The organism is Dyella acidisoli, from assembly GCF_030160295.1.
Classification (GTDB): Bacteria; Pseudomonadota; Gammaproteobacteria; order Xanthomonadales; family Rhodanobacteraceae; genus Dyella_B; species Dyella_B acidisoli.
This window is the reverse complement of record NZ_BSOB01000002.1, coordinates 1-49,481: the sequence shown is the minus strand read 5'-3', so window position 1 is coordinate 49,481 and position 49,481 is coordinate 1. Positions and strand designations below refer to the sequence as shown.

Genomic DNA, 49,481 nt, shown 5'->3' with positions numbered 1-49,481 from the left:
GTGACGCTAACCAATTGATTTTATTTGCCGATTAACCGGACAGTACTGGGGCCAGCAAAGAAAAGTGACCCGGTCGCTTCGCGACCGGAAGCGCCGCAGGCAATGTCACAACGCACGACATGCCCAGCTGAAGCTCGACGCTAATCGGGTCCCGAAGGGAGAGGGGAGTTATGCAATAAAGCCCATAAAAAAAGGCCGCCCTGCGGCGGCCTTTCATTCAACTCACCAACGCCAATCAACCAGCGCTGCGCGAAGCCTTCTTGCGATCGTTCTCGGTAAGGTGCTTCTTGCGCAGGCGGATTTCCTTCGGCGTGACTTCGACCAATTCATCGTCGTCGATGAAGTCCAGTGCCTGTTCCAGCGAGAACTTGGTCGCCGGGGTCAGCTGGATCGCATCGTCCTTGCCCGAGGCGCGCATGTTGGTCAGCGGCTTGGGCTTGATCGCGTTGACGGTGAGGTCGTTGTCCTTGGCGTGGATGCCGACGAGCTGGCCTTCATAGATCGAGTCGCCTTCCGCCGCGAACAGCTTGCCGCGTTCCTGCAACGGCCCCAGCGAGTAAGCAGGCGTGGTGCCGGCGGCGTTGGCGATCATCACACCGTTGAGGCGCTTGGCGATCTGGCCTTCTTCCTTCGGACCATAGTGGTCGAACACGTGGAACAGCAGGCCGGAACCCTGGGTGAGGGTCTTGAACTGGTTCTGGAAGCCGATCAGGCCACGCGCCGGGATCATGTATTCGAGACGTACGCGGCCCTTGCCGTCCGGCTCCATGTTCTTCAGCTGGCCCTTGCGGACGCCGAGGCGCTCCATCACCGGACCCTGGTGAGTTTCCTCGACGTCGACCACCAACTGCTCGATCGGCTCCATCTTCTGGCCGTCGATGTCCTTGATGATCACTTCCGGGCGCGACACGGCGAGCTCATAGCCTTCGCGGCGCATATTCTCGATCAGCACCGACAGATGCAGTTCGCCACGGCCGGAGACGAGGAACTTGTCCGCGTCAGAGCCCTGCTCGACCTTCAGTGCCACGTTGTGCACCTGCTCACGGTCAAGGCGGTCCTTGAGCTGGCGGCTGGTGAGGAACTTGCCGCCGGAGAGATCCTTGTTGCCAGCGAACGGCGAGTTGTTCACCTGGAAGGTCATGCTGATCGTCGGTTCGTCGACGGTCAGTGCCGGCAGCGCTTCCGGGGTGTCCAGCGCGCAGACGGTGTCGGAGATGGTCAAATCCTGGATGCCGGAGATGGCGACGATGTCACCCGCCTCGGCGGTGTCCTGTTCGATGCGTTCCAGGCCCATGAAGCCCAGCACCTGCAGCACCTTGCCCTGGCGCTTCTTGCCTTCGCGGTTGATCACCGCGACCGGCATGTTCTTCTTCAGCGTGCCGCGCTGGATGCGGCCGATGCCGATGACGCCGACGAAGTTGTTGTAGTCCAGCTGGCTGATGCGCATCTGGAACGGGCCTTCCGGATCCACTTCCGGCTTCGGCGCGTGGTCCATGATGGCCTGGTACAGCGGAGTCATGTCGCCTTCGCGGGTGTCCTGGTCGAGCGAGGCGTAGCCGTTCAGCGCGGATGCGTAGACGATCGGGAACTCCATCTGCTCCGGCGTGGCGCCCAAGCGATCGAACAGATCCCACACCTGCTCGACGACCCACTCCGGACGGGAGCCGGGGCGGTCGACCTTGTTGACGACGACGATCGGCTTGAAACCCATCGCAAACGCCTTCTGGGTCACGAAGCGGGTCTGCGGCATCGGGCCGTCCATCGCGTCAACCAGGATCAGCACGGTGTCCACCATCGACAGCACGCGCTCCACCTCGCCGCCGAAGTCGGCGTGGCCTGGGGTGTCGACGATATTGATGCGGTTGCCCTTCCAGGTGATCGCCGTGTTCTTGGCCAGGATGGTGATGCCGCGTTCCTTTTCCTGGTCGTTGCTGTCCATCACGCGTTCGGCCAGCACGGTGCGCTCGGACAGGGTGCCCGACTGCTTCAGCAGCTGGTCGACGAGGGTGGTTTTGCCATGGTCGACGTGAGCGACGATGGCGATATTGCGCAGGTTTTCGATGGACATGAGTGCCGGACTTGGGCGAGCTGTAAGGCTGCCGCGATGAGTTAGGTCAGGGTTAACCTGTGGATTATACGGGGTTATGTGACTGGTTGCTTGCTCATTGAACTCCCTCTCCCCTCCGGGGAGAGGGTTGGGGTGAGGGGCCAACCTCGCGAGAACTCACATTGCGGTCGTTCCCGTGAAAGCGGAGGCGCCGTTGGGCGTAGTGCTTACGGCCGCTTTGCTCCCTCCCCTGCTTGCAGGGGAGGGCTGGGGCGGGGTGAGTCAATCTTGCGACAAGCTCGCTAGAGGCCATCAAGCCTCAGCGTCTTCTTCTTCCTCATCCTCTTCGTCTTCCGAGAACTCAGCCAGCTCTTCCACGCGCAGGAAGTTGGCGGCTTCGTCGGCGAAGACGATGTGCTTGCCATCGGCGCACATCGGGCGTACTGCTTGCTGCTTGACGCCGTTGTCGAGCGTTTCCACCAAGGCGAAGCAGACAAGCGTTGCGGCGCTTTCGTCGCCACTTTCGTCGTAGACGGCGACCCAGCCATTGGCGGGAAGGATCTGCAGGATATTCGTTTGCTTGGACATGACAGCTCCGCGTGGTGAAAACGAGCAAGCTTGCCCGGCGTGCATGACGATCGCAAGCGCGATCGATCGATGTTCACACCAGGCCGGTCACATAAAACACGCCGATCACCACGAATACCGCCACTGTCTTGATCAAAGTCACCGCAAACACATCACGATACGACTGCCGATGTGTCAGGCCGGTTACCGCCAGCAACGTAATGACCGCGCCATTGTGTGGCAGCGTATCCATGCCGCCCGAAGCCATCGCAGCGATGCGATGCAGTACGTCCATCGGAATGCCTGCCGCCTTCGCGTTCTGCACGAAGGTGTCAGCCATCGCCGCCAGCGCAATGCTCATGCCGCCTGAGGCCGATCCTGTGATGCCTGCCAACGACGTCACCGATACGGCTTCGTTGATCAGCGGATTGGGCACGGCGCGCAAGGCATCCGCCACCACGCGAAAACCGGGCAGGGCGGCGATCACCGCGCCGAAGCCGTATTCGGAGGCGGTATTCATTGAAGCAAGCAAGGCACCGCTCACGGCAGCTTTGCTGCCTTCGGCGAAGTGTTTCGTGACCGGGCGCCAGGCAAACAGCAGCACGCACAGAATACCGAGCAGCAATGCACCTTCGACGGCCCAAATCGCAGCCACTTTCGACACCTCCTGCACCACCGGCGGCGGGTCGCCGATCACCGCCGGTACGAAGGATTGAGTGTGGCCGTAGAAACGCGGAATGCCATGCGTGAAGGCAAGATTGGCGATGCCGACCAGCACCAACGGCAGCAGTGCAATTAGTGGGTGCGCCAGCTTGCTGCCATCGAAAGGCGCAGGTTCGTTGATCAGATTTTCGCCATAGCCTTCTCCCGCTGCAGCGGCTTTGCGCCGGCGCGATTCCAGATACAGCATGCCGACGACCAGGATAAACAGCGCGCCCAATGTGCCGAGCCAAGGTGCTGCCCATGCGGTGGTACCGAAAAACGAAGCGGGAATAATGTTCTGGATCTGCGGCGTGCCCGGCAGCGAATCCATGGTGAAGGTGAATGCGCCCAGTGCGATCGTGCCGGGGATCAGGCGCTTGGGAATGTTCGATTCGCGAAACAGCTCCACGGCAAACGGATACACCGCGAACACCACCACGAACAGCGACACGCCGCCGTAGGTCAGCAGTGCGCACACCAGCACAATGGAAAGCATGGCGCGGCTGCGTCCGACCAGACCGATGGTGGATGCGACGATCGCCTTTGAGAATCCCGACAGCTCGATCACCTTGCCGAACACCGCGCCAAGCATGAACACCGGAAAGTAGAGCTTGAGAAAGCCCACCATCTTGTCCATGAAAAGCCCAGTGAACATCGGCGCGACCAGCGTGGGATCAGTCAGCAGCACCGCACCGAGTGCAGCGATGGGCGCGAACAGGATCACGCTGTAGCCGCGGTAGGCTGCCAGCATGAGAAAGCACAGTGCTGCTAGCACGATGAGAAAAGCCATTCCGTTAATCCTTGTTCGTCGATCCCGAAACACAATCATGCAGAACTTGCTCTTCCCCATGAGCAGGATATTTCCGCAACTGGCCGTACGGGGCTTATGTTCCTCGCCGTCATTCCCGCGAAAGCGGGAATCCATCTTCGCTTCTTGCATCAGAGCAAATGGATTCCCGCTTTCGCGGGAATGACGGCGAGGGGAGGGCCGCGTCTCGCCAGGCTTAGGTTCATGGGGCGACAGTTGCGATCAGTATCCCGGCACCTCTACACACAACGGCACTGTACGAAGGTACAAGTGCTCCCCTGATATCGCTTGCCTATGCTGCGCAACATCGGCATCCGTGGGCGGGTGCACGCCAATGCGAGGGGAGACATGAAGCGTAGCCATTTGAGTTTGGCCGTTGGTTTGAGTTTGGCCTGTGCCGCGCCGCTGTACGCGCAACAAACCGGCAATAACAACACCACAGCCGACAACACGCAGGCGAGCCCGGTCAATGCCAAGAAGCTCGACCAGATCACCGTCACCGCTCGCAAGCGCGAGGAAACACTGCAGGACGTGCCGATTGCGGTGAGCGCATTCACCGCGCAATCGCTCTATAACCAGAACGTGCAGAATCTGGGCGATCTGCAAGGCAAGGTGCCGGATCTGCAGGTTTATGCCGCGCGCGGTTCAAACACCACGCTCACTGCTTACATCCGTGGCTTGGGTCAGGCTGATCCAACGTGGGGTTTCGATCCTGCGGTGGGCATCTACCTCGATGACGTCTACATGGCCCGCCCGCAGGGCACGCTGCTGGATGTGTTCGACGTCGAGCGCATCGAAGTGCTGCGTGGTCCGCAAGGCACGCTGTACGGCAAGAACACGATCGGGGGCGCGATCAAATACGTGTCCAAACCATTGCCGACCAAGACAGAGGGCTCGGTGGAAGTGACCACCGGTACGCATGGCGAGAAAGATGTGAAAGCCGCAGTGGGCGGCGCGTCGGCGGATGGCGTGTGGCGCGGACGCATCGCCGTGGCGAGCGAGCACGACAACGGTTTCGGCAGCGACATCCTTACCGGCAGCCGCAACGGCAACAAGAACACCAATGCAGCGCGTGGCACGCTGGGTTTCTTTCCTACGCAGAACTTCAACGTGCAGTTGGAGATCGACGGCCTGCACGACAACTCCAACCCGCGCGGTGCGAAGCTGCTGGAGCCCAACTCGTTCTACCCGCTGTATCAGCCGCTGTCCAGCAACTACAACACGCAAAGTGGCATGCCCCAGGTCAACTGGACCAAGATGAAAGGCGCGGCGCTCACGCTGAATTGGATCGTGAGTCAGGATTGGACGTTGAAGTCGATCACCGCGTATCGCACCTCCAAGACCGACAGCAATATCGACTTCGATACCTTGCCGGTGGCGGTGGCGGATGTATCGGCCATCTACAAGGATCATCAATTCAGCCAGGAACTACAGGCCAACTATGATTCGGGCGGTGCAGTGCATGGCGTGATGGGCCTGTATTACTTCAACGGCTCAGCGGCCGGCGAAATCCACAACATCTTCCTCGGCTCGCCGCCGTACAGCACGCTGGGCTTTTCCGAATACGGCAGCACCGGCGGCAGCATGGGTACGCGCAGCTATGCCGCTTATGGCGATTTCACCTGGGACATCAGTCCTTCCTGGAGCCTGGATGTCGGTGCACGCATTACCGACGAAAAGAAGACCGCGACCATCCAGAACTACGTCTATTCGGACGCCACTTTCAGTACGCCGATCGGCGTGCTAGCCAATTTCACCGGCTCGCATACGTCGCACAACACGTCGCCGAAAGTATCGCTGGATTACACCGTCAACGAGCAGATCAAGCTCTATGGAAGCTACAGCGAAGGCTTCCACTCCGGCGGCTACAACATTCGCGCCAATTGTGCGGCGATCCCGGAATCCTGTCGCCCGATCCAGGACGAGAAAGTGCAGTCGTTCGAACTGGGCAGCAAGATGAGCTTCTTCGACAACAGCCTGATGATGAACACGGCGCTGTTCCACAATAACTATTCGAACATCCAGCTTTCGGTATTCACGTCATACACGTTGCCGAACGGCACCAAGGGGTTCTTTGGCGATTTCACCAACGCCGGCAGAGGACATATCGATGGCGTGGAAGAAGAATTCGCCTGGTATCCGTCGCAGGCGTGGACGCTCAGCGGCAACTTCGCCTACCTGCATACCAAATACACCGAATTTTTTAGCAGCGGCGTCAACATCGCCAACACGCAGTTCTTCACCAATGCGCCGAAGTGGTCGGGTGGTTTGACGCTGCAGCGTAATTTTTCGCTGGGTGAGCACGGTGATCTGAGTGCGCGCCTCAATTACCAGTACCAGACTTCGGTATGGCCGGAGACGACCTTGTCGCCGCTCATCAAGCAGGGCTCGTATGGTTTGCTCAATGCTGGATTGATCTGGCAGATCGATCAGCCGTGGTCGATCAGCTTGCAAGGTACGAATCTGGGGAACAAGGCGTATCGCACCACCGGGTATAACATCGCCGCGCTGGGCATCGTGACGGGGTTCTATGGGCCACCGCGGATGGTGACGTTGTCGGCGAAGTATGCGTTTTGACCAAAGGCAATATTCTTGCCTCGACGTTAATCCTTACCTCACCGTCATTCCGGCGAAGGCCGAAATCCAGTTTCAATACGCCGTGCGAAGCACTCGAAATCGATTGTGTGTCCTTTGGACGCATATTTGAACTGGATTCCGGCCTTCGCCGGAATGACGCTGAGGTTTGAACTGCCTGTTGGAAGGATGGTCACCATGCGTTTGATCGCCAAACTGTGTATGGGTTTGTTATTGATCGCCGATGCAGTGCACGCCGACGATGCAATGCAGCCGCTGCCTCATTTAAAGCTGGACCCCACACGCGTCGCCGTCACAGGTCTCTCATCCGGCGCCTATATGGCCACCCAGATGCAGATCGCTTATCCAGAACTGTTTCCCAAGGCCGCACTGATAGCAGGCGGCCCTTATGGCTGCGCGGAAGGCAAGCTCCAGACAGCATTGAGTGCATGCATGAAAGGCGATCCAACGCCGGATGTCGCGGCACTGATAGCCGCAACAAAACAGCGCGCGGTGAATCAACAGATCGGATCGCTGAAGGATCTTTCGCACGGACGTGTGTATCTGTTGCATGGCACACAGGACAACGTGGTCGCGCCGGTGGTGGCGGGAGCTGCCACGCATTTCTACGAGACATTGCGCAGCGAGCCAGGCATGTCGGGTCTGCAAGTGGTTGACGATGGCCAGCGAGCATTTGCGCACAACCTTCCAGTGGCTGCTAAAGGTGATGATTGCGACAAGTCTGTATCGCCTTATCTCGGACATTGCGGGTTCGATGCAGCAGGTGAGGTCTTCGCACATCTGTATGGTTCAGCACCGCACGCGGCGGGCGATGCGCGAGGTCAATTGCAACGCTTCGACCAGGATGCCTTGAAGCCCGATGGCACCGACGCGTTGCTGGCTTCCACCGGTTATCTGTATGTGCCGCCGGATTGTGCAGCAGGCAAGCGTTGCGGCTTGATGGTGGCGTTCCATGGCTGCAAGCAGAATGCCGATGCGGTGGGGCAGGCGTTCGTGAAGGATGCCGGCTTCAACCGCTGGGCCGACGTGTACGACGTGGTCATCCTGTATCCTCAGACACGAGCGAGTTTCGCGCCGTTGAATCCGCAGGCATGCTGGGATTGGTGGGGTTATTCGGGTGGCAATTACGACACGCGGCAGGGGGTGCAACTGCGGTGGGTGGTCAATGCGGTGAAAACGTTGGGGTTGCCTGTACACCATTGATAAGCGATCCCCTTATGGCCTTCATTCCCGCGAAAGCGGGAATCCACTGTCGCTTTTCGCTAAGAGCAAGATGGATTCGCGCTTTCGCGGGAATGACGGCTAAGGGGTTACAGGTGCAGGCCAAGATATGCTGAGCACCGGCCTCATCGCCACTGCCGCGCTGGTATGGCTCGGCCTGCTCTTCGGCGTCGCACTCACCGGTGAACGCCATCCACATCTGTTCGAAAAGCGCTGGGCGATCGTCTATGCATTGTCGCTCGCGATCCATTGCACGTCGTGGACGTTCTACGGCACGGTCACGCAGGCGAGCCGATCGGGTTGGTGGCTGCCTCCAACGTTCGTAGGTGCGATTCTGATGTATTTGTTCGCGGTCTCGGTGCTGCGACGGCTGGTGCAGCTTGCGCGCGAATACAACGCGGGTTCGATTGCCGATTTGATCGTGGTGCGACTAGGGCGGCATGCCGGGCTGGCGGCGTTGGTGACGAGTGTCGTGTTGCTCGGCATTGTTCCTTACATCGCATTGCAGCTCAAAGCGGTGGCGATGAGCTACACACTGCTGCGCCGTGGCGAGCTGACGGAGTCAGCGCCGTGGCATGACAGTGCGTTGTACGTGGCATTGTTGATGGCGCTGTTCGCCATGTTGTTCGGTACGCGTCGTGCATCAGCGATGGCGCATAACCGTGGACTGGTGCTGGCGATGGCGTTCGAGTCGCTGTTCAAGCTCGGTGCGATGCTTGCGTTGGGCACCTTGTTGTTTACACCGTTGCCGGCGGGTGCTGCGATCGGTGCGTCGCCGCCGCACGACAGCAGCGGCTTCCCCGCACTGATCCTGCTCGGCGCGCTGGCGATGTTCACGTTGCCGCACCAGTTCCACGCGGGCGTGGTGGAGTGCCGCGACAGCTCGCACGTGCGTACTGCACGTTGGTTGTTTCCGCTGTATATGTTGCTGATCGCTTTACCGATCCTGCCACTCGCGAGACTGGGCGATGCGTGGTTGGCGCCGAGTGGTGTGCCGTCGGACCTCTACGTGCTCGCTTTGCCGCTCGCACGCAACCAGGATGGCCTTGCGCTGCTGGCTTTTCTCGGCGGACTCAGTGCGGCGACGAGCATGGTGGTGGTGGCGACGCTGGCCTTGAGCTTGATGGTGGTAAACCACTTCATCGCACCGTTGCGTGTGCGTGCTGGCTGGGGGCGTGACGAGCAGGGCGATCTGCGTGGCGAAGTATTGAACCAGCGTCGCGCAGCGATTCTCGCGGTGATTCTGCTGGCGTGGGTGTATAGCCGCTTGTTGGCGCGTAATGATGCACTGGCGGATATCGGTGCGATTTCGTTTTCCGCGCTGGCCGGGTTGGCGCCGGCGCTGTTGGCGGCGGTGTATCGGCCGCAGTTGGGGCCGCGCGCGGTGATGTGGGGACTCGCTGTCGGCACCTTGGTGTGGTTGTACGTGCTGTTGCCGGCAGGCATGGCGCATCAACCGGATTGGCTGGAGCAAGGGCCGTTCGGTTTGCGCTGGCTGACGCCGGACGGTTTCCTGGGGCTGGATGATTGGAGCCGGCTTGCGCGTGCGGTGGTGTTGAGTCTGGTGGCGAATGTGCTGGCGATGCTGGCGATCGCCAATACGCGTTACGGCCGCCGACGGTGGCGAGTGGGTGTGAGCAATGTCTCCGTGGCGGAGCTGCGCGCGCTGTCTGAGCGCTTTCTGCCGATCGAACGCGTGAAACGCTTGTTTGTCGGTACCGCGGTGCAAGGGCAGGGGCCGGCGGGCAATGCGCGCGTCGCAGAGGTGGAACACGAACTGGCCGCGGTGATTGGTGCAGCTTCTGCACGCTTGTTGCTAGAGGTGGTGCATCGCCAAGGTCGCGCTGAGTTCGATACCGTTGCGGCGATCGTCGGCGAGGCCGCGCAGGATCTGCACTTCAGTCAACGCGTGCTGGAAGCGGCGCTGCAGAACATGAGCCAGGGCATCTGCGTGGTGGATTCGGAACTGCGCCTGGTCGCATGGAATAGCCGCTATGTGGCGCTGTTTGGTTACCCGCCCGAATTGTTGCAGGTCGGTCGGCCGGTGGCGGATCTGATTCGTCGCAATATCGTCGCAGGCATCATCGGCCCGGGTGACGTGGAAGGGCGAGTGCGACGACGGCTTGCGCATATGCGAGCCGGTACCGAACTGATTTCGGAACGTCGTTTTCCCGATGGCACAGTGGTGGAGATACGCGGCCATCCGATGCCTGGCGGTGGTTACGTAGCGACGTTTACCGATGTGACGGCATTTCGCGAGGCCGAGCATGAGCTGACGCTCAGCAACGAGACGCTGGAATTGCGGGTAGCGGAACGTACATGGGAATTGGCGCGAGCGAGTGCGCAAGCGCATCGCGCGAATGAAGCGAAGAGCCATTTTCTTGCCGCGGTGAGCCATGACCTGATGCAGCCGCTGCATGCCGCGCAATTGTTCGCGCATGCGTTGGCAGAGCGTGGCTACGATGCTGCCAATGTGCGACATCTCAGTGATTCGCTCGCGGCTACGGAAGGTCTGCTCGCAGGCTTGCTGGATATCGCGCGTTTGGAGGGCGGTCGACTGCATCCGCAGCCGCGCGATTTTCCGCTGGCGGAAGTGTGGGAGCCGCTGGCGGCGGAGTGTCGTGCGTTGGCGCGCGATCGTGGCGTGCGACTTAGCGTAGTCGACAGCCACGTCTGGGTGCATTCCGATCCGCTGCTGTTGCGGCGCGTACTGCAGAATTTTCTCTCCAACGCTTTGCGTTATAGCGAGCGTGGACGCGTGTTGCTGGGTGTGCGTCGGCGCGCGGGCGGTTTGCGGCTGGAAGTGTGGGACACCGGGCCGGGCATTGCGGAAGATGAGCGCGGTCTGATTTTTGAAGAGTTTCGTCGCGGCAGCACCGTGGGCGGCCAAGGGCTTGGGTTGGGTTTGGCGATTGCGCAGCGCGTAGCTGTGCTGCTGGATCATCCGCTAGGGCTGCGTTCGTGGCTCGGACAGGGCAGCATGTTCTACGTCGATGTGCCACGGGCGACGACGGCGTATCACATCACCGCACCCACCGCTGCGGACGTGCGGCCACTGGCAGCGGGACGCGCGCTGATTCTGGACAACGAGCCGTCCGCACTCGCTGCACTCGGTGCGTTGCTGCATAGCTGGGGATGGGAGGTGCATGCCGCCGCGCATGCGGAGCAGGTGCTGGCAGCGCCGTGGCGGCCGGATCTGTGTGTGTTCGATTATCACCTCGATCGAGGCCAGACCGGATGGGACGCGCTGTTGGCATTGCGCCGCGCGTATCCGGATGTGCCTGGCGTCATTCTTACTGCCGATCGCGATGGTCAGTTGCGGCAGCGTTTGCACGAAGCGGGTGTGGTGGTGCTCTACAAACCGCTCAAGCCGTTGGCGATGCGGCAGGTGATGCAGAAGGTGATGGTGGGAAAAGAGACAATGTAGGAGTTACAACCGAATGGCGCTTACTTAAGCGCACACCTCGATCACCGCGAAACACTGTACCTTCTGCTTGCATGAGAGGGTGCAGCAGGGGACGGAGCTGACGGCAAGCGACAAGCTCCAGACGCTTATACCCTGGTCTCTTCGACTATCTTGTGCTGCGCTGGCTCAATAGGCGGGCGGGCAGGTCGGGCTTGCCATTCCCACCGTTCCGGCAACTGCATGTAGCGTCCATGCTGCATCGCGACCTTGGTGACCTTGTGTGTGCGCACGAAACCCAAGTGCTTGATCAAACGGGCCATGGTTCGTGATTGAGGTGCGCAATAGCACTCTAGCAATCCTTCTGGTGGCGTGTGCTTTTGAAAATAGACGACAAGTGCCCGACCGATACCTTGCTGGCGCCATCGCCTGGCCACTACAACCACTTCGATACATGTCCGCGGATGGGCAGCTTGATCAGGAATGAGGTAACTCAAGGCGGCCCCGACGACCTCGTTCTGGTGACGAATCACCACGAACTGCCGCTGTGTCGCGGTATGCCAAAACGGGAAAATACTTTCCAAAATGGCCTTGGCGCACCGTGTTCCGAATTCCTTCTCTGTGATCGGCAGCGATCTGAACTGACTGCCGAAGTGCGCATGCCAGGAACCGGACACCACTTCGGTCATAAAAAAGAAAATGTCTCGAGGCTGTCCCTGCTCCACTTCAAAGCCTAACGGCGCGGCGCGTGTCATCGGAACACCAATCTTTAACGGCTACTCAGTGGCCTAAACGGACTGACTCATCCGTGGTTGACGCTCCGGTCAGCCTATCTACTGAAATGTGATGCAGGTTTGGAACTGTCTTCGCAAGCAGGTACGCGGGAACGGAACCTTGGTATCAGCGCACGTCAGAAAGCTGGGAATTCATCCTAGCCCCCGAGGCTGCGGCGGAGGCACCTGGTTCGCCCAGATCGAGCATGTGTAACAGTACACCTGCCTGCGTGCGATTGCGCACACCCAGCTTTTCAAAAATCGCCGTGGCATGGGCTTTCACCGTGCGCTCTTGGATACCCAGTCGATCTGCGATCTGCTTGTTGAGTAAACCTTCCGCCAGCAAGGCCAGTACGCGATATTGCTGGTCGGTCAGGCGCGCTAAGCGTGCGGCGAGATCCGCGTCGGCGGGGGTACTCGGCAGGGCGGCAACGCCACGCGCTAAATTGGGTGGCAGCCAGTTGTCGCAGTTCAGCACAGCATGCACGGCTTCACTGATTTCGTTGGGGTTAGCGCTTTTGGGGATGAAACCCGCTGCACCGTGGTCGAGTACGCGCCGCACGACGTGCGGTTCATCATGCGCCGACACCACCAGCACCGCCACAGCAGGGTATTGTCCCCGCAAGGTAGCAAGGCCAGAGAGGCCCTGGCTGCCCGGCATGTGCAGATCGAGCAGTACCAGGTCGATATCCGGATCGGTTGCCAGTGCATTGAGCACGCCTTGCAGATCGCAAGCTTCGAGCACGCTGCAATCATCCAGGTGCTCGCTGGCGGCATGGCGCAGCGCAGCACGGAAGAGAGGGTGGTCGTCGGCGATAAGAAGTCGCGGCATGACGCGGACCATAGCTGCGGTAAGCGGTCACGTCGAGATGCGAAGTGGCATGTTGTACTTTCGTACGATGGCTGGCGGGCGTGGACTTGCTAGGGTGGGCGGATGAACATCCGGCACCCTTTGGCAGGTATCGCTCCACTGGCACTATTTGCCTGTGCGATGCAGGCGTTTGCGAAGGAGCCATCGATGCAACAAGGGATCGATTTCGTGCAGGGTGAGGTGAGCGTCGCCACGCACCGCGATCATGACGACCTGCTCAGCGCGGGGCTTGGCCTGGATGGTTTGAAGGGAGCGCCATCTCCCTTTGCGAACCCGGCGAAACCCACCGTGCAGGAATTGCGGCAGCGTGCCATCCAAACAAGCTGGAAGGGCATTGCCGATCTCGGCCCGTTGGGTGGATACGGCACGATCTACGGTGCCGTTCCCGCGGTGCCTGGGCGTGAATACCAAGCGTTCGCAAAAAATCCCGGCGCGCATCAGCCGCATCGCGTGCTGGTGCAAGTGCCCGATCACTTCGATCAGGCGCATCGCTGCCTCGTCGTGACGGCGTCATCCGGTTCGCGTGGCATCTATGGTGCTATTGCATTGGCGGGTGCATGGGGGCTGCCAAAAGGTTGCGCCGTGGCGTACACCGATAAAGGCACGGGTTCCGGCTATTTCGACTACGCCGATAACAGCGGCGTCGCGTTGAACGGCGAACGTGCCGTGCGTGGCACGGCGATGCTGGAATTCGAACCCGCGGCGTCGAAGGGCGAGGGCATCGCTTTCAAGCATGCGCACTCGGGAGACAACCCGGAAGCCGAGTGGGGACAGCATGTGTTGCAGGCGGCGCAATTCGGTCTGGCGATGCTGGATCGTGCGTTTCCGGAGCAAGCGCCGTTTACGCCGCAGAACACCAAGATCATCGCGACCGGCTTGTCGAACGGAGGCGGTGCCGTGCTGCAGGCGGCGGGGTTGGACGAGCATCACCTGCTTGCCGGTGTAGTCGCGCTCGAACCGAATGTACATACCCCCCAGCGCGGGCGCGCGTTATATGACTATGCGACCGAGGCGGCTATGTGGCTGCCGTGCGCATTGATGGATGCACGCTTTGCATCGACACCGTTTGCGCGTGATGCGAAGGGTGCGCCACATGCCGCGTGGGCAGCGCGTTGCGCGAGCCTGCATGCGCAGGGTTTGCTGAAAGCCGCCACGCCCGAGCAACAAGCAGCAGAGGCGTATGAACATCTGCGCAGTACCGGTTGGACTGACCAGGCGATGGCGACAGCGGCATCGTCGACCGCGCTGGATTTGTGGCGCGTCATCGCCGCCGCGTATGCCTCGGCGTATCTGCGTCGTGACGCGGACAACATGCCATGTGGTTATCACTACAACGTCGTCGTCAACGGTAAACCAGGCGTAGCAGACGAAGCTACGCGTGCGAGCTGGTGGGCGGATGGCGCAGGCATTCCACCCGGTAACGGTATCGGTTTGTTCGGCGGCACGGATGAAAGCGCCGATCCGCAACTCGCCGGCATCGCCTGTCTGCGCGCGTTGTGGACAGGCGATGATGCGGATGGGCGTGCTTTGCATGCATCGGTGCACGCGCTGGCGGCAAAATTGCCGCGCAAGGATTTACCGATGTGGGTACTGCACGGCGCGGATGATGGTTTGCTGCCCACCGCCTTCACGTCGGAACCGTACATCGCATGGCTGCATGCCGAAGGGCGCCGACCGCTGTATTGGAAGGTGCCGCATGCGCAGCACTTCGACGCTTTCCTCGCGCTGCCGGGCTTCGGCGACAAGCATTTGCCGTTGCTACCTTACGGCTATACCGCGCTGGATCGGGTGTGGGCGCATCTTTTCCAGGCGCAGCCGTGGCCGGAGGACCTGCCGACGCCGGCCGGGACAGCACGTGGTGCAGGTGTGCTGCAGGCGAGCATGCTCGGCATGTAGGTCGGGGTGCAAACCCCGACCTACGCCTGAGTCCGTTCTAGGGGTATTCTTGTGAGTTCGGCGCCCTACGTTTCCTGGGCGCACGTTCGTTCAATACCACAAGGAATCTCCATGGCCATCAACGTTACGATCACCACCAACCGCGGCCCGATCCACCTGCGTTTGCATGACGACAAAACCCCGGTGACGGTGGCGAGCTTCGTCAATCTCGCGCGTCGCGGCTATTACGATGGCCTGTCGTTCCATCGTGTGATTGCCGACTTCATGATCCAGGGCGGCTGCCCTGAAGGTAGCGGCCGCGGCGGTCCGGGCTATCGCTTCGAAGACGAGTTCAATCCTTCGCTGAAGCACGACAAGCCGGGCATTCTGTCCATGGCCAACGCCGGCCCCCGCACCAACGGCAGCCAGTTCTTCATCACCCATGGCGCCACGCCCTGGCTGGATGGCAAGCACAGCGTGTTCGGCGAAGTGGTCAGTGCGGAAGACCAGAAGGTGGTCAATGCGATCAAGCAGGGCGACGCGATCGAGAAGGTCACGGTGGAAGGCGATGTGGATGCGCTGCTGGCCGCTCAGGCCGAGCGTGTCAAGGAATGGAACACGGTGCTCGATCAGCGCGGTTGATCTATTGCTCTTTGTTCCCTCTCCCCTCCGGGGAGAGGGCTAGGGTGAGGGGACACGTTAGCGTGGAGATTGATTTTGCGACGAGGTGTTTTAGTGAAGTTCGTCGCGAGGTTTGCCCCTCACCCCAACCCTCTCCACGAAGGGGAGAGGGAGTAGCGTTCTTCACGCCACTGTTACGACCGTGTAGCCGACGTCGACATAGAATCGTCGAGCTTGGATCTTTCTCAAAGGAGCACAGCCATGTCGTTACTCGATAGCTTGGGCAGTCTGTTGGGCGGTAATAATCAGGGCGAGGGCGGCGGTTCGCTGATCTCGGTAGCCGGGCAGTTGATCCAGCAGGCAGGCGGTGTGCAGGGTCTGGCCAGCACATTGCAGCAGCATGGCCTCGGCGATGCGGTGCAATCGTGGATCGGTACGGGTGCAAACCAGGCCATTTCTGGCGACCAGCTCAATCAGGTGCTGCAGAAGAGTGGCCTTGATTCGGTGGTGAATAACGCGGCCGGCAAGCTTGGTGTGGATCCCAGCCAGTTGATCGGCCAGCTCGCGCAAGTGCTGCCGCATGCGGTGGATCACGTCACCCCGGACGGCCAAGTGCCTTCGAATGGTGGCGGAGGCTTCGATCTGTCAATGCTCGGTGGCCTGGCCGAAAAGCTGCTGGCCGCAAAGACGGCCTAAGCGTCATCCATAAAAAAAGCACGGTGGGGAGAACCCGCCGTGCTTTTTTTTGTACCGGTCGATGCCGGGACTTCAGTGCTGGATGAAGCGCAGCAAGTACACCAGGATGACTGCGCCGACGATCGAAAGCAAAAAACCGGCCGTATGAAATTTCTGACCGGGCTGCGGCTTACTGAACAGCGTGCCGATAAAGCCGCCGATGACGGAGCCCACGATGCCCACCACGGTGGTCATGATGAACCCATAGTGCTCGGCACCCGGCACGATCCAACGTGCGATAAGGCCAACGATGAAACCGACGATGATGGACCAGATGATATGGAACATGGACTTCCCCTTGCGTCTGAGCCTTGGTTGATGGCGTGACACCCCCTCCGCCCGGTCTTGCAGCGGTCCGGCCACATCATGCCAGCGCACCGTTACGGAGCAATAGGAATTTTCTGGGTCTGTCGCATCAGCCTCTCGGGTTGCCGCAACGCCGCATGCTAAAATCGCCAAGTTTGCTGTCCCGCACTCACGAGGAAGCCATGCCCCAGCTCGCCCAGCGTATTGGCCGCGCGAAACCCAGCGCGATCATGGTCATCGCCGAAACGGCCAAGCAACTCAAGGCCTCCGGCCGCGACATCATCAGCTTCTCCATCGGCGTACCGAACTTTCTGCCTGGCGAACATGTGTATGCCGCCGCACGCGAAGCGCTGTCGCACGATAGCGGTCAGTACGGCAGCAATCGCGGCTCCGATGCACTGCTGGATGCCTTCCTCAAGCACATCGAAGCCCTGGGTTTCAAAGGCTACGGACGCCTGAACCTGTCGGTGGGCATCGGCGCCAAGCAGGTGCTGTACAACCTGGCCGAGGCGCTGCTCAACGAAGGCGACGAAATCTGTTTCCCGGCGCCGTACTGGACCACCTATCACGACATCGCCGACATCGTGGGCGCGAAAGCCAACGTGCTGCATTGCGGCCCTGATCAGAACTACAAGCTCACGCCGCAGCAACTGGAAACGGCGCTGGCGCGCAAGCCGAAAGTGTTCCTGTTCAACAATCCGTCCAACCCCAGCGGCATGGTCTACACGCGCGAGGAAATCGCCGCGCTGGCGGACGTGCTGGCGCAATACCCGGACACGTGGATCATCACCGACGACATCTACAACTCGATGGTGTTTGATGGCATCGGCTATCACAACTTCGTGTTCGCACGGCCGGAGCTGCGCGATCGGTTGATCTTCGTCGATTCCGTTTCCAAGACCTACGGCATGCCGGGTTGGCGCGTGGGTCTGATCGCCGGACCGGAAAACGTCGCCAAAGCGATCACTACGCTCAATTCCAACCACATCACCAGCGTGCCGGAAGTAATCGCTGCCGCGGCCATTGCAGCCTTCAGCGGTCCGCAGGACGTGCCGCAGGCCAAGTGCAAGGAATTCGCGCAGAAGCGCGATGTGGTGCTGGCTGCGCTGGCGAAGATTCCAGGTGTGGTGTGCCCGCGTCCGCAGGGCGCGTTCTATGCGTTCCCGGATATCTCGGTGGCGTTTGGCAAGAGCCACAACGGCACACGCATCGAGACCGACGTGGATTTCTGCGCCGCGTTGCTGGGTGCCAAGGGCGTGGCCTGCGTGCCGGGCTCGGCCTTTGGCGAGCCGCGTGCCATGCGCATTTCCTACACCTGTCCCACCGCTCAGCTCGAACCTGGCCTTGCCCGCATCGCCGAATTCTTCGCCGAACTGAGTTGATCTTTTTTTACGGCCGGCATCGTTAGGATGCCGGCTTTGTCGTTTTATGCACCTGAAGGAGTTGCCACGATGAAAGCCCCCGTTCGTGTTGCCGTGACCGGCGCAGCCGGCCAGATCGGTTACGCCCTGCTGTTCCGCATCGCCGCCGGCGACATGCTCGGTCCGGATCAGCCGGTGATCCTGCATCTGCTCGAAATCACGCCGGCGCTGCCCGCGCTGCAAGGTGTGGTGATGGAGCTCAACGATTGCGCGTTCCCGCTGCTCGCTGGCGTGGTCGCCACTGACGACGTCAACGTCGCCTTCAAGGACGTCGATTACGCGTTGCTGGTCGGTGCACGTCCGCGCGGTCCGGGCATGGAGCGCAAGGATCTGCTGGAAGCCAACGGCGCCATCTTCGCTCCGCAGGGCAAGGCGCTGAACGATCACGCCAAGCGCGACGTGCGCGTGCTGGTGGTCGGCAACCCGGCCAACACCAATTCGCTGATCGCGCAGCAGAACGCACCTGACCTCGATCCGAAGTGCTTCACCGCGATGGTGCGCCTGGATCACAACCGTGCGCTGTCGCAGCTCGCCGAAAAGACCGGCAAGCACACCACCGACATCAAGAAAGTCACCATCTGGGGCAATCACAGCTCCACGCAGTACCCGGATCTGCACCACGCCGTTGTGGGCGGCAAGCCGGCGCTGAGCCTGGTCGACCAGACCTGGTACGAGAAGGATTTCATCCCCACCGTGCAGCAGCGCGGCGCAGCGATCATCAAGGCGCGCGGTGCTTCGTCGGCGGCTTCAGCCGCTTCAGCCGCCATCGATCACATGCGCACCTGGGCGCTTGGCACTGCTGAAGGTGACTGGGTGTCGATGGGCATTCCGTCCGATGGTTCCTACGGCATCCAGCCGGGCGTGATCTACGGCTACCCGGTGACGGTGAAGAACGGCAAGTACGAAATCGTGCAGGGCCTGGAAATCAACGATTTCTCGCGTGCACGTATGGATGCTACTGACAAGGAACTGCGCGAAGAGCGCGCGGGTGTCGAGCATTTGTTTGCGAAGAAGTAATCCGCGGTTTTCGGTAAGAAACAAAACGGCCATCTGCAAGGATGGCCGTTTTGTTTTATGAGAAGCGTTGCCTTAGTTAGATGGCGCGCAACTCGCGCCCTTCTGGCGTCACCCGCAGCACCGAACCTTGCTCATACCAATCGCCCAGCACGATGCGTTCGGCGGTTTGGCCATCCAATTCGAAACGATGGATGGCGGGACGATGCGTGTGCCCGTGGATCAGATGCGTCACGCCCGCATGGCGCATGGCTTGCGCTACGGCATCGGCATTGACGTCCATCAGGGTTTCCATAGTGCTGCTGGTGTGGCTGCGACTTTCGGCGCGGGCTTTCGCGGCCAACGCGCGGCGTGCGTCCAGTGGCATCGACAGCACCTGTGCCCTCCATTCCGGCGAACGCACTTGGCGGCGGAACTGCTGATATGCCACGTCGTCGGTGCAGAGCACGTCGCCATGCATCAGCAAAGTGGGCGTGCCGTAGAGATCGTGCACTGTTCCGTCTTCGATCAATGCGAGGCCCGCGCGCGCGGCATACGCTTCACCGAGTAGGAAGTCACGATTGCCTACGATGAAATACACCGGCACGCCCGCATCGCGCACCGCATGGGTGGCGCGTGCAATGCGTTGCGGCAGCTCCGCATCGTCATCATCGCCAACCCATGCTTCGACCAGATCGCCAAGGATGTACAGCGCATCGGCCCTGCGTACTTCGTCGCTGGCCAGATAATGTTCGAACAGCGTGGTGATGTGCGGGCGGCTATCGTCGAGGTGCAGGTCCGAGATGAAGAGCGTGCTCATTTCGACTTGCGTGGCGCAGTGGCGACAGGCTTTGCGGCGGAGGCTGGCGCGGCGGGCGCTTCTTCACCTTCGATGTTCACGCTTTGGATCACCACCAGCGGGTTGGGCACGTCGGCAGCGAAGGGGCCTTGTGCACGCGTAGGCAGGCTGGCCATCTTGTCGACCACTTCCATGCCTTTGACCACTTTGCCGAAGACGGTGTAGCCCCAGGTGAGGCCATTCTGGTTGCCGACATAGTCGAGGCGGCGATCGTCCACCAGGTTGATGAAGAACTGCGATGTGCCGGAATTGGGGTCCGCACCGCGCGCAACCGCAACGGTGCCGCGCAGATTGGAAAGGCCATTGTCTGCTTCGCTGGCTACGGGCGAATGCGTGCGACGTGGCTGCAGTTCCGCTGTGTAGAGGCCGCCTTGGATGAGGTAGCCGGGAATTACGCGGTGGAAGACGGTGCCGGCATAGAAGCCTTCATGCGCGTAGCGCAGGAAGTTCGCGACACTCTTGGGTGATTTGTCCGCGTACAGCTCCAGCGTGATGTCACCTTGGGAGGTATGCAGGATCACCGTGGGATTGGCCGCTGCCGGCGCAGTGGGTGCGGCGGCTGGCTTGGTGGTCTGCGCAACGGCGAGCGGAGCGATGAGGAAGAGGGCGGTCAGCAGGTACTTTGGCATGATGAGGGAGCGGTACGGCTGAAATATCCGCGCATCATACGCGGGTGGAGCCTGCTTATGGCTGATTGGTGCCGACACGCCTCTCTCCCTTTGAGAGAGGGGCTTCATCACTCGGTCCCGATCGACAACGTCAAACCCAGCTCCGCCATCGGCGTGATTTCCTGCTCCAGGTCGGCCTGGGTCAGCGGATGTTGCTCCAGCCACGCCGCCGGCAGGCGCAATCCAAGGCGTTGTGCGGTTGTGCTGAGGCGCAGCGGCGGCATGGATTCCGGCCTGCGCGCGCGGCGTAACAGCACGGCCAGCCGCAGCAGCGCGGTGATGTGCTTGGCCAGTTGGCGGTAGCGTTGCGGTAAGGCTGCGAAGGTGGTTTTGTCGGGTTTGCGTCGATGCGCCTGCACGATGGCCGCTAGCAGATGCTGTTCCTGCTTGGAGAAGCCGGCCAAGTCCGCATTGCGCATGATATAGGCGCCGTGTTGGTGATACTGGCTGTGTGCGATGGCCAGGCCGATTTCGTGCACGCGCGTGGCCCACGACAGCCACTCGCGCGCTTCGCCATCCAGCTTCCAGCTCGGGGCGGCTTGGTCGAACAGCGCTAGTGCGGTGGATTCCACGCGGCGCGCCTGTGCGCGGTCCACGCCGTAGCGGTTGGCCAATGCATCGATGCTGGATGTGCGTGGATCGGTGCCGCCGGCGCGGCCGATCAGATCCCACAGCAGGCCTTCGCGCATCGAACTCTCGCACACGCGCAGGCGTTCGATGCCGAGTGCGGCGAACGCCGCTTCGAAGATCACTAGGGCGCCTGCAAACACCGGCGCGCGCTCGTCCGACAGGCCTGGCAGCTTAAGCGTGGTGATCTGACCCTGTTCGAGCAGCGCATCGCGCAACATGGCCAGCGATGTGGGGGTAACGCCATGATCGGAAAGCTTCATGGCTTGCACCACGGCGCCGATCGCCTTGGCGCTGCCAGAGGAGCCGAAGGCATCTGTCCAGCCGGCTTCCAGGTATTCCTCCGAGAACTGTTGCAGTAACACGCCGATCTCGCCGCGTGCCTTCTGCCAGCGCTTGCGTGTGAGCTTGCCGCCGGGAAAGAAGCGCTGCGTGGTGGCGATGCAGCCGACCTGCACGCTTTCGGTATGCAGCGGCGCCAGGCCACGGCCGATGATGAATTCGGTACTGCCGCCGCCAATGTCGATCACCAGGCGCGGCTCGCGCGAGGTGGGCAGATCGTGCGATACGCCGAGAAAGATCAGGCGGCCTTCCTCGCGGCCTGAGACGACTTCCACCGGATTGCCAAGCGCTGCTTCTGCGGCGGTGAGGAACGCCTGCGGCGATGCAAGGCGACGCACCGTGTTGGTGGCCACGGCACGGACGCGAGCGGTGGGAATGCCAGCGATGCGTTGTCCGAAGCGGGCCAGGCAGTTCAGTGCGCGGGCGCGATGCTCTGCATCGAGGGTGCCATCGGCGCGCAAGCCAGCGGCCATGCGTACGGTTTCGCGCAGACGGTCGATCACGCGCGGTTCGCCGTGCTCCATGCGCGCTACCACCATGTGGAAACTGTTTGAGCCGATGTCGACGGCGGCCATGAGCTCGCCATCCTTGATCTGCATCTGGTCACCGAGGCTCACGCGGGACTCCTGTTCGAACTGCGGGGATTCTCGCATGGATAGCTACATCATCAACCCTGCGCGTTGAGTCGGGACTCATCCCAACCTACTCACTGTCACGGAGCGTGGAAGGAGTGGACATGCGCGTGGGCGCAACTGCCGACGCGCTGCACAGCTTCACCAGCAAGGCCTCCTGCGCCGAATGCGGCTTGTCGTCACCCGGCGTGGCGCGCGTGTACTGCCCGTTGCCGTCCAGCAACCAGGCCTGTGTGTTATCGGCGAGATAGTTGGCCAGTGTTTCCTCGTAGACGCGCTCAGCCAATTGCGGATCGAGAATCGGAAACGCAACTTCGATACGCCGCATCAAGTTGCGCTCCATCCAGTCCGCACTGGCGCAGTAGATTTCCGGCGCGCCATCGTTCGCAAACCAGTACACGCGGCTGTGTTCAAGGAAGCGGCCGACGATCGAGCGCACGCGAATGCGTTCGGACACGCCCGGTAATCCGGGCCGCAAGGTGCAGGCGCCGCGCACGATCAAGTCGATCTCCACGCCAGCCTGCGCCGCGGCGTACAGGGCTTCGATCACGTGCGACTCGTTCATCGCGTTGAGCTTGGCGACGATGCGTGCGGGCTTGCCGTCGCGTGCGTGCGCGGTTTCGCGTTCGATTTTCTCCACCACGCTTTTGTACAGCGTGAAGGGCGAATGCAGCAGTCGCTTGAGATTGATCACCGGGCCCAGGCCGGAGAGTTGCTGGAAGATCTTGTGCAGGTCTTCGCCGATTTCTGGATTGGCCGTCATCAGGCCGATGTCGGTGTAGAGACGGCTGTTGGTCTGGTGATAGTTGCCGGTGGAAAGATGCACGTAGCGCCGCAGGTGGCCGTTCTCGCGCCGCACGATCAGCATCATCTTGGCGTGCGTCTTGAAGCCCACCACGCCGTACACCACTTGCACGCCGGCTTCCTGCAGGCGCGTGGCGAAGCGGATGTTGGCTTCCTCGTCGAACCGCGCGCGCAGCTCGATCACCACGGTGACGTCCTTGCCGTTGCGCGCCGCTTCCACCAGCAGATCCACCAATGGCGTGTCTTTGCCGGCGCGGTAAAGGGTTTGCTTGATCGCCAGTACGTCCGGGTCCTGCACGGTTTCGCGCAGCAGATCCACGACCGCGTTGAACGATTCGTAGGGATGATGCAGCAGGATGTCGCGCTGGCCGAGTACTTCGAAAATCTTGCGGCCAGTGCTCAGTGCAGCGGGCAGGGCAGAGGTGAAACGCGGGAACTTCAATACCGGCCGATCGAGTTCGTCATAGACCAGTCCGGCGCGGATGATGTTGACCGGACCGTTGCATCGGTAGACGTCGGTTTCTTCCAGCTCGAAATTGCTGATAAGCATCGATACGATCGATTGCGGGCAATCGGCACCGATCTCCAGCCGCACTGGACGTGCATAGCCGCGGCCATGCAGCTCTTCTGCCAGTGCCCGTGCAAGATTTTCGACTTCTTCCTCTTCCACGATCAGCTCGCTGTTGCGAGTGACGCGGAACTGATACGAGCCGGCCACCTTGAAGCCGGGGAACATCATGTCGACGAACGCCTGCAGCAGCTCAGCCAGGAACACATAGTGATCCCCCGAGCCACTGACTTCGTTCGGAATGCGGATGATACGCGGCAACGAGCGCGGTGCGCGCACTAGCGCCATATGACCTTCGTGGCCGAATGCGTCGCGGCCTTGCAGCACTACCGCGATGTTCAACGTCTTGTTGAGGATGCGCGGGAAAGGATGCGCGGGATCCAGGCCCAGCGGCGAGAGTACCGGCAGCACTTCGTTTTCGAAGTAGCCGTGCAGCCAGCGGCGCTGGCGCGGCGTCCATTGCTTGCGAGTGAGAAAGTGGATGTCCTCCGCGACTAGCGCAGGGCCGAGCTCGTCCTGCCAGGTGGTGTACTGCGCGCTTACCAAGTCGAGCACCCGCTCGCGGATGCGCGCCAGCAGCTCGCCGGAAGAAATACCGTCGGGCCCGGGCGCTGCGGAGCCGAACTGGTGATGATGTTTGAGCATCGCCACACGCACCTCGAAGAATTCGTCGAGGTTGTTTGCCACGATGCTCAGGTAACGCAGGCGTTCCAGCAGCGGAATGCTGGTATCGCGCGCTTGTGCGAGGACCCGGAAATTGAATTCGAGAGTGGCCAGCTCGCGGCTCAGGAACAGCTCGGGCTGGGAGGTTTCGTTGTTGACGACGGGTTGGGTAGCTTGACGGCGCGGCATCCGCACATTCTTACTCATGAACAGCGCCGCGCATATGCTGTTTGTAAGAAGGCGTTCAACGTTTTGTAATGCGCGATGCGTGATCGCCTGTTCCCTTTGGGCCTGGTTAGCGTCTCGCCTCAGCTGGGTATTTCGTGGGTTGGACCATTGCCTGCGGCGCTTCCGGTCGCGAAGCGACCGGGTCACTTTTCTTTGCTGGCCCAAAGAAAAGTAACCCAAAGAAATGGCCTAAACGGCTCACAGCATGCGGAAGGGAAAAGCCTGAACGTGTATGGCTAGATAGGTGGTTGGTCGCCCATGGTTCGACGCCCCCGCTATACCGCGAGGCGTCGAAGCGCTGAGGACTTAAAGCAGATCGGGCAGATCTCAGCCAAGCTCAACCTGCGGAGGGCGCGCTTTAAGCCCGCAATGCTTCGACGCCTCGCGTTATAGCGGGGTGGTGGAAGCTTGGCCCGCCAACGATCAAAGCAAGGCGACATCCTTCAGGCTTGTAACCCATGCAATGCTGTGAGCTCTTCAGGCCATTTCTTTGGGTTACTTTTCTTTGGCCAGCAAAGAAAAGTGACTCGGGCACTTTAGGGTCCGAAAGCGCCGCAGGCAATGGCGAAACTCGCGACATGCCGACCTGAAGTTCGTGTAGGTTGGGGCTACAACCCCAACATTGCCATGCACACATGCATCGCGATGTTGGGGTTTACACCCCACCCTACAAAAAAGCCCCCTCGCGAAGGAGAGGGCTTTGGCTTGCAGACGATCGAATCGCCGAGATTACTTTGTACGCAGCGGCGAAACGATGTTATTGAACTGCGTAACGTTCGTAGCCGTGCTCGAAATCGTGATGTCGCGCGGCACCCAACCCGACGTGAAGACCGACACGTTGTGCGCAACAAACCACGCGGCGCCGTTGTAGTTGATCGTGTTGCCGACAAGCTGCACATTGCTGGTGACGCCGCCGATGTCCACGCCGAACAGGTAGTTCTCCGTAAGCGTACTGTTCGTGATCGCCACGCCATTGGGGCTGTTGGCGAACACACCGTAACCTTTATTGTTCTCGGACGTGACCTTGTTCACCGTCAGGTCCGACACGTAGTCGTGAATTTCCAGGCCATTGCCGGCATTGTTCGCCAGCATGGTGTTCTCCAGTCGTATGTGTTGCGTGGTGCCTTGTGTCATCGGCTCGATGTCGATGCCAGCTTGCGGTGCGGTGCCGTTGGAGCCTGTGAAAGTGCTGTTCACCACGTACACCTAGGTGGCCGGTGCAATGGTCAGGGCCTGGCGGCGGTTGTTGTCGGAGGTGACGCGGTTGAGCGTTACGTTAGTCGACAGTACGGCTGACGTGCCCGAGCCGATCGCGCCGATCAGGATGCCGTCACCCCAGGAGTCGGCGAGCTTGATGTCGTGCACGTAGACGTTGCTTGAGCCGGAGACGCTGATGTCATAACCCCACTCGCCGCTGGTGCCCTGATGCGTGCTGCGCTCCCCGATGACGTGGCCGCCAACGATCTCGACGTTGTTCACGTTCCACACCTTCACCACCCAGTAGCGGCTGGCGTTGTTTGGAATAGCCTGCAGATATGCATTGCCCCACATCGACAGGCGCACATGCGAGCGCAGATTGATGGCCTTGAGTGCGTTGATCATGTATGTGCCGTCCGGCACCACGACCGTACCGCCACTGGCGGGCAGGGCATTGATGGCCGCTTGGAATGCAGCGGTGTCGTCCGTCGCGCCGTTACCCATGGCGCCAAAGTTGCGGACATTGAGTACGGTGGGGCCGATCGAAATGGTCGGCGTTGCCGTCCACCAGTTGGTGGCGGATGCAGGCATCGCTGCGCCAGCCAGGGCCAAAGACGCTGCGATGACCGTCAAAAATCTGTCGCGCGAAGTGAGACCGAAACGGCGTAAACGGCCGGGAATGGGAACGACCTTCCCCTGCGCACCTTTCGGCGCGGACTTGATGTTCATGAATTGCCCCCTGATTTTATGTGTACAGCATGTTTTTTACTGCGAGGCTAAGATTCGTCATCCACCTGTGAAAGCGAAAATGTGAAATGATGTTTTCGCTCACAGTATGTAGACATTGTCTTCACGATTTACATGCATCTGCGAAGCAGTTCCTACCTAAAGATTCCCTGATCTGTCGTCGATAACCTCATCGAGTCACGCATGAGGCGACTTCTCGTGAATCCATCAGACGAAAAGATTTTGTCTGCCGTGCTGGAAGCATCCACACAGGCACCTGTCTCTGCCGTGCGCGAAGACGCGACAAGAACACCTACGGTTCTTGTCGTCGACGACGAGCCAAACATTCTGTCCGCGCTCAGGCGTCTGCTGGCCACGGCATCCTATCGAGTCCTTACGGCGGCGAGCGGTGCCGCTGCACTGGATGTGCTCGGTGCCAACGAGGTGGACCTGATCATTTCCGATATGCGCATGCCGGGCATGTCCGGCGCGGATCTGCTGTCGCAAGCGCAGGCGCTCTATCCGGAAACCATGCGCATTCTGCTCACCGGCTATTCGGAACTCGAATCGGTGGTGCGAGCGATCAATGAAGGAGGGGTTTACCGTTATCTGAGCAAACCCTGGGATGAGCACGATCTGCTTCTCACCATCAAGCAGGCGCTCGAGCAGCAACGGCTGCGCAAGGAGACGGCCAGGCTGTTGATTCTTACGCAACAGCAGAACGAGCAGCTTGCCTGCTTCAATACCGCGCTTGAAGCGAAGGTAAAAGCAAGGACCGAGGAAATCCGGCAAACCGTGATGTTCCTGGAAGATGCCCAGAAGGATCTGAAGCGCAACTTCATGACCATGGTGCAAGTTGGCGCCAGCATGATCGAGCTGCGTTGCGGTGCGATCGGCGGCGAATCCCATCGCGTTGGTCAATTGGCGAAGCAACTGGCGCTCGCACTCGGCTTGGATGGTCTCGACGCGCAAGATCTCTATTTTGCCGGGTTATTACACGGCGTTGGCAAGCTGTCTCTGCCTGACGATTTGCTGCACCAGTCCGTCGATCGGATGACGCCAGCGGAAAGTCATCTCTATCACCAGCACCCGCTGCGCGCGCAAATGCTGCTTACACCCGTTGCCCAGCTTACCCATGTGGCGCACATCATTCGGCATCAGTACGAGCGCTTTAACGGACGGGGTACGCCGGATGGTCTGCTTGGTGAACACATTCCCATCGGTTCGCGGATTCTTGCTGTGGTGCGTGATTACGAAGGACTGCAAAGCGGAGCGCTGGCGAGAGAGCGCATGCTGCCAGAGCAGGCGGTCGAGCTTATTAAGCTGCAGGCCAATCTGCGCTACGACCCTCGGGTAGTTGAGCATTTCCTTGCATTGCTAAAAGACTCATCCAAGTTGGATGGTGCGATGCCTTATGTACAGATTGCCGGTGCGCAACTGGCCGCTGGCATGCACCTGGCCGATGATCTGCGTACCCGCCGTGGCGTGCTGCTCATGACGAAAGGGAGCGTAGTGTCCGACTACCAGGTTGCGATTGTCCGGCGTTACGAGGCGCAGGAAGAAACACCGCTCACCATTCTGGTCCAGGCTCCACCAGAAGATTCCGATTGCGTTGCGCAAGCCGTGTGAGTGTTGGTTAGGGGTACTCATGAACGGAACGTACAGCCCTTCGCTCGTTGCGCTCTCTCTCGCTATTGCAACGCTGGCGTCCTATACAGCACTGGATTTGAGCAGCCTTATTTCGCTGATCGGCAAGCCACGCTTGCGACTTGGATGGCTGGCTGCGGGCGCGGCTTCCATGGGCATCGGCATCTGGGCCATGCACTTCATCGGCATGCTCGCTTTTTCCCTGTCCGTTCCGCTGGGGTACGACTTTCGCGAGACGTTCCTTTCGCTGGCCATTGCCATGTTCGTCTCCTACTTTGCACTCAATGCGGTCACGCGACCCGTATTGAAGCCGGAAAGACTCGCTGCAGGCGGCGTGCTGATGGGGCTTGGCATCGCCGGCATGCACTATGTGGGCATGACGGCTTTGCAGATGGACCCACCGATCGATTATGACCCGTTGCTGTTCATCGCTTCGGTTGCCATCGCCATCGTGACCTCGACCATCGCACTTTGGTTGGCGCATCGGCTCAGCATGGAAGACAAGTCGCACGTCATCATGAAGCGTATCGGTGCGGCCAGCGTCATGGGCATTGCCATCGCCGGCATGCATTACACAGGCATGGCGTCTGCACACTTTCAGGTCAATGCCATTTGCACCACTGTCAATGGCATCCGTGGGCCGTGGCTGGGTGGCACCATCGCAGTGGTTACTGCCACCATTCTGAGTGCCACGCTCGTCGTGTCCCGCTTTGATGCGCGTACTGCTTTTCTGCGCGGCATGAACGACACACTTGAAGAACAAGTCAGAAAACGAACGGGTGAGCTCGAAGGGGCGCTACGCCAATACGAGCAGACGACGCGTGTCCTCGAGCAGACACGCCGACGGATGGAGGAGGAGATCGAACAACGCAAGGCGACTCTGTATCGACTCATTATCGAGAAGGAAGAGCAGCACCGGTTGATTCACATGCTGGAAGAAGCTGGCAAGCAACTTCTTCAATCTGAAAAATTGGCATCGATCGGCCAGCTGGCAGCAGGCGTGGCGCATGAAATCAACAATCCGATCAGCTTTGTCAACGCCAATCTCAACACCTTGAAGAGCTGGGTCAGACAGCTGCTGGCAGTGATCGTCGCGCAAGAAGCGGCCACCGGCGTGCCTGCTGCGGACATGCTCAGGCCGGTTGCAAAGATAGCGGTCGATCTCGATCTCGACTATGTGCGCAACGACATCATGATGCTTATCGATGAATCAATCGAAGGAGCGATGCGTGTGCGCCAGATCGTGCGCGACTTGCGCGACTTCTCCAGGCCTAGTGGTGACGAATGGGCGTTGTCAGATCTGCACGCGGGATTGGAGAGCACGCTGAACGTTGTGCACAATGAGATCAAATATAAAGCGAATATCGTACGTGATTACGGAGAGCTACCGCCCATCGAATGCAATGCAGCCCAACTCAACCAGGTTTTCATGAATCTTCTGGTGAACGCCGCGCAAGCCATCAAGGGCCAGGGCACGATTACTGTCAAAACGGCATGCTGGGGTGATATCGCAACGGTCTCCATTGCCGACACCGGCGCCGGTATCGCCGAAGATGTCATGAGAAGGATTTTCGATCCCTTCTTTACCACCAAGCCGATCGGGCAAGGCACGGGATTGGGCCTGTCGATTTCTCACGGCATCATCGAGCATCACCGCGGACGCATTGATGTCGAAAGTCGACCCGGCCACGGAACGACGTTCACGGTGATGATTCCGGTCAGGCGCGGCGAACGAGCGGCGTAAGTTGGGGTGAAGTGGTCAGGGGGAAGGACCTTGCCGAGTGGGCGGAGAAAGAGGCGTCGTCTTGGCCGCAACGTAAATTACGCCTGTGGCGAGCGGGTTTGGATGAGGTCCCGGACAAGCTAGCGTCTTCCCTATATTGGGTTTTGTCCCTGCCTACGATTAACATCTCAGCTACGCGATTAGGCGGAATCGATCGGGACAACCCAAGAAGACGTTAGGGAAGGGAGAGGGGCATGGTAGTAAGCACGCGGGCAAGCGCAGTCGATCCGGGACGCTGGTTCCGGCGCTTCGGCGCGAGCGCAGGTGCCCGCCGCCGCTTGATCTGCTTCCACCACGCAGGCGGTGGTCCCTCGCTGTTCTGGGAGTGGCCCAAGCATGTTGCGCCCCATACCGAAGTGTGGGCAGTGGCGATTCCCGGTCGAGAAACACGCGTCGCCGAACGGCCGCTCTATCGGCTGGACACGCTGGCCATGATGCTGGTCGATGCGATGCCGCTGGACCTGCCATTCGCCTTCTTCGGCCATAGCTTGGGCGGCGTGACCGCCTTCGAAGTGGCGCGACAGTTGCACGAACGCCGCTTGCCTCTGCCGCAGCGGCTCTTTGTATCGGCGTGCCCAGCGCCGCAACTGTGCCGGCGGGAAAAATCACGTGCCACCCTGAGCGATGCCGAACTGTTGCGAACACTGGACAGTTTTGCCGCCACGCCAAAAGAGATCCTCGGACATCCCGAATACCTGCAGATGGTGCTGTCGGTCCTGCGCGCGGACTTCAATCTCATCGACAGCTACGTGGTACCGGAAGGCAGCGCGTTCCAACTCCCGATCACTGCTTATGCCGGTACCACCGATACACATATCACACCGACACGCATACTGGCCTGGGAGCGCTGGGCGATGCCTGGTTTTACCTGCCGCAGCTTCGAAGGCGACCATTTCTACCTCAATCATCAGCGCACGGTGCTGATCGGCGACTTGATAGCGCGTTGGAGCCAAGATGAAGCACAGAAAGTGGCCAGGGGTCATGCATGAATGATTTTGCCAGTGAACGAAGCGAAGGCGACGATCGCGCTGGCGTTGAGCCCTTCGCTATCCGGTGTGGTAGCGATGCTTGTTGCTGAAGTGGCGTGAAATTTCCTGCGTGCCGTCGCTATATCGCTACCTCAACACGGATGGAAATGAGGAGCGGCGTGATGGCATTGGGCTCGTGCATGTTGATTCGCTGAACGTCAAACTGCTTAAGAGTCATTGATCTTGACGCCTGCACGAAGCCGCTCACCGCGGCCGCAGCAAGTACGACGGTTAGCACACCTGCGTAGATCATTAAGAGGCGCTGGCCATTTGATTTCATAGAGTTTGCTCCTGGGTCACTGCTCGAAATTGAGGTTTATCGGCGCAGAAGGGAAAACAGGGCGTCCGATACCGGTCAACGGTACTTCTTTGCCCACCACTTCGAGCTTGAAGTCGTCGGCCAGTACTTGACCCTTGTTACCTTCAAGCAGGAACCCGAAGGCGATGGCGTTCGCGTTGGCCGGCACGTCCAGCACGATTTCATAACGCTGCCAATCCAAGGTGCCGCGTAAGGGGCGCGAATCCATGTTGTCGAAACCTACGACACCCGTTGATCCGTCGATACGCATCCACATGGCTGCGCTGATGACATCCTGCGTGCGCAGAAAACCAGACAGACGCACACGCTTGCCGATGTAGGCATCCGCGCTGATGCTCTGCATGAGCGTGCCAAAGCCATTGCTGCTTGATTTTGCGCGTAGGAAGGCATTGCGATCGCCAGGGTGGCGATCACCCGCTTGGGTGCCTACGTCATAAGCTTCGCGTGCGGTGCCGGCGACGATCCAACCCTTTGGTATGGATGCATGGACCTGGCAGGTCAGCAGGAGAGCGACCAGGATGAGGGGCAGGCGTTTGATCATGGGGTTTCCTTGGTGTTTGCTGCGGCCAGAAGGGCGTAGGCACGTTCGTTGTTGCTCAGCAAATAAGCAGTAACCGGCGAACCTGACGGTTCGACGTCCATGTGCAGCAGATAGTTTTGAGTGAGACGGTTACTTGGTACTGGCGCAGGAGGTGGCGTGGCGCGATAAAGGGTCAGGCAGATAAAGACACTTGCGGCCATCGCCAGACCAAGCCACGGCCATACGAGCCTGAAGCGACGTTTCCGGGCAACGTGTTCGGTTGCCATCAGCACGCGGGCATTCAAACGGCCAGGCGCTACTTCGCGAGCATTCTGGTGATATAGCGCGACCAGCTCATCCAATATTTCGTCGTTCATAGCCAGGGCTCCAAGGCATCACGCAGGCGCTGTTGTGCGTAGCGCAGTCGGCTCTTGACGGTTTCGTACGATACGCCGGTTGCCTCGGCGATTTCCTTCAAAGCCAGGCCGCCCTCGGCTTTCATTAGAAAGGCCTCCCGTTGTGGCAGCGGTAGTTTGCCAACGGCATCGAGCAGCGCCTGGCCCAACGAATCGTTGTGTGCCTGCCCCTCGGGTGAAAGCGAGGTGGTAGGCATCTCTTGCTCCATGTGCTCCGTCGCCGTTTGATCGGCCGGGTGCACTCCATCAGGCGCGTGGCGGCCGAGTACTCGCCAGCGATCGGCTGCACGCCGATGCGCGATGGCAAACAACCACGAAGCAAACGACGCACCAGACGAATAACCGCTCTTGCCTCGCACCACAGCCAGCCACACCTCTTGAAACACTTCCTCCGCTTCGTCTTGGCGTGTCGCCAGTCGGAGCGTGTAGCGATAAAGCTTGTCTCGATAGCGCACATAGAGCGCATGGAAAGCGCGGTCGTCGCCATCCTGGTACGCACGCATGCACGCCTCATCCGTCAATGAGCTTAGCTGCGATCGGGAGGGCGACGCCTTATCGCGTGCGAGCCATGGCCACTGCACATGCAGAAAACCGATCGCGTCGATGCAACTGGGAGGCCAGGTATATGTCAGGGCATCGTTACCGGGCATGGGTCCTTCCTCGTCGGGTTTGTAGACGTATTCGCCGGAATCTACCGGATGGGGTTAAATGATGGCCACAAAAAAAGACCAGCGAAGAAACCTTCGCTGGTTCACCAACAGGTGGATTACCGGGGATTCAACTCGATCTGAACGCCACCGCGTGGCGCTCGCCTGGAGCAGGAAGGTTGGACTACTGCACCAGAGTCATAGCCATGATCTGCACATTGGTATTGTTCGGCAGCTGGATGCTCTTAACCGTCTTCGCGTTGTTCAAGCTAAATTTGTAGTTGTAGAGATAGAACGTGCGACTATCGCGGCCGCCGGAGTAGGTGTCGCGATACGGCAGCTTGGCGGCCTGCAATTCACCGGCATAGCTCTGCGGACTGAACCAATCGCTGATGCTCTGGGTGAAGGTCGACTTGGTGCCATCGGTGTAGGTGACAGTAAAGGTTTGCGAGGTCTGGCTTCCGTTCATCGCGGCAGCTAGAAATTGCAGGCCGGAGAACTGACCGGAAGGCAGGGTGATCGTCTGTCCTGACGTGCTTACGTCATTGGTGGCATTGGCACTGCCGAAGTGATACAGCACATCATTGAACTCCAGTGACGAACCCAGCAGTTGCGCCGAGTACGCATCGCCCACGTTGTCCACGCCGCCAGTGGACGAGAAAGTGGCTCCGTCGTTGTAGATGGCAGTCCGGTTGAAGGACGACGCAAGGCTGACCGGCGAAGCATTGATGGTCGGGTTGCCCAACGTATAAGACAGCACGGCCACATTGCGGTTGTTCGGCAGCACGACGTTTTTGACGGTCTTGGTGCTGTCGATTAGGAACGCATAGCCATACAAGTAGAACGTGCGGTTGTCCGTGCCGCCGCTGCTGGTGTCGCGATAGGCCATCGTTACCGCATCCGATTCACCTGGGTAGCTTTGCGGGCTGAACCAGTCGCTCAAGCTCTGGCTGATGACCGTGCTGGTGCCGTCGGTGTAGTTGACCATGAAGGTCTGCGCCGCCTGGCTGCCATTGAGACCTGTCGCAAGCATGCTGAGCTCGCTGTACTGGCCTTGCGTAAGGGTGATGGTGCTACCGCTCAAAGCATTTGCGGTATTGGCGGCACCGAAGCTGAAGGTGTTGCCATTCCAAGTCTTCGAGCTACCGAGCAAATTAGCCGAGTAGGCGTAACCATTGCCGTCCAGCCCGCCGGTGGTGAACGCCGTTCCATCGCTATAGATGCCATACACGCCGGATGTCGTCGTGCCTCCCCCAACTCCGTTATTAATGGCGCTGGCGTAAGCGGCCGTTTCGTTTCCGCCGTTGTAAGTCTTGCCGACGATGTCGTCGTACAACCACAGGAAGCCGCCGGTGATCGCGCATTGCGAGTGCCAGCTGCTCATCTGGCTTTGCATCTGCGGGGGTGTGTCGTCGCTGTCCCACAGTCCGGGATAAACCGGCACGCTACCGAAACTCCAACCCGAGCATGGGCTGTTACCCGCCCCGCCGGAATAGGCTTGCAGGTGCACGCCATCGACCGTGCCGGGAAGCTGGCTGTTGATCTGTGACACCACCGATGTCCAATAGGAAGCGTTGGTGTATGGGGAAATCGTCACGTGGTAACCGAGGTTGCCGAGCATCACCGCAAAGGCCACGGTCGAGGCCGAGTCGTAGCTGTTCTCGTCATCAAAGTCGATGGCGTCCACCGACGGCAACGCGGCTTTGAGCGCCTGGAAGTCCTTGTAGAGGATGCTGCTCGATCCCGTACCTTGTGCATTGACCAAGGCCTTGATGTCTTGGAAATCACCCACGTTCGAAGAGCCGATGCTGAGGGTGATGCGCTTGGGCGTCCCTTGTTTCATGGTCACCAGGTCGGCCGCGAACGACGGCCATGTGTTGTTGCCCACATAGCTGCCACCGGAGGTCAACGGGAATTCACCATTGAGGTTGAGATCGCCCGCGGAATTTACCTCGACACTCCACACAATAACTTCCGTGAAACCGGAGTTTTCGATCTCGGAGATATTGCTCGCCACGTGTTTGTACATCGGGCCGCCACCATAGATGCCGGTATAACCCGTGCTCTGCGCATGCGCGCTTCCACACGCGAATGCGAGAGCCGAAACAACAAGCAGCAGCGACGACGTGCGCTGCAGCCGTGAATACTGAACCTTCGTATGCTTCATGGACACGTTCTCCAATAGGAATGGAACGGAAACGCGCTGATTGCCATACATGCCCAATACAACAGACTGCGCGGCCATAGGCATTCGGCGCTGCTGAGAGGCAAGATTGCGAAGGGTGCGGCGGCATGAGGGGTTTGCCGCAGCACCCTTCGGCTTGGAACTTCAATACGAGCCACCAATCACTGATGTTGCAACGATGGCTGCGGATAACACGGTCTTGCGGTACATGTATCCCCTCTGTTTTTAAGCATATAGGTTGGGACTTACGCTCCCACGGTACCCGTCGTGATGAAAGTCACCCCAAGGGTCGTCATTCCCGCGAAAGCGGGAATCCATCTTTGCTTTTGCATCGAAGCAAATGGATTCCCGCTTTCGCGGGAATGACGACCATGAGGGGGTAGCATGTCTTTCACAGAACCCTACGAAGCCACCGGAAGACCAAGCGCTTGGCGCAACGGATTCAATAATTCGCCGTAACGTGGTGCGCGCGCCGTATCAGCGCGCAACGGTTGCCGTACTTGCATGGCGCTTGGCGTGCCGATGGCACGTTGTGTTTCGTTGAAACGCAGGCATGCCTCCTCGAAGGGCAGGCCGCAGAAGGTAAGTAGCTCACGAATTTGATTTTCAGGATTTTTGAGCAAGTCTTCGTACACGCTTTGGTAAACGTGCGCCGGCTCTTTCTGTGCCCAATAACTCACAGCGGTATCGAAGTTTCGCCAGTACGCGGCGAGGTCGGGAAACGTTCGCGTGTAGTCGTTTCCGGGGAAATACTGCCTGTAACACGAGAAACAGGTTTCGAGTGCATCGCGGCGACTGATGACGATCTTCGCGCCCGGAAGCATCGCGCGGATCATGCCGATGTGCATCCAGTTGTTGGGAAGCTTGTCGGTAAATATCGGGTGACGCTTGCGCCAGCGTGCGGTTCGCTCCAAATAACGCTGCCCCAGTTGACGCCAATCATCGGCACTCATCTCCGGAAGCCACTTGGGGTAGGGCTTTTTGCGCCTCGCCGACTCTTCTCCGATGATCAGGGGCAGGTCAGTCAGCTCCGCCGTACCTTCGACCTTGGAATGCGAAGCGAGAATTTGTTCGATCAGGGTCGATCCCGAACGCGGCATGCCCACGATGAAAATCACTTCCGACCCGAGACCTTGCCCAGCATCGGCGGTACGGGCCGCAGCGTTGATCGACTCGATCGTCGCGGTAAATCCTGCCGCGTTCCAAGTCCGATGCTTTCGGGCGATATCGTTTGCCGTCGCCAATGCCTGCATGGACTCGGCATAACGACCTTGATCATCCAGTGCCTTGGCCAGGGCAAATCCCATGGCGATGCGATCGCCGTCGGTGGCGCGTGGATGCATGAGCGCGCGTCGAATGGCATCGCTATCCTCTTCGTCCAGGCGCAACGTTTTGATTTCCGCCAAGCCCCACCACGCCATGCCAGTCCATGGCTGTTCGGCAAGTAGCTTTCGATATTCGGCGATGGCTTCGTCGCGGGAATTGTCCATGCGCAATAGATCCGCAAGTTGCGCTCGTGCCGCCGTGTAGTCAGGTGCCAACCTGACTGCGCGCCGCAGCGCATCCCGCGCTTCGTCAAAGCGCGCGCTACGGGTCAGAAACAGGCCGAGGTTGTACCAGGCCAAGACAAAAGTTGGCTGAAGTTCGCAGGCGCGACGCAGAAATTCGATTGCCTGATCGAGTTCGCCTGCCTCCGCGAGGAAGAGGGCAAATGCATTGTGATAAAGAGCCTCGTGCGGGCGTTGATCCAGCGCGCGACGCATGTCGCCCAACGCGGATCTGTGTTCCCCGCGCAGGCTCAGAAGACTCGCGTGCAGACGCAAGACTTCAGGATGATCCGGATGACTGGCCAGCGCCGGACCTAATTGGCCGACGGCCTGATCAGGGCGATTCATCGCCAGTGCCTGTTCCGCGGCGATGACTCGATTCGCCGCAACAGGGTCCAGGCCTTGCAGTAGCGGATTCAAATTCGTCTCCGAAAGCATTGCGTTCGATTGCATGCAATCTCTCAAGGTGGGCAAGGATGCCTCCATGCTTGGATAGACATGGAGGCATCGATGTCAACGCAAGTACAACGTCACGCTCAGTCGTACTGCCAGCGGAACACCAACTGGCCTGTCCGCGGCTGCTGGAACGTATTGGGCTGCATGAAGTTGGGATTGAACTGCCCGTTGCCGTTGCTGATGTTGGTGACGTACGAGGTAACGGTGTTGCTGTTGAACAGATTGAGCACCTTCAAATCCAACGAGAAGGCGTTCTTGCCGTATGCCCAGTCGTAGCCAATATCCAGGTCCACTTGTTTGTACGACGGAAGGCGACCGTAGCTGCCGCGGGTGTAGATGATGCTGTTCGAGATCGGAGACTGGCCAGCCAATACGTTCGACAACGTGTTGCAGTAATACGCGTTGTTGTTGCCGAGCTGGTTGCTGCCGATCGCCAGGGTTCCGTTGTTCGGATACTGAGAATTGCAATCGACCGGACCACCCTCGTAGTACGTGAGTGCCCCACCCACACGCAGACCCTTCAGCAAGTTGTCCTGATGGGCAAACTTGTAGTAACCGAACACCTTGACCGTGTTCGGGATATCGTTGCCCAGATTACCTGCGGCACCCTGCAGGAAGCCCGGGGCATTCAAGCCGCCGTCATAGCCGGTCGCACCGGTGTTGCCGGTGCCGCCGGCATAGCTGGTGGTGCCATCCGTGTTGCCGAATTCATGACGCCACGTGTAGGACGCGCTCAGGTAGTACGGTTCTTCCTCGGAGTAGGCGTGATCCATGGTCAGGCTGAGCTGATAGATCTTGCGCCGCAGCGACGGAAAACCGATGTAGCTGTTTGGGAAGTTGACCATCGTGAGCGGGCTGTTGGCGCCGTTCAATTGCACCGGAATGTTGATGTCCTTGCCCGGCGTGATCAGGTACTGGCCGAGGAACACTGCATTCGGGTAGCCCTTGTTGGTCAGGTATGCCTTCAGCTGGTCGATGTTGTTGTAGATGTTCGGCAGCCCGGTGAGCTTGCTGGTGAAGAACGTGGCGCCTGCGGTCCAGCTGTCGCCAAGTTTTTGTTGTGCATAAATCGAGAATTGCTTCAGCTTGGCGTTTTGCGTCGTGCTCGAAATGAATTGTCCGGGCGTCAGGTAATGCAGGCCGCTACCGGAACTGCCTTGCACAGGCCCCACTTGCGTCAGACCGGTCGGAACGCCATTGCCTGTCACGCCGGTATACGTGTAAGTGGTGGTGGTGTGGATGTAGCCCTGACCCGGCGTGCCACCGTAAGCATTGAAGTAAAGCGGAATGCCTTCGGAGTACTCACCCGCTGTGGCGCCGACCTTCAGCGTTGAATCACCATGGACGTCCCATGCCACACCCACGCGAGGCAGGAAATTGCCCTTGCTGTAAAACTTGATGTTGGCGTTGTCGGTCATGGCGTAATTGTCGTAACGCCCGCCGACATACGCGGTCCAGTTCTGCGCGAAATGCCAGCTATCACCCAGATAGAAGCCGTACGTGGGCGAGCTGTTGTAGTAGATGCGCGGTGCATAGGACAACTGGACGTACTTCGATCCCGGCGCGACGGACTGGCCGTTGATGGTGCAAGGCTCGTTCGGTCCCAGCGACGTGCTGCAGTAGCTGTAGGTCCAGGAGTTCGGGTTCGGGATATTGGCCTGCGACATGGTCGGGCTGTAACGCTCGCCGCCGAAGGTCACTTCGTGGTTGTCGGTCACGTTCCAAGTGAAGTCGATGCGCGCACCCATCATGCGGTACTTCAGGTAGTACAGGCTGCTGGTACCGTTAGCGGGCGGCTGCGTGTACTGCTTCGTGTCCGGGTTGTAGTACTGGATGTACGGAACGCCGATGCCGTACTGGTTATACGAAGTGAAGTACTGCTGCGAGGTACCCGCCATCGCCGAGACAGACAGCGTATCGGTGATCTGGCCGTGGTAGTTGGCCACCGCCATGGTGTCGTGCCAGGCGTTACCACTCCAGTTGTCCAGTGTAGGGGCCGCGCTGGAGGGGGTGTACGGCGTCGCCAGCGCATACTGCGATTGCGTCTGAAGATTGCTCTGACGGTCGATGAAGATGTTCAGCGAGTGGCCGTCAGCGATGTTCCAGGTGAAGTTGCCGAGGAACTGCTTGTTGCGGTTTTCGTTGAGGGTCTTGGTGCCGGAGCTGTAGGTCGTGGTCGGGTTGACGCCCTGTACACCTTGGCCATAGTTGTTCGGCTCAATTTCGGCGAGCACGTAGTAGAACAGTTTGTCCTTCAAGATCGCGCCGGATGCCCAGTAGTCCTGCAGCAGGCTCGGCGACCAGTGGTTCAGCTGATTGGCGGTACTCAGCTGACCGTTGTAGTTGTAGACGTTCCTGGGGTTTTCATTGAGCGTGCCCGTGGCAGGCGTGAACGCCAAATCCACACCGGCCTTGAAGTCATTCGAGCCTTGTTTGATCGTGCCGGCAACGACGCCGCCCATGGCGCTGCCGTATTTGGCATCCATGCCGCCGTCGATGGTGGAGACAGTGGCGAGGGCCTCGTTCGGAATCTTGTCCGGCACCGCGCCCTGCTGCATGTCGGTGACGTTGAATTCGTTGAGGAAGTAGCGGTTCTCGGTACCCGACGCGCCGTTGAACTGTGGGGCGTTGCCGTGCGAACTGGTAATGGATGTCACGTTCGACTGCATCGAGGCGATCGTGAGCAGATCTGGATTGATCAACGGCAGACGATTGATGTCTTTTGAATTCCACGTCTGAACCTGCTGGCTCGTCGTCACGTCGATCGCGTTAACCGACGGCTGCGAGGCGGTAACGGTGACCGAATTCAGCTCTTTCACGTTGCCGGCTGCCGCCGCTGCGCTGAAGATCGCGGGACTGTTGGAACCGGCCTGAACAACCACATTGCGCTGATCGACCACTTGGCCACCGCGCAACAGTTTGACGACGTAATTGCCGGGCATCAGTCCGGTGACGGTGTAGTGGCCGTTGGAATCGGCGCGCACGGTGCTGTCGTAACCCGTCGCCGGGTTGGTGACTTCTGCAACGACGTCTGTGCCCGCAGGCAAATTGCCGTAGACGCCGCCGGTAATGCTCTGCGCAAACAACGGACCGCTAGCGAGTGCGGTAGCCCATAGGCCGATGCGTATGCAGGCCTGCAGGCTGCTGCCCAAGCGAAACTGGTACTTGCTCATTCCTTCCTCCCCTACCTTTGTTTGTTGTCGTGCCCCGCGTTCGCGGTTTTTTGGACACAAACCCGCCCATGAGCCATGGATTTCCATGACCCTCCGTGACTGCTCTTCAAAGATGTGCAACCGACCCAATTACCAAGACGTGCTACGAGCGAAATAACTACCGTGCCGCGTCTTTCCCCCAGCTCCCCTGGGTATTGCTTTTAATCGATCCAAATTTTCGTGACAACGTTGGACTGACTGTCCCGAGCGGGCCAATCAATAGGACAGAGACAAGTCGATGTCAATAGGCATTTATATCGATTCAAATTTGAATATCTTGTTGATGCGTAAGTAATTCGTCGGCTTCTTGATATTGCACAACAGCAAGGGAATTAGATCGATCCATATTTATCGCGGATTATGTCGTGCTGCATACGCAAAAATTCGCTCCGTAAAATCGCCGTGATCTCGTCAACACACGTGCTGAATCCGGCGTCAGGTGCGAGCCCGGTAGACGTCAGATTCGACGCCGAACTGCGCGGCAAGCAGAAGGGGGGATTGCACCCCGCACCGTGCTTGTCGATTTGCGCAAACCTGCTTCGTCGAACGAACAGGAGAGGGGTTACACAAGCCGGCTTTCACGGCAACCCAGCTCCGTCATTTATTCACGGAGATACGACAATGCGCTTTCTATCGATGGTACGGATCAACGAGAACTCGGGCCTGCAGCCGAGCCCCCAGCTGATGGCCGACATGGGTAAGTTGATGGAGGAGATGACCCGGGAAGGAAAACTGATCAACACAGCTGGCCTTGTTCCCACCGCTCAAGGTACGCGCGTCAGGTTGTCCGGCGGCAAATTGAGTGTGAAGGATGGTCCATTCACCGAAGCCAAAGAAGTGATCGGCGGTTATGCCTTGCTGGAAGCGGCGTCCAAGGAAGAAGCCATCGAACTCACCAAGCGTTTTCTGCGTGTGCATGGGGACGAGTGGACCGTCGAATGCGAAGTGCGCCAGTTGATGACGCACGAGGAATGCGTCGCACAGCAATGATGGCGCATGGCAAGACCTGTGGGTGATTGCAGGACGCCGCAGGTTGGGGTTTACACCCCAACCTGCTTGATAGTAAAAACTATACTTCTGAGCGAGGGCTGTCTATTCGGGGGCTTTGTGAAAGAAACGGCGCTGGTGACCGGCGGTAGCGGTTTCGTGGGTTGTCATGTGGTGCAACAGTTACTGCAGGATGGGCATCAGGTGCATGCCACGGTGCGCAGCCTGGCGAACGAATCCAAGCTTCGACCCTTGACGTTGCTGCAACAGCAATATCCCCAGCAGTTGCGATTGTTCGAGGCAGATTTGCTCACGTCGGGTTCGTTTGATGAAGCCATGGACGGTTGCGCGGTGGTGCATCACGTCGCATCGCCTTTTCTTCTGCCCGAAAAGATTAAGGACGGGCAGCGACAGATGCTGGAGCCGGCGTTGCGCGGTACGCAGAACGTGCTTGCGAGCGCGGACAAGGCTAAGGACGTTCAACGCGTAGTGATGACATCGACAGTAGGCGCCATCTTCGGCGACTACATCGATGTGTTGAGCATGAAGGATCAGACGCTTTCTGAAACCTACTTCAACACCAGCAGCACGATCGAAAACAATCCTTATCACTACGCCAAGGTCGAGGCCGAAAAAGAAGCATGGCGACTGTGCGAGGCGCAAAGCCGCTGGACGCTGGTCACCATCAATCCAGGCATGATCCTTGGGCCGTCGCTTACGCCCGCGTCGGATTCCGGCAGCCTGTTTTTGCTGGATGAGATGTTCAAAGGCTATTTCTTCTACGGGATGCCCGATTTGAGCCTGACCACTGTGGATGTGCGCGAAGTGGCCAAGGCGCATGTCCAGGCCGCGCGTTTGCCCCAGGCACACGGGCGCTACATTCTGGCCGAGAAGGACATGATTTCCTTCGTCGAAATATCCAGGATTGTTCGCAAGAACCACAAGCGCCCGTATCTGCTGCCGAGGCATCAGATTCCGGATGCGGTGGTCAAAATGATCGGGCCGTTCTTCGGACTAACGCAGGATTACATCCGTAAGCACCTTGGTATCCGCTTCAAGGTGGACAACCAGCGCAGCGTGAGCGAACTCGGGATCGTTTATCGGCCGATCGAGGAAACGTTGCGTGATCACTATCTTAGTTGGGTCGCGCAGCGCGCAGCAGTTGCTTAAGCTCCTCTCGCTTCGGCCTGATTAGCGTCTCGCTTCGGCTGTGTATGTTGTGTTGTTGTGGCATTGCCTGCGGCGCTTCCGGTCGCGAAGCGACCGGGTCACTTTTCTTTGCTGGCCCAAAGAAAAGTAACCCAAAGAAATGGCCTAAAAGGCTCACAGCATGGGTAGGGTAAAAGCCTGAACGTGTATGGCTAGATAGGTGGTTGGTCGCCTATGGTTCAACGTCCCCGCTATACCGCGAGGCGTCGAAGCACTGAGGGCTTAAAGCGCGCCTGCCCAGAAGCTGAGCTTTGCCGAGGTCTGCCCGATCTGCCTTAAGTCCTCAGCGCTTCGACGCCTCGCGGTATAGCGGCGCGGTGGAAGCTTGGCCCGCCAATGATCAAAGCAAGGCGACATCCATCAGGCTTGTAACCTATGCAATGCCACGAGCTCTTCAGGCCATTTCTTTGGGTTACTTTTCTTTGGGCCAGCAAAGAAAAGTGACTCGGGCCCTTTAGGGTCCGAAAGCTCCGAAAGCGCCGCAGGCAATCCCCCAACACCACGACATCCCCAGCTGAGACCAGAGGCTAATCAGGTTCCAAAGAGAGAGAGGCGTGCCCCCGACTCAATTATGCCTTTCCCTTCAGGCGTGCCACATGGCTCGCAAGGCTCGCAGCAACCAGGCGCATGACCGCCGACGAATCCAGCAACGGATCGTCGAACAACATCTCCAGCGCAGCGTAGGACATGCTGTCGGCCACACGGCTGATGAGTTCCAGATCTTCTTGCGCACTCTTCGGAAATGCCTCGCTGAGTCGCGCGGTGACCTGCGAAGCAACCACCTTGGCCGATTCGAGCCGTACATCTTGAAGCATCGGTATCGCGCGCAATGCACGCATGATCCAAATGCCGCCGGTGGTTTCACGCGTGACTTTGTAGGTTTCGAGCAAAAGTCCCGTGATTGCATCCTCCAGCTTCTTCGCTGACTTGAACGCAGCAGGCGTCAGCCATTGCGGGATCAGTGCATTCTGCTTCTGCATCAAACGCAGTCCGAGCTCGTGCAGCATGGCGTACTTATTGGGAAAGTAGCGGTACAACGCCGGCGGCGACAACTTCGCTCGCTCGCACACCAGGTTGGTGGTGAGCAATTCGAAACCGACGTCGGCAAGTACCTGTGCTGTAACGGTAAGCAGGTGCTCGTAGGTTTCCGCGGCGCGCGACTGCGCCGGCACCACTTTGGGGCTCAGGGCGAGCTTGGGACGTTTAGCTGTGCGGCGGGTTCGGTTGGGCTGGGAGGGCACGGGGTGCGGTCCGGCGGGGGAGGGCTTGCGCCGATTATAGCTATAACTATATTGTAGCTAAAACTAGCTTTTGGGTAAGTCGACGATGCCGAACGCCGAGCAGGCCACAGTGTCCTCCAGCAACGAGCGCCTGATCCTGGCGGTCGATCTGGGCACGTCGGGCTGCAAATGCGCGCTGGTAGGGCTGGACGGAAGCGTGCGGTCATGGGCATTCCGGTCCGTTCCCATGCATCTGGTTGGCGAGCATGGCGTAGAGCAGGATGCCGAGGATTGGTGGCAGGCGTTTCTCGGTGCGGCGCAGGAATTGCTGGCAGATAACGCTCAACTTTGCAGGCAAGTGATTGCCGTCTGCTGTTCCGCGCTTCATGAATGCACGGTACCAGTGGATAGACAGGGAAAGGCGCTTTCGCGCGCGATGTTGTGGCTGGACATGCGCGGCGCTGATGCCATTCGTCGACGAGCGCGCAGTGGATGGCTGAATATCCAGGGCTATGGGCCCCTGAAGCTGGCACGCTGGCTGCGGCTCACAGGCGGTGCACCGTCTTTGTCCGGCAAAGATCAGGCGGGACATATTGCATGGTTGCGTGATCACGATGCATCGCTGTTCGAGCGCACATACAAGTTTCTGGGGCCGCTCGACTTCCTGAATCTCCGGCTCACGGGACGTTTCTGTTCCACCTACGATTCCGCCCTCACGACCTGGGTGACCGACAATCGAGACCTCTCTCGTGTGCGCTACGACGACCGGTTGTTGCGCATGCTGGGCGTCGATCGCGAGCGTCTGCCTGAGCTGCTTCCATCCACCGAGGTACTTGGTCACCTCACGCCAATGGTGGCCGAGACGCTTGGACTTTCCCCGGCTACACGTGTTGTTGCCGGCATGGTGGATACTTCTGCTGCGGCGATCGGCGCTGGCACCGTGCGCGATCGCGAGCTTCATCTTTATCTCGGCACGTCGTCGTGGATCGGCGCCCACGTTCCAGAAAAGCGCACTCATCTCAGCGCGTACATCGCGTCGATTCCCTGCGCCCGAAACAATCGCTACTTGGCGATAGCCATGCAATCGGCCGCGTGCAGCAATCTGACGATGCTGCGCGATCGCATCCTGTTCCATCCGGACGAGCTGATGAGCGACAACTCTCGGCCCGATGTCTACCCGCTGCTCGACAGCATCGCCGACCGCGTGCCCGCCGGATCGCGCGGACTGATTTACCTCCCATGGCTGCAAGGCGAGCGCACGCCGGTGGACGATCGCCATCTGCGCGCGGGTTTGTTCAATCTTTCGCTGGAACATACGCGCGAAGACATGATCCGCGCGTTTCTCGAAGGCGTGGCCTTGAACACACGCTGGATGCTGGAGCCCATGCTGAACTTCGTCGGCAGCAGCAAGGGAGCGTCGATGACGGTGGTCGGCGGCGGTGGGCAATCGCAAGTGTGGTGCCAGATGATCGCCGACGTCACCGGGATGGTAGTGGAGCAGCCCATTGCACCGATTCAGGCCAATGCGTTGGGCGCCGCGTTCATTGCGGGCGTCGGTTTGGGCGAGTTGTCGTTCGATGATGTGCCGGCACTATGTCCGAGCCAGCGGCGATTCGAGCCGCGCGAAACCTTGCGAGGCCTCTACGACGATCGCTTCGGCACGTTCAAGGAACTGCATCGGCGCCTCGCGCCGCTTTACCGTCGCATTAATCAGCATCGGAGTACGCCGCGATGAAATTTCAAAGCGCTCGCCAGCAAGTGGTCGAGATGAGCGTGCTGCTGGCCGATCACGGTTATTTTGCCGCGACCGGCGGCAATCTGGCGTTGAAAGTCGATGATGAACACATCGTCGTCACGCCATCGGCCATGGATTACTACGAGATGACGGCGGCGGATGCCTGCGTACTTAGGTTGCGCGATCTCGCCAAGATTGATGGCGATCGCAAGCCGACCGTGGAAGCCGGCATGCACGCCAAGTTGCTGAGCATTCGTACGGATTGCCGCGCCAGTATTCATACGCATCAACCGATTGCGAGCGCGTGCACGCTGCTCGGGAAGCCTGTGCCGGTCCTTCGCGCCGAAGACCGTGCCTTGCTTGGTGATGAAGTGCGCGTGGTGGGGTATGCACCGTCGGGTACGTCCTGGTTGTCGAGCAAGCTGGCCAAGGCTGTGCTGCCCGATGCCAATGCCTATTTGCTGCGCACGCATGGTGCCATTTGCTGCGGTACCAGCGCAGAGCGTGCACTGCGCGCCATCTCCGCGCTCGAAAGATTGACCCTCGATTATCTGCGCGAACGCATCACGGCACGCGCGGCGCAAGCATCACCGCAACAAGCCGCGTTACAGCGTTTGCTGGCAACACTTGATGCTCAACCCATCCAGGAAATGGTCGTATGAACTTCCACGACACGTCCGTCGATACCACCGTCAGCGCGATCTCTCAATGGCCGGATACCGATGCGCTTTATCGGCGTTTCGATGCACTGGTAAAGCAGCCCATCCGGCCCATCCGCCGCGATGCGATGGCCAAGGTGCTCGATTACTTCGAAACACGCTGCCAGGGCTCCAAGCGCTTGTCCGAACAAGCCAAGCAGGTCATTCCAGGCGGCGTGCAGCACAACCTCGCATTCAACTATCCGTTTCCGTTGGCGATCCGCGAAGCGCACGACGCGCATATGACGGACGTGGACGGCAATCGCTATATCGATTTTCTGCAGGCCGGCGGACCCACCTTGCTGGGCTCCAACTATCCGGCCGTACTCGTGCAGGTGCAGGTGCTGTTGAACGAGTGCGGGCCAATCACCGGCTTGTTGCACGAATACGAAGTAAAACTGGCGGAGTTGGTTTGCCAGGTCATGCCAGGCGTCGACATGCTGCGCATGATGGGCTCCGGCACGGAAGCGGTGATGGGTGCGATTCGTCTGGCGCGTGCGTACACCGGCAAGAAGCGCGTGATCAAGATCGGCGGTGGTTACCACGGATGGAGCGATCAGATGGTGTACGGCATGCGCTTGCCGAACACGGGCCGCATGGAAGCCATAGGCATTCCGCGCGGTGCGACTGCCACCACGCAGGAAAGCTTGCCGAACGATCTCGAAGCCATACGTCGCAAGCTGATGTGGAATCGCCTGCGCGGCGGTACCGCTGCCGTTATCGTTGAGCCGTTCGGGCCTGAAAGCGGCACCCGGCCGGTAACGCGAGATTTCAACGCCGGCTTGCGCAAGCTATGCGATGAATTCGACGCGTTGCTGATCTTCGATGAAGTGGTAACAGGTTTTCGCGCGGGCATGGGCGGTGCGCAGGGCTATTTCGGCATCAAGCCCGACCTGACCATCCTCGGCAAATGCCTTACCGGTGGCTACCCGATGGCAGGTGGCATTGGCGGTCGGCGCGACATCATGATGATGCTGGTTGGCGGCATCGGCACTACCACCAAGCGCGCGTTCGTTGGCGGCACGCTTACGGCCAATCCCTTGTCCTGCGCGGCAGGCTACTTTGCCTTGCTCGAAATGCAGCGCACGCAAGCTGCAGTGAAGGCAGGCCGTGCTGGCGATCGCTTGCGGCAAGGCCTGGAGCAGATCATCGAACGCCTCGGTTTGCCCTATGTCGCATACAACATGGGCTCGATCGTGCATCTGCAGACGTCCGGCGTGATGCTGCTGGATACCAGCAACCTGCTCAAGCTCATTCGCGTGAAGAACGAAGCCAAAGAGCGCAAGCACATGATGGAGGAAATGGGCGCGGCCTATACCGCGCATGGAATCATCACCTTGGCGGGAAGCCGCATCTACACCAGCCTCGCGGACACTGACGAGGTGATCGACGATGCGCTCAACCGTTTCGAAGACGTACTGAAACTGGTGTGATGCTATGACGCTCGCGTCCATTCTTCTCGATGCCATGCAACGCCTGGATGACAAGCATCTGCTTGGCGAAGGCGGCAGCGTTTCCGTGCGTCTGCCTGGCACGCAGGATTTGCTGATCGCCACGCTCGGCGCCGAACCGCTGCGTGTGTCGCTATCTGCCAAACCGAATAGCGAACTGGCGCAGCATATCGTTGTATACGCCGTACGCCCCGATGTGGGGGCGATTGCGCTGGGCGGTGGCGCTTTCGGGCGAACACTCGGCAGTTTTGGCGGCCATCTGCCGCAATCGTTTGACGAACAAGCCAGGCATCTTGGCGCTGCTGCCGTACCGATGCCCGGTCACTCTGACGATTTGCAGGCAGACGCGCGGCGATGTCTCGCGACGGGCGGGAATGTGTGGGCCAGCGAACATAACGTGTTGGTATTCGGCACTACCGTGCATCGTCTCGTGCTTAATGCCGAGCTGTTGGAGAAGTGCGCCAAGGCCTATGTGCTTGCCTTGGCAACAGGTGCGCGGCTGCACACGCTGCCATGGTGGGTTTGCCGCATTGCCAATGGACGCTTGAAGAAAGATCAGAAGCGTGCGGTGCAACGTTTCGCACAAGGATTGCTGCCGGAAGAAGTGAAAGGTTACTGAGGGGGCATCATGTCGCAGCGCCAAACACGCCTTTACGGAAGACGTCCATGAATACATCGGTTGCGGTGCATTTCAAACCTTCCGAAACCGTTGCCGCATTGGCAGCCGGTTGCGTGGCGCTGCTCGTGCTCGGTTTGCAACCGGCATTGCTGGGAAGCCTGGTGGACCAGCAGCGTATTTCGATGGAAGGCGTCGGCATCGTCGCCATGGGTGAAATCTTCGCGTTGGGTATCGGCACCATCCTCGCCGAGAAGTGGATGCCTTTGAATCGCCTGCGCAATGTTGCCGTGGTGGCGAGTCTGTTGCTGGTGGCTATCAATCTGCTGACGCTGACGGCCCATGGCGATCTGGTCTGTGTGGCGTGGCGCGTGGCGGCAGGGCTTGCCGAAGCGTGCCTGTTCTGGATCGCGACGATGATCATCATCCGCTCGCCGCAACCGGATCGCCTGGCCGGTATTTTCCTCACAGTGCAGACAGCGGTGCAGGCATCCGCCGCCTTGCTGCTTGCCAAGATCTCGATCGCCTCGCTCGGCTGGAGCGAAGCCTTCGTCCTGCTTGCCGTACTTTGTTCGCTGCCGCTGCTGGTGGCGTCGCGCCTGCCCGTGCAATTGGGTACGCATACGGAAGAGATTCATCCGTCCGTCGTTTCATGGACCGGATTTTTCGCGCTGCTGGTACCGTTTCTGCACATGAGTGCGATGGGTGCGCTTTGGGCTTATCTCGAGCCCGTGGTGAATGCTGCCGGCATCGGCATTTCGATCAACGCACTCGCTGCACTCGTGCTGGTCATGCAGATCGTGGGTGGCGGCGCCGCGGCCCTGATGGTGCGTCGATGGAAACTGTTGCAGGCCGTAGTGATCAGTGCGCTGGCGTTCGCTGCCATCGGTATCACCATGTATCAGCTGGCGCCGCACAGTTCCTCGGTTTTCGCCGCGTTATGCGTGGCATTCGGCTTTCTGTGGCTGTTCCAGATGCCGTTCCATATCCGCTTGGCGTTCGATATCGATCCGCGCGGGCGTATCGCCATGCTTGTGCCGCCGGCACAGTTGGTTGGCACCGGTTTTGGGCCGTTGGTGACGTCGTTGACTGTGCATGGCAATGACGTGCACCACGTCCCGTTGTTGGCCGCGGGATTTTCGGCATGCGTGGTTGTTGCAGTGATGGGGGTGAAGCTCGGTGCTCTGTCCAGGCAGAGGTCACACGCAGCTTTATCGGGTGAGGGGGAAGTCAAATAGACGATACGCATCGCGCTAACTGCGATGTTGTGACTTGAGGGGAGATTGGCATGTACATGCGTCCACATAGGTTGTCCACGTGTCTGCGTCAGGCGCTTTACGGTGGTGCTGTGTTGCTGTTGTTTGCAGCATTGCCCGCGATGGCTGATGGAGCAGGGCAGGACACGAATAACAATGCAGCGACGAAAAAGTCCGCAGCCGGCCAGCAGGCGCCCGACGCCAGCCAAGCCAAGCAGCTAGGCAACATCACCGTGACGGCACAAAGCCGCACGCAACAGATGGAGCAGGTGCCGATTCCGTTGCAGATCCTCACGG

38 protein-coding genes and 1 pseudogene are annotated in these 49,481 nt (G+C 59.6%); 19 read left to right on the top strand and 20 right to left on the bottom strand.

Annotated elements, in window-relative coordinates; translation table 11 throughout:
• Positions 1-235: 235 nt before the first annotated feature.
• The 3 genes from typA to QQJ86_RS00580 form a co-directional block, all read right to left on the bottom strand.
• Complete coding sequence (gene typA / locus QQJ86_RS00590; RefSeq protein WP_284318945.1) at positions 236-2,068, bottom strand: translational GTPase TypA; 1,833 nt, start codon at positions 2,066-2,068, stop codon at positions 236-238.
• A gap of 291 nt (positions 2,069-2,359) precedes the next feature.
• A complete protein-coding gene (locus QQJ86_RS00585; protein WP_284318944.1) occupies positions 2,360-2,635 on the bottom strand; it encodes a hypothetical protein in 276 nt (91 codons plus the stop codon).
• Between the two features lie 73 nt (positions 2,636-2,708).
• Positions 2,709-4,106: a GntP family permease gene (locus QQJ86_RS00580; protein ID WP_284318943.1), complete on the bottom strand. Its 1,398-nt coding sequence runs from the start codon at positions 4,104-4,106 to the stop codon at positions 2,709-2,711.
• A 366-nt stretch (positions 4,107-4,472) separates the two neighbouring features.
• Between QQJ86_RS00580 and QQJ86_RS00575 the strand changes: the two genes are divergently transcribed.
• The 3 genes from QQJ86_RS00575 to QQJ86_RS00565 all read left to right on the top strand — a co-directional run bounded on the left by QQJ86_RS00575 (position 4,473) and on the right by QQJ86_RS00565 (position 11,367).
• Positions 4,473-6,701, top strand: a complete 2,229-nt coding sequence (locus QQJ86_RS00575; protein ID WP_284318942.1) for a TonB-dependent receptor — start codon at positions 4,473-4,475, stop codon at positions 6,699-6,701.
• Between the two features lie 195 nt (positions 6,702-6,896).
• Positions 6,897-7,922: an extracellular catalytic domain type 2 short-chain-length polyhydroxyalkanoate depolymerase gene (locus QQJ86_RS00570; RefSeq protein WP_284318941.1), complete on the top strand. Its 1,026-nt coding sequence runs from the start codon at positions 6,897-6,899 to the stop codon at positions 7,920-7,922.
• Between the two features lie 127 nt (positions 7,923-8,049).
• Complete coding sequence (locus QQJ86_RS00565; RefSeq protein WP_284318940.1) at positions 8,050-11,367, top strand: hybrid sensor histidine kinase/response regulator; 3,318 nt, start codon at positions 8,050-8,052, stop codon at positions 11,365-11,367.
• A gap of 125 nt (positions 11,368-11,492) precedes the next feature.
• Here the strand turns inward: QQJ86_RS00565 and QQJ86_RS00560 are convergent, their stop codons facing one another.
• Together QQJ86_RS00560 and QQJ86_RS00555 are read right to left on the bottom strand one after the other, a co-directional pair.
• Positions 11,493-12,098, bottom strand: a complete 606-nt coding sequence (locus QQJ86_RS00560; protein ID WP_284318939.1) for a GNAT family N-acetyltransferase — start codon at positions 12,096-12,098, stop codon at positions 11,493-11,495.
• Between the two features lie 145 nt (positions 12,099-12,243).
• A complete protein-coding gene (locus QQJ86_RS00555; protein ID WP_284318938.1) occupies positions 12,244-12,948 on the bottom strand; it encodes a response regulator transcription factor in 705 nt (234 codons plus the stop codon).
• A gap of 186 nt (positions 12,949-13,134) precedes the next feature.
• On the opposite strand from QQJ86_RS00555, the gene QQJ86_RS00550 reads away from it, so the two are divergent.
• The 3 genes from QQJ86_RS00550 (at position 13,135) to QQJ86_RS00540 (ending at position 16,179) form a co-directional block, all read left to right on the top strand.
• The gene (locus tag QQJ86_RS00550) at positions 13,135-14,883 is read left to right on the top strand and encodes a 3-hydroxybutyrate oligomer hydrolase family protein (protein WP_284318937.1); all 1,749 of its coding nucleotides are present in this window, start codon (positions 13,135-13,137) and stop codon (positions 14,881-14,883) included.
• Positions 14,884-14,994: 111 nt separating this feature from the next.
• Positions 14,995-15,504 carry a peptidylprolyl isomerase gene (locus tag QQJ86_RS00545; protein WP_284318936.1) on the top strand — a complete coding sequence of 170 codons (510 nt, stop codon included), beginning with the start codon at positions 14,995-14,997 and terminating at the stop codon, positions 15,502-15,504.
• Positions 15,505-15,744: 240 nt separating this feature from the next.
• Positions 15,745-16,179 carry a YidB family protein gene (locus tag QQJ86_RS00540; RefSeq protein ID WP_284318935.1) on the top strand — a complete coding sequence of 145 codons (435 nt, stop codon included), beginning with the start codon at positions 15,745-15,747 and terminating at the stop codon, positions 16,177-16,179.
• 72 nt (positions 16,180-16,251) lie between these two features.
• Here the strand turns inward: QQJ86_RS00540 and QQJ86_RS00535 are convergent, their stop codons facing one another.
• The gene (locus tag QQJ86_RS00535) at positions 16,252-16,506 is read right to left on the bottom strand and encodes a GlsB/YeaQ/YmgE family stress response membrane protein (protein ID WP_284318934.1); all 255 of its coding nucleotides are present in this window, start codon (positions 16,504-16,506) and stop codon (positions 16,252-16,254) included.
• 200 nt (positions 16,507-16,706) lie between these two features.
• Between QQJ86_RS00535 and QQJ86_RS00530 the strand changes: the two genes are divergently transcribed.
• Together QQJ86_RS00530 and QQJ86_RS00525 are read left to right on the top strand one after the other, a co-directional pair.
• A complete protein-coding gene (locus QQJ86_RS00530) occupies positions 16,707-17,906 on the top strand; it encodes an aminotransferase class I/II-fold pyridoxal phosphate-dependent enzyme (protein WP_284318933.1) in 1,200 nt (399 codons plus the stop codon).
• A gap of 69 nt (positions 17,907-17,975) precedes the next feature.
• Positions 17,976-18,962: a malate dehydrogenase gene (locus QQJ86_RS00525; RefSeq protein WP_284318932.1), complete on the top strand. Its 987-nt coding sequence runs from the start codon at positions 17,976-17,978 to the stop codon at positions 18,960-18,962.
• Between the two features lie 76 nt (positions 18,963-19,038).
• On the opposite strand, the gene lpxH is transcribed toward QQJ86_RS00525, so the two are convergent.
• The 6 genes from lpxH to QQJ86_RS00495 form a co-directional block, all read right to left on the bottom strand.
• Positions 19,039-19,758: a UDP-2,3-diacylglucosamine diphosphatase gene (gene lpxH, locus QQJ86_RS00520; RefSeq protein ID WP_284318931.1), complete on the bottom strand. Its 720-nt coding sequence runs from the start codon at positions 19,756-19,758 to the stop codon at positions 19,039-19,041.
• A complete protein-coding gene (locus QQJ86_RS00515; protein ID WP_284318947.1) occupies positions 19,755-20,426 on the bottom strand; it encodes a peptidylprolyl isomerase in 672 nt (223 codons plus the stop codon). The genes lpxH and QQJ86_RS00515 overlap by 4 nt, the downstream gene beginning before the upstream one ends.
• Positions 20,427-20,533: 107 nt before the next feature.
• Entirely contained in the window at positions 20,534-22,033 is a 1,500-nt protein-coding gene (locus tag QQJ86_RS00510; protein ID WP_423372992.1) for a Ppx/GppA phosphatase family protein, read from the bottom strand.
• A gap of 103 nt (positions 22,034-22,136) precedes the next feature.
• A complete protein-coding gene (gene ppk1 / locus QQJ86_RS00505) occupies positions 22,137-24,290 on the bottom strand; it encodes a polyphosphate kinase 1 (protein ID WP_284318946.1) in 2,154 nt (717 codons plus the stop codon).
• 768 nt (positions 24,291-25,058) lie between these two features.
• Entirely contained in the window at positions 25,059-25,526 is a 468-nt protein-coding gene (locus QQJ86_RS00500) for a right-handed parallel beta-helix repeat-containing protein (RefSeq protein ID WP_284318929.1), read from the bottom strand.
• A gap of 9 nt (positions 25,527-25,535) precedes the next feature.
• Entirely contained in the window at positions 25,536-26,255 is a 720-nt protein-coding gene (locus QQJ86_RS00495) for a glycosyl hydrolase family 28-related protein (protein WP_284318928.1), read from the bottom strand.
• A 201-nt stretch (positions 26,256-26,456) separates the two neighbouring features.
• On the opposite strand from QQJ86_RS00495, the gene nosR reads away from it, so the two are divergent.
• From nosR to QQJ86_RS00480, 3 genes are all read left to right on the top strand, one after another.
• Positions 26,457-27,881, top strand: a complete 1,425-nt coding sequence (nosR, locus tag QQJ86_RS00490; protein WP_284318927.1) for a response regulator c-di-GMP phosphodiesterase, NosR family — start codon at positions 26,457-26,459, stop codon at positions 27,879-27,881.
• 19 nt (positions 27,882-27,900) lie between these two features.
• Positions 27,901-29,643, top strand: coding sequence for a histidine kinase (locus tag QQJ86_RS00485; protein WP_284318926.1), 1,743 nt, complete (start codon positions 27,901-27,903; stop codon positions 29,641-29,643).
• Positions 29,644-29,876: 233 nt separating this feature from the next.
• Complete coding sequence (locus QQJ86_RS00480; RefSeq protein WP_284318925.1) at positions 29,877-30,671, top strand: thioesterase II family protein; 795 nt, start codon at positions 29,877-29,879, stop codon at positions 30,669-30,671.
• Positions 30,672-30,789: 118 nt separating this feature from the next.
• Here QQJ86_RS00480 and QQJ86_RS00475 read toward each other — a convergent pair whose 3' ends face one another.
• From QQJ86_RS00475 to QQJ86_RS00445, 7 genes are all read right to left on the bottom strand, one after another.
• Complete coding sequence (locus QQJ86_RS00475) at positions 30,790-30,990, bottom strand: hypothetical protein (protein ID WP_284318924.1); 201 nt, start codon at positions 30,988-30,990, stop codon at positions 30,790-30,792.
• Between the two features lie 16 nt (positions 30,991-31,006).
• A complete protein-coding gene (locus QQJ86_RS00470) occupies positions 31,007-31,570 on the bottom strand; it encodes a hypothetical protein (RefSeq protein ID WP_284318923.1) in 564 nt (187 codons plus the stop codon).
• A complete protein-coding gene (locus QQJ86_RS00465) occupies positions 31,567-31,926 on the bottom strand; it encodes a hypothetical protein (protein WP_284318922.1) in 360 nt (119 codons plus the stop codon). The genes QQJ86_RS00470 and QQJ86_RS00465 overlap by 4 nt, the downstream gene beginning before the upstream one ends.
• On the bottom strand, positions 31,923-32,615 hold the full coding sequence (locus QQJ86_RS00460) for a sigma-70 family RNA polymerase sigma factor (protein ID WP_284318921.1): 693 nt from the start codon (positions 32,613-32,615) through the stop codon (positions 31,923-31,925). The genes QQJ86_RS00465 and QQJ86_RS00460 overlap by 4 nt, the downstream gene beginning before the upstream one ends.
• 181 nt (positions 32,616-32,796) lie before the next feature.
• The gene (locus QQJ86_RS00455) at positions 32,797-34,779 is read right to left on the bottom strand and encodes a hypothetical protein (protein WP_284318920.1); all 1,983 of its coding nucleotides are present in this window, start codon (positions 34,777-34,779) and stop codon (positions 32,797-32,799) included.
• A 419-nt stretch (positions 34,780-35,198) separates the two neighbouring features.
• Complete coding sequence (locus QQJ86_RS00450; protein WP_284318919.1) at positions 35,199-36,797, bottom strand: tetratricopeptide repeat-containing sulfotransferase family protein; 1,599 nt, start codon at positions 36,795-36,797, stop codon at positions 35,199-35,201.
• A gap of 83 nt (positions 36,798-36,880) precedes the next feature.
• Positions 36,881-39,973 carry a TonB-dependent receptor gene (locus QQJ86_RS00445; RefSeq protein ID WP_284318918.1) on the bottom strand — a complete coding sequence of 1,031 codons (3,093 nt, stop codon included), beginning with the start codon at positions 39,971-39,973 and terminating at the stop codon, positions 36,881-36,883.
• 660 nt (positions 39,974-40,633) lie between these two features.
• On the opposite strand from QQJ86_RS00445, the gene QQJ86_RS00440 reads away from it, so the two are divergent.
• Entirely contained in the window at positions 40,634-41,002 is a 369-nt protein-coding gene (locus QQJ86_RS00440; RefSeq protein WP_284318917.1) for a YciI family protein, read from the top strand.
• A 117-nt stretch (positions 41,003-41,119) separates the two neighbouring features.
• The gene (locus QQJ86_RS00435; protein WP_284318916.1) at positions 41,120-42,169 is read left to right on the top strand and encodes an NAD-dependent epimerase/dehydratase family protein; all 1,050 of its coding nucleotides are present in this window, start codon (positions 41,120-41,122) and stop codon (positions 42,167-42,169) included.
• 608 nt (positions 42,170-42,777) lie between these two features.
• Here the strand turns inward: QQJ86_RS00435 and QQJ86_RS00430 are convergent.
• Positions 42,778-43,449, bottom strand: a complete 672-nt coding sequence (locus QQJ86_RS00430; RefSeq protein ID WP_284318915.1) for a TetR/AcrR family transcriptional regulator — start codon at positions 43,447-43,449, stop codon at positions 42,778-42,780.
• An 85-nt stretch (positions 43,450-43,534) separates the two neighbouring features.
• On the opposite strand from QQJ86_RS00430, the gene QQJ86_RS00425 reads away from it, so the two are divergent.
• From QQJ86_RS00425 to QQJ86_RS00400, 6 genes and pseudogenes are all read left to right on the top strand, one after another.
• Positions 43,535-45,163: a xylulokinase gene (locus QQJ86_RS00425; protein WP_284318914.1), complete on the top strand. Its 1,629-nt coding sequence runs from the start codon at positions 43,535-43,537 to the stop codon at positions 45,161-45,163.
• A complete protein-coding gene (locus QQJ86_RS00420) occupies positions 45,160-45,825 on the top strand; it encodes a class II aldolase/adducin family protein (protein ID WP_284318913.1) in 666 nt (221 codons plus the stop codon). The genes QQJ86_RS00425 and QQJ86_RS00420 overlap by 4 nt, the downstream gene beginning before the upstream one ends.
• Complete coding sequence (locus QQJ86_RS00415; protein WP_284318912.1) at positions 45,822-47,294, top strand: aspartate aminotransferase family protein; 1,473 nt, start codon at positions 45,822-45,824, stop codon at positions 47,292-47,294. Before QQJ86_RS00420 ends, QQJ86_RS00415 begins: the two co-directional genes overlap by 4 nt.
• A 4-nt stretch (positions 47,295-47,298) precedes the next feature.
• Positions 47,299-47,931, top strand: a complete 633-nt coding sequence (locus tag QQJ86_RS00410) for a class II aldolase/adducin family protein (protein WP_284318911.1) — start codon at positions 47,299-47,301, stop codon at positions 47,929-47,931.
• A 47-nt stretch (positions 47,932-47,978) separates the two neighbouring features.
• On the top strand, positions 47,979-49,166 hold the full coding sequence (locus QQJ86_RS00405; RefSeq protein WP_284318910.1) for an MFS transporter: 1,188 nt from the start codon (positions 47,979-47,981) through the stop codon (positions 49,164-49,166).
• A 50-nt stretch (positions 49,167-49,216) separates the two neighbouring features.
• Positions 49,217-49,481: pseudogene (locus QQJ86_RS00400) on the top strand (TonB-dependent receptor); the annotation flags it as partial.

Bases quoted from the DNA above. Each gene is read 5' to 3' on its own strand.
- QQJ86_RS00555 (WP_284318938.1), bottom strand. From the start codon at position 12,948: ATGCCGCGACTTCTTATCGCCGACGACCACCCTCTCTTCCGTGCTGCG.
- QQJ86_RS00550 (WP_284318937.1), top strand. From the start codon at position 13,135: ATGCAACAAGGGATCGATTTCGTGCAGGGTGAGGTGAGCGTCGCCACG.
- QQJ86_RS00540 (WP_284318935.1), top strand. From the start codon at position 15,745: ATGTCGTTACTCGATAGCTTGGGCAGTCTGTTGGGCGGTAATAATCAG.
- QQJ86_RS00560 (WP_284318939.1), bottom strand. From the start codon at position 12,098: ATGACACGCGCCGCGCCGTTAGGCTTTGAAGTGGAGCAGGGACAGCCT.
- QQJ86_RS00415 (WP_284318912.1), top strand. From the start codon at position 45,822: ATGAACTTCCACGACACGTCCGTCGATACCACCGTCAGCGCGATCTCT.
- QQJ86_RS00565 (WP_284318940.1), top strand. From the start codon at position 8,050: ATGCTGAGCACCGGCCTCATCGCCACTGCCGCGCTGGTATGGCTCGGC.
- QQJ86_RS00535 (WP_284318934.1), bottom strand. From the start codon at position 16,506: ATGTTCCATATCATCTGGTCCATCATCGTCGGTTTCATCGTTGGCCTT.
- QQJ86_RS00510 (WP_423372992.1), bottom strand. From the start codon at position 22,033: ATGCAGATCAAGGATGGCGAGCTCATGGCCGCCGTCGACATCGGCTCA.
- QQJ86_RS00470 (WP_284318923.1), bottom strand. From the start codon at position 31,570: ATGATCAAACGCCTGCCCCTCATCCTGGTCGCTCTCCTGCTGACCTGC.
- QQJ86_RS00440 (WP_284318917.1), top strand. From the start codon at position 40,634: ATGCGCTTTCTATCGATGGTACGGATCAACGAGAACTCGGGCCTGCAG.
- QQJ86_RS00445 (WP_284318918.1), bottom strand. From the start codon at position 39,973: ATGAGCAAGTACCAGTTTCGCTTGGGCAGCAGCCTGCAGGCCTGCATA.
- nosR (WP_284318927.1), top strand. From the start codon at position 26,457: ATGAGGCGACTTCTCGTGAATCCATCAGACGAAAAGATTTTGTCTGCC.
- QQJ86_RS00425 (WP_284318914.1), top strand. From the start codon at position 43,535: ATGCCGAACGCCGAGCAGGCCACAGTGTCCTCCAGCAACGAGCGCCTG.
- QQJ86_RS00450 (WP_284318919.1), bottom strand. From the start codon at position 36,797: ATGCAATCGAACGCAATGCTTTCGGAGACGAATTTGAATCCGCTACTG.
- QQJ86_RS00585 (WP_284318944.1), bottom strand. From the start codon at position 2,635: ATGTCCAAGCAAACGAATATCCTGCAGATCCTTCCCGCCAATGGCTGG.
- QQJ86_RS00530 (WP_284318933.1), top strand. From the start codon at position 16,707: ATGCCCCAGCTCGCCCAGCGTATTGGCCGCGCGAAACCCAGCGCGATC.
- QQJ86_RS00480 (WP_284318925.1), top strand. From the start codon at position 29,877: ATGGTAGTAAGCACGCGGGCAAGCGCAGTCGATCCGGGACGCTGGTTC.
- QQJ86_RS00495 (WP_284318928.1), bottom strand. From the start codon at position 26,255: ATGAACATCAAGTCCGCGCCGAAAGGTGCGCAGGGGAAGGTCGTTCCC.
- QQJ86_RS00580 (WP_284318943.1), bottom strand. From the start codon at position 4,106: ATGGCTTTTCTCATCGTGCTAGCAGCACTGTGCTTTCTCATGCTGGCA.
- QQJ86_RS00575 (WP_284318942.1), top strand. From the start codon at position 4,473: ATGAAGCGTAGCCATTTGAGTTTGGCCGTTGGTTTGAGTTTGGCCTGT.
- QQJ86_RS00460 (WP_284318921.1), bottom strand. From the start codon at position 32,615: ATGCCCGGTAACGATGCCCTGACATATACCTGGCCTCCCAGTTGCATC.
- QQJ86_RS00515 (WP_284318947.1), bottom strand. From the start codon at position 20,426: ATGCCAAAGTACCTGCTGACCGCCCTCTTCCTCATCGCTCCGCTCGCC.
- QQJ86_RS00545 (WP_284318936.1), top strand. From the start codon at position 14,995: ATGGCCATCAACGTTACGATCACCACCAACCGCGGCCCGATCCACCTG.
- QQJ86_RS00525 (WP_284318932.1), top strand. From the start codon at position 17,976: ATGAAAGCCCCCGTTCGTGTTGCCGTGACCGGCGCAGCCGGCCAGATC.
- ppk1 (WP_284318946.1), bottom strand. From the start codon at position 24,290: ATGCCGCGCCGTCAAGCTACCCAACCCGTCGTCAACAACGAAACCTCC.
- QQJ86_RS00455 (WP_284318920.1), bottom strand. From the start codon at position 34,779: ATGAAGCATACGAAGGTTCAGTATTCACGGCTGCAGCGCACGTCGTCG.
- QQJ86_RS00485 (WP_284318926.1), top strand. From the start codon at position 27,901: ATGAACGGAACGTACAGCCCTTCGCTCGTTGCGCTCTCTCTCGCTATT.
- typA (WP_284318945.1), bottom strand. From the start codon at position 2,068: ATGTCCATCGAAAACCTGCGCAATATCGCCATCGTCGCTCACGTCGAC.
- QQJ86_RS00465 (WP_284318922.1), bottom strand. From the start codon at position 31,926: ATGAACGACGAAATATTGGATGAGCTGGTCGCGCTATATCACCAGAAT.
- QQJ86_RS00405 (WP_284318910.1), top strand. From the start codon at position 47,979: ATGAATACATCGGTTGCGGTGCATTTCAAACCTTCCGAAACCGTTGCC.
- QQJ86_RS00410 (WP_284318911.1), top strand. From the start codon at position 47,299: ATGACGCTCGCGTCCATTCTTCTCGATGCCATGCAACGCCTGGATGAC.
- QQJ86_RS00570 (WP_284318941.1), top strand. From the start codon at position 6,897: ATGCGTTTGATCGCCAAACTGTGTATGGGTTTGTTATTGATCGCCGAT.
- QQJ86_RS00420 (WP_284318913.1), top strand. From the start codon at position 45,160: ATGAAATTTCAAAGCGCTCGCCAGCAAGTGGTCGAGATGAGCGTGCTG.
- QQJ86_RS00475 (WP_284318924.1), bottom strand. From the start codon at position 30,990: ATGAAATCAAATGGCCAGCGCCTCTTAATGATCTACGCAGGTGTGCTA.
- lpxH (WP_284318931.1), bottom strand. From the start codon at position 19,758: ATGAGCACGCTCTTCATCTCGGACCTGCACCTCGACGATAGCCGCCCG.